59 protein-coding genes (3 of these 59 running past the window's edge) are annotated in these 54,599 nt (G+C 61.5%); 23 read left to right on the top strand and 36 right to left on the bottom strand.

The genetic code is table 11. The features are described 5' to 3' along the window. Nucleotides 1–2, top strand: partial view of a TIGR03364 family FAD-dependent oxidoreductase gene (locus ACGSLL_RS06445; RefSeq protein WP_394504212.1) — a 2-nt sliver only. It extends 1,132 nt beyond the left edge of the window; just 2 of its 1,134 coding nucleotides fall inside the window; the start codon falls outside the window, past its left edge; only part of the stop codon is in view: it crosses the left edge, with 2 bases visible at nt 1–2. Beyond that, nucleotides 1–556 carry the 3' portion of a phosphonate degradation HD-domain oxygenase gene (locus tag ACGSLL_RS06440; protein ID WP_394504210.1) on the top strand. The gene continues 2 nt to the left of window position 1, outside the view, so only the last 556 of its 558 coding nucleotides appear in the window; its start codon straddles the left edge of the window (only 1 of its three bases is visible, at nt 1); its stop codon occupies nt 554–556. The genes ACGSLL_RS06445 and ACGSLL_RS06440 overlap by 4 nt, the downstream gene beginning before the upstream one ends. 174 nt (nt 557–730) lie before the next feature. Here ACGSLL_RS06440 and ACGSLL_RS06435 read toward each other — a convergent pair whose 3' ends face one another. Then, a complete protein-coding gene (locus ACGSLL_RS06435; protein ID WP_394504208.1) occupies nt 731–2,116 on the bottom strand; it encodes a GTPase/DUF3482 domain-containing protein in 1,386 nt (461 codons plus the stop codon). After that, a complete protein-coding gene (locus tag ACGSLL_RS06430) occupies nt 2,109–3,482 on the bottom strand; it encodes a DUF2868 domain-containing protein (RefSeq protein ID WP_394504206.1) in 1,374 nt (457 codons plus the stop codon). The genes ACGSLL_RS06435 and ACGSLL_RS06430 overlap by 8 nt, the downstream gene beginning before the upstream one ends. An 85-nt stretch (nt 3,483–3,567) precedes the next feature. Between ACGSLL_RS06430 and ACGSLL_RS06425 the strand changes: the two genes are divergently transcribed. Further along, nucleotides 3,568–4,080 (top strand): dihydrofolate reductase, encoded by a 513-nt coding sequence (locus tag ACGSLL_RS06425; RefSeq protein ID WP_394504204.1) that lies wholly within the window; start codon nt 3,568–3,570, stop codon nt 4,078–4,080. A gap of 110 nt (nt 4,081–4,190) precedes the next feature. Here ACGSLL_RS06425 and ACGSLL_RS06420 read toward each other — a convergent pair whose 3' ends face one another. Continuing rightward, complete coding sequence (locus tag ACGSLL_RS06420; protein ID WP_394504202.1) at nt 4,191–5,582, bottom strand: L-cystine transporter; 1,392 nt, start codon at nt 5,580–5,582, stop codon at nt 4,191–4,193. 239 nt (nt 5,583–5,821) lie between these two features. On the opposite strand from ACGSLL_RS06420, the gene ACGSLL_RS06415 reads away from it, so the two are divergent. Further along, on the top strand, nt 5,822–6,877 hold the full coding sequence (locus ACGSLL_RS06415; protein WP_394504200.1) for an HAD family hydrolase: 1,056 nt from the start codon (nt 5,822–5,824) through the stop codon (nt 6,875–6,877). A 206-nt stretch (nt 6,878–7,083) separates the two neighbouring features. Here the strand turns inward: ACGSLL_RS06415 and ilvD are convergent, their stop codons facing one another. The 6 genes from ilvD to ACGSLL_RS06385 all read right to left on the bottom strand — a co-directional run bounded on the left by ilvD (nt 7,084) and on the right by ACGSLL_RS06385 (nt 14,808). Beyond that, nucleotides 7,084–8,925, bottom strand: coding sequence for a dihydroxy-acid dehydratase (gene ilvD / locus ACGSLL_RS06410; RefSeq protein WP_394504198.1), 1,842 nt, complete (start codon nt 8,923–8,925; stop codon nt 7,084–7,086). A gap of 266 nt (nt 8,926–9,191) precedes the next feature. Further along, on the bottom strand, nt 9,192–10,424 hold the full coding sequence (locus ACGSLL_RS06405; protein ID WP_394504196.1) for a multidrug effflux MFS transporter: 1,233 nt from the start codon (nt 10,422–10,424) through the stop codon (nt 9,192–9,194). Then, complete coding sequence (locus ACGSLL_RS06400; protein WP_394504194.1) at nt 10,417–11,394, bottom strand: diiron oxygenase; 978 nt, start codon at nt 11,392–11,394, stop codon at nt 10,417–10,419. Before ACGSLL_RS06400 ends, ACGSLL_RS06405 begins: the two co-directional genes overlap by 8 nt. After that, nucleotides 11,391–12,464 (bottom strand): SagB family peptide dehydrogenase, encoded by a 1,074-nt coding sequence (locus ACGSLL_RS06395; protein ID WP_394504192.1) that lies wholly within the window; start codon nt 12,462–12,464, stop codon nt 11,391–11,393. The genes ACGSLL_RS06400 and ACGSLL_RS06395 overlap by 4 nt, the downstream gene beginning before the upstream one ends. 445 nt (nt 12,465–12,909) lie before the next feature. Then, entirely contained in the window at nt 12,910–14,106 is a 1,197-nt protein-coding gene (locus tag ACGSLL_RS06390; protein WP_093429813.1) for a class I SAM-dependent rRNA methyltransferase, read from the bottom strand. Between the two features lie 162 nt (nt 14,107–14,268). Beyond that, entirely contained in the window at nt 14,269–14,808 is a 540-nt protein-coding gene (locus ACGSLL_RS06385; protein ID WP_394504189.1) for a type 1 glutamine amidotransferase domain-containing protein, read from the bottom strand. A gap of 227 nt (nt 14,809–15,035) precedes the next feature. Here ACGSLL_RS06385 and ACGSLL_RS06380 point away from each other — a divergent pair, with 227 nt between their 5' ends. The 3 genes from ACGSLL_RS06380 to ACGSLL_RS06370 are packed head-to-tail and all read left to right on the top strand — an operon-like array spanning nt 15,036 to nt 17,054. Further along, entirely contained in the window at nt 15,036–15,848 is an 813-nt protein-coding gene (locus ACGSLL_RS06380) for an HDOD domain-containing protein (RefSeq protein WP_208941026.1), read from the top strand. A 12-nt stretch (nt 15,849–15,860) separates the two neighbouring features. Further along, the gene (mutM, locus tag ACGSLL_RS06375) at nt 15,861–16,673 is read left to right on the top strand and encodes a bifunctional DNA-formamidopyrimidine glycosylase/DNA-(apurinic or apyrimidinic site) lyase (RefSeq protein WP_394504187.1); all 813 of its coding nucleotides are present in this window, start codon (nt 15,861–15,863) and stop codon (nt 16,671–16,673) included. A gap of 57 nt (nt 16,674–16,730) precedes the next feature. After that, a complete protein-coding gene (locus tag ACGSLL_RS06370; protein ID WP_258451259.1) occupies nt 16,731–17,054 on the top strand; it encodes a multidrug transporter in 324 nt (107 codons plus the stop codon). 119 nt (nt 17,055–17,173) lie between these two features. On the opposite strand, the gene ACGSLL_RS06365 is transcribed toward ACGSLL_RS06370, so the two are convergent. The 5 genes from ACGSLL_RS06365 to ACGSLL_RS06345 all read right to left on the bottom strand — a co-directional run bounded on the left by ACGSLL_RS06365 (nt 17,174) and on the right by ACGSLL_RS06345 (nt 21,855). Beyond that, nucleotides 17,174–17,425 carry a YfhL family 4Fe-4S dicluster ferredoxin gene (locus ACGSLL_RS06365; RefSeq protein WP_394504185.1) on the bottom strand — a complete coding sequence of 84 codons (252 nt, stop codon included), beginning with the start codon at nt 17,423–17,425 and terminating at the stop codon, nt 17,174–17,176. 102 nt (nt 17,426–17,527) lie between these two features. Next, nucleotides 17,528–18,007 carry a pantetheine-phosphate adenylyltransferase gene (gene coaD, locus ACGSLL_RS06360; protein WP_042606545.1) on the bottom strand — a complete coding sequence of 160 codons (480 nt, stop codon included), beginning with the start codon at nt 18,005–18,007 and terminating at the stop codon, nt 17,528–17,530. 115 nt (nt 18,008–18,122) lie between these two features. Next, a complete protein-coding gene (locus ACGSLL_RS06355) occupies nt 18,123–19,718 on the bottom strand; it encodes a GMC family oxidoreductase (protein WP_394504182.1) in 1,596 nt (531 codons plus the stop codon). A 131-nt stretch (nt 19,719–19,849) separates the two neighbouring features. Further along, nucleotides 19,850–20,395 carry a twin-arginine translocation pathway signal protein gene (locus ACGSLL_RS06350; RefSeq protein ID WP_394504180.1) on the bottom strand — a complete coding sequence of 182 codons (546 nt, stop codon included), beginning with the start codon at nt 20,393–20,395 and terminating at the stop codon, nt 19,850–19,852. A gap of 29 nt (nt 20,396–20,424) precedes the next feature. Next, complete coding sequence (locus ACGSLL_RS06345) at nt 20,425–21,855, bottom strand: coniferyl aldehyde dehydrogenase (protein ID WP_394504178.1); 1,431 nt, start codon at nt 21,853–21,855, stop codon at nt 20,425–20,427. A gap of 147 nt (nt 21,856–22,002) precedes the next feature. Here ACGSLL_RS06345 and ACGSLL_RS06340 point away from each other — a divergent pair, with 147 nt between their 5' ends. Both ACGSLL_RS06340 and ACGSLL_RS06335 read left to right on the top strand, forming a co-directional pair. After that, nucleotides 22,003–22,674, top strand: coding sequence for a TetR/AcrR family transcriptional regulator (locus tag ACGSLL_RS06340; RefSeq protein ID WP_122596593.1), 672 nt, complete (start codon nt 22,003–22,005; stop codon nt 22,672–22,674). Between the two features lie 30 nt (nt 22,675–22,704). Further along, nucleotides 22,705–23,559 carry a sulfurtransferase gene (locus ACGSLL_RS06335; protein WP_394504175.1) on the top strand — a complete coding sequence of 285 codons (855 nt, stop codon included), beginning with the start codon at nt 22,705–22,707 and terminating at the stop codon, nt 23,557–23,559. A gap of 107 nt (nt 23,560–23,666) precedes the next feature. On the opposite strand, the gene ACGSLL_RS06330 is transcribed toward ACGSLL_RS06335, so the two are convergent. The 4 genes from ACGSLL_RS06330 to ACGSLL_RS06315 all read right to left on the bottom strand — a co-directional run bounded on the left by ACGSLL_RS06330 (nt 23,667) and on the right by ACGSLL_RS06315 (nt 28,182). Beyond that, nucleotides 23,667–24,662, bottom strand: a complete 996-nt coding sequence (locus ACGSLL_RS06330; protein WP_394504173.1) for a hydrolase — start codon at nt 24,660–24,662, stop codon at nt 23,667–23,669. A gap of 67 nt (nt 24,663–24,729) precedes the next feature. Beyond that, nucleotides 24,730–25,344, bottom strand: coding sequence for a 16S rRNA (guanine(966)-N(2))-methyltransferase RsmD (gene rsmD, locus ACGSLL_RS06325; protein WP_394504170.1), 615 nt, complete (start codon nt 25,342–25,344; stop codon nt 24,730–24,732). Then, entirely contained in the window at nt 25,344–26,834 is a 1,491-nt protein-coding gene (locus tag ACGSLL_RS06320; protein WP_394504168.1) for a M16 family metallopeptidase, read from the bottom strand. Before ACGSLL_RS06320 ends, rsmD begins: the two co-directional genes overlap by 1 nt. Then, nucleotides 26,827–28,182 carry a M16 family metallopeptidase gene (locus ACGSLL_RS06315; protein ID WP_394504166.1) on the bottom strand — a complete coding sequence of 452 codons (1,356 nt, stop codon included), beginning with the start codon at nt 28,180–28,182 and terminating at the stop codon, nt 26,827–26,829. The genes ACGSLL_RS06320 and ACGSLL_RS06315 overlap by 8 nt, the downstream gene beginning before the upstream one ends. 608 nt (nt 28,183–28,790) lie before the next feature. Here ACGSLL_RS06315 and ftsY point away from each other — a divergent pair. The 4 genes from ftsY to rpoH all read left to right on the top strand — a co-directional run bounded on the left by ftsY (nt 28,791) and on the right by rpoH (nt 32,953). Then, nucleotides 28,791–30,293 carry a signal recognition particle-docking protein FtsY gene (ftsY, locus tag ACGSLL_RS06310; protein WP_394504164.1) on the top strand — a complete coding sequence of 501 codons (1,503 nt, stop codon included), beginning with the start codon at nt 28,791–28,793 and terminating at the stop codon, nt 30,291–30,293. After that, nucleotides 30,290–30,961, top strand: coding sequence for a cell division ATP-binding protein FtsE (ftsE, locus tag ACGSLL_RS06305; protein WP_064380087.1), 672 nt, complete (start codon nt 30,290–30,292; stop codon nt 30,959–30,961). Before ftsY ends, ftsE begins: the two co-directional genes overlap by 4 nt. Continuing rightward, entirely contained in the window at nt 30,958–31,983 is a 1,026-nt protein-coding gene (gene ftsX, locus ACGSLL_RS06300; RefSeq protein ID WP_093097439.1) for a permease-like cell division protein FtsX, read from the top strand. Before ftsE ends, ftsX begins: the two co-directional genes overlap by 4 nt. 115 nt (nt 31,984–32,098) lie before the next feature. After that, nucleotides 32,099–32,953, top strand: a complete 855-nt coding sequence (gene rpoH, locus ACGSLL_RS06295; protein ID WP_007913617.1) for an RNA polymerase sigma factor RpoH — start codon at nt 32,099–32,101, stop codon at nt 32,951–32,953. Between the two features lie 279 nt (nt 32,954–33,232). Here the strand turns inward: rpoH and mtgA are convergent, their stop codons facing one another. Next, nucleotides 33,233–33,955 (bottom strand): monofunctional biosynthetic peptidoglycan transglycosylase, encoded by a 723-nt coding sequence (gene mtgA, locus ACGSLL_RS06290; protein WP_394504160.1) that lies wholly within the window; start codon nt 33,953–33,955, stop codon nt 33,233–33,235. Between the two features lie 74 nt (nt 33,956–34,029). On the opposite strand from mtgA, the gene ACGSLL_RS06285 reads away from it, so the two are divergent. The 4 genes from ACGSLL_RS06285 to trmB all read left to right on the top strand — a co-directional run bounded on the left by ACGSLL_RS06285 (nt 34,030) and on the right by trmB (nt 36,401). After that, complete coding sequence (locus tag ACGSLL_RS06285) at nt 34,030–34,410, top strand: DUF423 domain-containing protein (protein WP_394504158.1); 381 nt, start codon at nt 34,030–34,032, stop codon at nt 34,408–34,410. Nucleotides 34,411–34,481: 71 nt separating this feature from the next. Next, on the top strand, nt 34,482–34,682 hold the full coding sequence (gene thiS, locus ACGSLL_RS06280) for a sulfur carrier protein ThiS (protein ID WP_172833235.1): 201 nt from the start codon (nt 34,482–34,484) through the stop codon (nt 34,680–34,682). Between the two features lie 189 nt (nt 34,683–34,871). Further along, nucleotides 34,872–35,666: a thiazole synthase gene (locus ACGSLL_RS06275; RefSeq protein WP_208939401.1), complete on the top strand. Its 795-nt coding sequence runs from the start codon at nt 34,872–34,874 to the stop codon at nt 35,664–35,666. Between the two features lie 9 nt (nt 35,667–35,675). Continuing rightward, a complete protein-coding gene (trmB, locus tag ACGSLL_RS06270; protein ID WP_024014663.1) occupies nt 35,676–36,401 on the top strand; it encodes a tRNA (guanosine(46)-N7)-methyltransferase TrmB in 726 nt (241 codons plus the stop codon). A gap of 132 nt (nt 36,402–36,533) precedes the next feature. On the opposite strand, the gene ACGSLL_RS06265 is transcribed toward trmB, so the two are convergent. The 9 genes from ACGSLL_RS06265 to ACGSLL_RS06225 form a co-directional block, all read right to left on the bottom strand. Beyond that, nucleotides 36,534–36,857: a DUF3392 domain-containing protein gene (locus ACGSLL_RS06265; RefSeq protein ID WP_003229134.1), complete on the bottom strand. Its 324-nt coding sequence runs from the start codon at nt 36,855–36,857 to the stop codon at nt 36,534–36,536. A 27-nt stretch (nt 36,858–36,884) separates the two neighbouring features. Further along, nucleotides 36,885–38,090 carry a radical SAM family heme chaperone HemW gene (hemW, locus tag ACGSLL_RS06260; protein WP_394504154.1) on the bottom strand — a complete coding sequence of 402 codons (1,206 nt, stop codon included), beginning with the start codon at nt 38,088–38,090 and terminating at the stop codon, nt 36,885–36,887. Beyond that, the gene (rdgB, locus tag ACGSLL_RS06255; RefSeq protein ID WP_394504152.1) at nt 38,087–38,683 is read right to left on the bottom strand and encodes an RdgB/HAM1 family non-canonical purine NTP pyrophosphatase; all 597 of its coding nucleotides are present in this window, start codon (nt 38,681–38,683) and stop codon (nt 38,087–38,089) included. The genes hemW and rdgB overlap by 4 nt, the downstream gene beginning before the upstream one ends. Beyond that, nucleotides 38,680–39,114, bottom strand: coding sequence for a DUF4426 domain-containing protein (locus tag ACGSLL_RS06250; RefSeq protein WP_394504150.1), 435 nt, complete (start codon nt 39,112–39,114; stop codon nt 38,680–38,682). Before ACGSLL_RS06250 ends, rdgB begins: the two co-directional genes overlap by 4 nt. Nucleotides 39,115–39,138: 24 nt before the next feature. Next, a complete protein-coding gene (metW, locus tag ACGSLL_RS06245; protein WP_208939406.1) occupies nt 39,139–39,759 on the bottom strand; it encodes a methionine biosynthesis protein MetW in 621 nt (206 codons plus the stop codon). Nucleotides 39,760–39,766: 7 nt separating this feature from the next. After that, nucleotides 39,767–40,906: a homoserine O-succinyltransferase MetX gene (gene metX / locus ACGSLL_RS06240; protein WP_394504148.1), complete on the bottom strand. Its 1,140-nt coding sequence runs from the start codon at nt 40,904–40,906 to the stop codon at nt 39,767–39,769. A gap of 204 nt (nt 40,907–41,110) precedes the next feature. Next, entirely contained in the window at nt 41,111–41,701 is a 591-nt protein-coding gene (locus ACGSLL_RS06235; protein WP_394504146.1) for a YggT family protein, read from the bottom strand. Nucleotides 41,702–41,711: 10 nt separating this feature from the next. Next, entirely contained in the window at nt 41,712–42,530 is an 819-nt protein-coding gene (gene proC, locus ACGSLL_RS06230; protein ID WP_394504144.1) for a pyrroline-5-carboxylate reductase, read from the bottom strand. Nucleotides 42,531–42,553: 23 nt separating this feature from the next. Further along, nucleotides 42,554–43,240, bottom strand: coding sequence for a YggS family pyridoxal phosphate-dependent enzyme (locus ACGSLL_RS06225; protein WP_394504142.1), 687 nt, complete (start codon nt 43,238–43,240; stop codon nt 42,554–42,556). Between the two features lie 56 nt (nt 43,241–43,296). On the opposite strand from ACGSLL_RS06225, the gene ACGSLL_RS06220 reads away from it, so the two are divergent. Continuing rightward, nucleotides 43,297–44,331, top strand: coding sequence for a type IV pilus twitching motility protein PilT (locus tag ACGSLL_RS06220; RefSeq protein WP_394504140.1), 1,035 nt, complete (start codon nt 43,297–43,299; stop codon nt 44,329–44,331). Between the two features lie 140 nt (nt 44,332–44,471). Here ACGSLL_RS06220 and ACGSLL_RS06215 read toward each other — a convergent pair whose 3' ends face one another. Beyond that, nucleotides 44,472–45,089 (bottom strand): C40 family peptidase, encoded by a 618-nt coding sequence (locus ACGSLL_RS06215; protein ID WP_394504138.1) that lies wholly within the window; start codon nt 45,087–45,089, stop codon nt 44,472–44,474. Nucleotides 45,090–45,337: 248 nt separating this feature from the next. Here ACGSLL_RS06215 and ACGSLL_RS06210 point away from each other — a divergent pair, with 248 nt between their 5' ends. After that, complete coding sequence (locus ACGSLL_RS06210; protein ID WP_394504136.1) at nt 45,338–45,772, top strand: NINE protein; 435 nt, start codon at nt 45,338–45,340, stop codon at nt 45,770–45,772. Between the two features lie 93 nt (nt 45,773–45,865). Here ACGSLL_RS06210 and ACGSLL_RS06205 read toward each other — a convergent pair whose 3' ends face one another. From ACGSLL_RS06205 to gshB, 7 genes are all read right to left on the bottom strand, one after another. Then, nucleotides 45,866–47,137 carry a dihydroorotase gene (locus ACGSLL_RS06205; RefSeq protein ID WP_394504134.1) on the bottom strand — a complete coding sequence of 424 codons (1,272 nt, stop codon included), beginning with the start codon at nt 47,135–47,137 and terminating at the stop codon, nt 45,866–45,868. Beyond that, nucleotides 47,134–48,138: an aspartate carbamoyltransferase catalytic subunit gene (locus tag ACGSLL_RS06200; RefSeq protein ID WP_007913665.1), complete on the bottom strand. Its 1,005-nt coding sequence runs from the start codon at nt 48,136–48,138 to the stop codon at nt 47,134–47,136. The genes ACGSLL_RS06205 and ACGSLL_RS06200 overlap by 4 nt, the downstream gene beginning before the upstream one ends. 27 nt (nt 48,139–48,165) lie before the next feature. Then, nucleotides 48,166–48,672 (bottom strand): bifunctional pyr operon transcriptional regulator/uracil phosphoribosyltransferase PyrR, encoded by a 507-nt coding sequence (gene pyrR, locus ACGSLL_RS06195; protein WP_258451278.1) that lies wholly within the window; start codon nt 48,670–48,672, stop codon nt 48,166–48,168. A gap of 80 nt (nt 48,673–48,752) precedes the next feature. Further along, nucleotides 48,753–49,190: a Holliday junction resolvase RuvX gene (gene ruvX, locus ACGSLL_RS06190; RefSeq protein ID WP_041476809.1), complete on the bottom strand. Its 438-nt coding sequence runs from the start codon at nt 49,188–49,190 to the stop codon at nt 48,753–48,755. Beyond that, nucleotides 49,190–49,762 (bottom strand): YqgE/AlgH family protein, encoded by a 573-nt coding sequence (locus ACGSLL_RS06185; protein WP_394504130.1) that lies wholly within the window; start codon nt 49,760–49,762, stop codon nt 49,190–49,192. The genes ruvX and ACGSLL_RS06185 overlap by 1 nt, the downstream gene beginning before the upstream one ends. Nucleotides 49,763–49,930: 168 nt before the next feature. Beyond that, on the bottom strand, nt 49,931–50,830 hold the full coding sequence (locus ACGSLL_RS06180) for an energy transducer TonB (protein ID WP_258451280.1): 900 nt from the start codon (nt 50,828–50,830) through the stop codon (nt 49,931–49,933). Nucleotides 50,831–50,937: 107 nt separating this feature from the next. Further along, on the bottom strand, nt 50,938–51,909 hold the full coding sequence (gshB, locus tag ACGSLL_RS06175; RefSeq protein ID WP_394504127.1) for a glutathione synthase: 972 nt from the start codon (nt 51,907–51,909) through the stop codon (nt 50,938–50,940). Between the two features lie 225 nt (nt 51,910–52,134). On the opposite strand from gshB, the gene pilG reads away from it, so the two are divergent. The 4 genes from pilG to ACGSLL_RS06155 all read left to right on the top strand — a co-directional run. Beyond that, nucleotides 52,135–52,539 carry a twitching motility response regulator PilG gene (gene pilG, locus ACGSLL_RS06170; RefSeq protein WP_090287129.1) on the top strand — a complete coding sequence of 135 codons (405 nt, stop codon included), beginning with the start codon at nt 52,135–52,137 and terminating at the stop codon, nt 52,537–52,539. Between the two features lie 60 nt (nt 52,540–52,599). After that, complete coding sequence (pilH, locus tag ACGSLL_RS06165; protein ID WP_101161212.1) at nt 52,600–52,965, top strand: twitching motility response regulator PilH; 366 nt, start codon at nt 52,600–52,602, stop codon at nt 52,963–52,965. Nucleotides 52,966–52,975: 10 nt separating this feature from the next. Then, complete coding sequence (locus ACGSLL_RS06160; RefSeq protein ID WP_394504124.1) at nt 52,976–53,515, top strand: chemotaxis protein CheW; 540 nt, start codon at nt 52,976–52,978, stop codon at nt 53,513–53,515. A gap of 154 nt (nt 53,516–53,669) precedes the next feature. After that, nucleotides 53,670–54,599, top strand: partial view of a methyl-accepting chemotaxis protein gene (locus ACGSLL_RS06155; protein WP_394504122.1) — the beginning only. It continues 1,119 nt past the right edge of the window; the window shows 930 of its 2,049 coding nt (coding positions 1–930); it begins with the start codon at nt 53,670–53,672; its stop codon lies off the right edge, out of view.

Here is a 54,599-nt window from a genome sequence, read left to right as displayed (position 1 = left end):
GAATCCAGAACGGGTGGTGGCGCGGGTGTTCGGCTTGTATGAGCGCTTCGGCGCCAGCGATTACATCGGCGAACCGGTGTCGCAGCTCGAGCACATGTCGCAAGCGGCCGAACTGGCCATGGCTGATGGCTGCGATGATGAAGTGGTGCTCGCGGCGTTCTTCCACGACATTGGCCATTTGTGCGCCGAGGGCGCGCAAAACATGGAAGGCTATGGCGTAGTCAGCCATGAACGGCTGGGCGCGGATTATCTGCGTGAGGCGGGTTTCAGCGAACGGCTGGCGCGGCTGGTGGAGTATCACGTTCAGGCCAAGCGTTATCTGACGCTTCGCGAACCGGGCTATTACGCGCGGTTGAGTGAGGCGAGTCGCAGGACGCTGGAATATCAGGGCGGGGTGATGAGCGCGGCTGAGGCGGATGCATTCGAGGCTGATCCGTTGTGTGCGCTGAGTTTGCGCATGCGGCGCTGGGATGAGTTGGCGAAGGAGGGGGCGGTGCCGGTGGCGGATCTTGAGTTGTTGAAGCGCAAGGCAGTGAGCTTGCTGTCGTGCTCATGATGGTCACCCTCATCCCAGCCCTCTCCCGGAGGGAGAGGGGGCCGGCCGGGTTGTTCTCGGGTCATACACCGGCCTGAGATATCCAGTCGAACTCAGATTTGTAAAGTACGCAAATCGGCTCCCTTTCCCCCTCGCCCCCTTGGGGGGAGAGGGCTGGGGTGAGGGGGTAGCGATCTAAAGCTCAAGTACCTTCCCGACCAACGCCTCAACCTGCTCCTGCCTTTCCGCCTGATTCAGCTTCGGATGCGGATTGAGCGACGACCACTGCGGATGCGCCCGGGCCTTGTTCAAGGCTTCCGGCAATTTGCCTTCGCGCCAGGTTTTATCCACAGGCGTTGCAACCTGAACCGCGTCCATCGCCGCATGCCCGCGTTGATCGAGGGCTAAGACCAACTGCCGCTGCCGCAACGCCAACAACCGCAACACGCCATCATCCACGGTCAATTCCCGCTGGCCTTTGATCTTGCCGAGCAAACGGCTGCCATAACTGCGCGCAGTCTGTAGTGCGCCGCCGGCGATCGCCCCGGCCAGCGCGGCCGCGCCGAGGGTGATGCCGCCGACCAGCAGATCGACGCCAGCCCCGGCCGCCGCGCCTGCCGCGATCCCGCCGCCGACCCGTACGCCGAGCTGTTTCAAGGTTTCCGGATTGAACAAATCATCGCCCCAACGCCCGTCGAGCAACGGCAAGTCACTGGCCGCCGCGTCCTGTGGGCGAAACGCGTAGAGCTTGAGTAGCGCTTCGACGCACTTCTGCTCACGCTGCCGCACAGCCTTGCGCAATTCGCTGATCGCCTGCTGTTCCTGTTCGGCCTCGCTGACCACGCTGCGTCGGCAGGCGGCGCAGTCGATCAATAAGTCGGCAATCAAGCGCGCAGCACTGTGCTGACGGGCGAGACGCTGGGCCTGTTGATCAGCGATCAGCCGCTCGAGTTGCGGGCGGGCGGTTTCCAGCAGCAGCGCCAGGCTTTCATACAAGCGCCGCTCGCCATCCTCCGGCGGCGCCACGCTGTCGAAACGCACCAGCGCATGCAGGCCCAAGCGTGCCAGCGCTTCGCGCCAATCGGGTTCGCGATGGTTGGCGCTACTGACGAAATTCAGCACCGGCAGCAGCGGTTTGCCGCAACTGGCAAGCACTTCCAGCTCATCGCGGTACTTGGCCAATACCGGTTCGCGGGCATCGATCACGTACAGACCGGCGTCAGAGGCGAGCAGTTGCCGCAGCACCTTGGCTTCCTGCTCGAAGCGCTGGCGCGCCTCGCTGCTATCGAGGAACCGCGCCAGCCGCGCCGGGCCGTCGAGGCGTTCGCCGGGGCGCTCCAGGCGTTCGAGAAAATCCAGCAGGGCGATGGCGTCTTCCAACCCTGGCGTGTCGTAGAGGTCGAGCAACGGCTCACCATCCACCGACAACCGTGCGCCTTCGACATGCCGTGTGGTGCTCGGGCGATGGGAGACTTCGCCGAAGCCGACATCGCGGGTCAGCGTGCGCAGCAGTGAGGTTTTGCCGACGTTGGTGTGGCCGACCACCGCGAGTTTCAGCGGCGCTTTACGCAGATCAATCATGGCCCGTCTCCAGCCAGTTCAGCGGCGCGCAATCGGCGAAGGGCAGCTCCAGCTGTTGCAGGGCGACATGCCAGTCGCCCAAACGGTCGGCATCCAGCGCTTCGCCGGGCGGCGCTTGCAGCAGCCAGACGCGGGTGGCGCCGGCATTGCGTGCCAGTTCGGCGATCAGCGCGAGGCTGCCGCGATCCGGCGAGCGCCGTGGATCACAGGCAATCGCCAGGCGTGCCGGGGGAAAACGGCTGAGTTGTTCGAGGAGCTTGTGCCGCGACTCGCGGCTGTCGAGGATGCCGGCATTGCTGACGCTTTTTGGCAGCGCGGGCGGCCAGGGGCGTTGTTCGTCGAGTTCGATGGCGACCAGCAACGCGCCTTCGCTGGTGAGCTCGCCGACGCTGTTGTCGACGCGGTGCAGTTGCGCCGGCGCAGGGTCGTTGACGCCGAGGCGTTCGCTGGTCGGCATCAGCCGCTCGCGCAGTTGCGCGTAACCAGGCAGATTGAGGTCCAGAGGCAGCGCGGCTTTGCCGCTGTTCCAGCGCCACCAGCACAGCAGCGTCAACAGCAGGCGCGGCAGTACGCCGTAAACCACCAGCACCCCGACCAGCCATGTGGCCCAGGCCTGCCGGGCGCTTTCAATGTCCAGCGCGGCGTCGCCGCTGGCGCGAATCATTTCCACCGTGGGCACATTGAAGCCGAGCAGCGCCGGCAAGCTGCCCAGGGTCCGCGTCATGTGGATAAACGTTTCGGCGCTGAGAATCGTGGTTTCCCAGACGAAGCCGTAGCGTCGGGTCGCCATCAGCATCAGCAGTACGATCAAGGCGCTGAGCATGGCCAGCAACCACAAACCGTTGACCAGCGTGCCGAGTGCCCAGCGATTGAGTTTGCGGCGTTGCAGCAGCAACAGCAGCGCCGGTGCCAGTTGCGCGGCTTTGGCGTCGCGAGCGAGTTTTTCGCTGAGCCACAGCCACACGCGGCCCAGCGTCGCGCCGTGTTCACCGGCAAACACCAGGCCCAGCGCCCAGCTCAGCAGCAGAATCAAGTTCAGCCCGAGCAGGCTGCCGAGGGCCCAGAATACGTTGACCGGGGTTTGCCCCAGCGCGGCGAAGGCCAGCCCGGCGCCGCTCAACACGGCGAACAGGCTCAGCAGCACCAATGCCAGACGGGCGCCGTGCAGCCAGTGCTTGAGTGCTGGCGTCAGCCCGTCGCGGTCGGCCAGCCAGCGCGCCCGGCGCTGAATACGGCTCGGCAGATCGCCGCCGCCGGTGCGTGCCAGACGATTGGCTTCCAGATCATCCAGAGGGCCTGCGTGCTCTTCGCGCAGGCGGATGGTTTCGGTCAGCCAGAGGTTTTGCAGTGGAGTCAGTTCAGTCACGCGGCGTCCCGTCGCTTAAATGAGCGTTGAGCATAACCGCTGTGGCGCTTATCGGGGTAAGCGCGGCTCTGGTATCCTCGCCGGCATGACTAAATCACTGCCCCTCAGCCTGATCGCGGCCCTCGGTGAAAACCGCGTGATCGGCGTCGACAACAGCATGCCCTGGCACCTGCCGGGGGACTTCAAATATTTCAAGGCCATGACCCTCGGCAAGCCGATCATCATGGGCCGCAAGACCTGGGATTCGCTCGGTCGGCCGTTGCCGGGGCGCTTGAACATCGTCGTCAGCCGCCAGACCGACCTGTCGCTCGAAGGCGCCGAAGTGTATCCGTCGTTGGACGCCGCCGTGGCGCGCGCCGAGGAATGGGCGAAAGAGCAAGGCGTCGATGAGCTGATGCTGATTGGCGGCGCGCAGTTGTATGCGCAAGGGCTGGCTCAAGCCGATCGTCTGTACCTGACCCGCGTTGCGCTGAGCCCGGAAGGGGATGCGTGGTTTCCGCAGTTTGATGTGAACCAGTGGACGCTGGTTTCCAAGGTGGAAAACCCGGCGGTTGAAGATAAGCCAGCGTACAGCTTCGAAGTCTGGGAGCGCGCTTAGATCGTTCCCACGCTCTGCGTGGGAATGCCTCAACGGACGCTCTGCGTCCAAGTGACGCGGAGCGTCACAGGCTGCATTCCCACGCGGAGCGTGGGAACGATCATTTTGGCTTAAGCCTGAGCGAGCTCCGCATGCTCATCGGCATCGAGCAATGCCTTGTCGGTCTGCTGCATCACCTGGCTGGTAATCGCACCCGCGGTGATCGAACCGCTCACGTTCAACGCCGTACGGCCCATGTCGATCAGCGGCTCAACCGAAATCAGCAACGCCACCAGCGACACCGGCAAACCCATTGCCGGTAGCACGATCAGTGCAGCAAACGTCGCGCCGCCACCAACACCGGCTACACCCGCCGAACTCAAGGTCACAATCGCTACTAGCGTGGCGATCCACAGCGGGTCGAGCGGGTTGATGCCCACGGTCGGCGCAACCATCACTGCCAGCATGGCTGGATAAAGGCCGGCGCAACCGTTCTGGCCGATGGTCGCACCGAACGATGCGGCAAAACTTGCCACCGACGATGGAATGCCCAGGCGCCGGGTTTGCGCTTCGATGCTCAGCGGGATGGTCGCCGCGCTCGAACGGCTGGTGAAGGCGAACGTCAGCACCGGCCAGATCTTGCGGAAGAACCGCAGCGGGTTGATCCCGGCCGCCGACACCAGCACACCGTGGACCACGAACATCAGGCCCAGACCCAGGTACGACACCACGACAAAACTGCCGAGCTTGATGATGTCCTGCAGGTTGGAGCCGGCGACCACTTTGGTCATCAGCGCCAGCACGCCGTACGGGGTCAGTTTCATCACCAGCCGCACCAGACGCATCACCCAGGCTTGCAGGGTGTCGATGGCGTTGATCACTTTCTGACCTTTCTCGACGTCATCCTTGAGCAGTTGCAGCGCAGCCACGCCAAGGAATGCGGCGAAAATCACCACACTGATGATCGAGGTCGGCTTGGCCCGCGCCAGGTCGGCGAATGGATTCTGCGGTATGAACGACAGCAGCAGTTGCGGCACATTCAGGTCGGCGACCTTGCCGGCGTAGTCGTTCTGAATGGTTTGCAGACGAGCCATTTCCTGTGTACCGGCGACCAGCCCCTCAGCGGTGAGGCCGAACAGGTTGGTCAGGCCGATGCCGATCAGCGCGGCAATCGCCGTGGTGAACAGCAGCGTGCCAATGGTCAGGATGCTGATCTTGCCCAGCGACGAAGCGTTATGCAGACGCGCCACCGCGCTGAGGATCGAGGCGAACACCAGCGGGATGACGATCATCTGCAGCAACTGCACGTAGCCGTTGCCGACCAGATCGAACCAGCCGATCGAGGCTTTCAGTACCGGATTGCTGGCACCGTAAATCGTGTGCAGCGCCACGCCGAACGCCACGCCGAGCACCAGCGCCAGCAGAACTTTTTTCGCCAGGCTCCAGGTGGTGTGGCGGGTTTGCGCCAGACCGACGAGCAGGGCAAGGAACACCAGCAAGTTGAGAATCAACGGTAGATTCATGAGGACTCCAGAAAAGACTGTGCCAACAGCCATCCAGGGCTGCTGCGAACCGGAAAGCCTAACAGCTTGATTTGCAATGATTTAATACCGAAATGGCTGGGTGTCCGTCGTTTTTGGAATAAGCCCGTGTCGTTGTCGGCAAAGTTTCTGGCGCGATACGGACGTGTGCGGTCGCAGACAGGCGAGGGTTGTCACACTTATTTGTTAGCGTCGAACTCTTTCGATCGGGGAGTAGCGCTATGAGAATTGCACGCACGTTGTTGGCGGTGGCACTGGCGGCGGGCCTGGTCGGTCAGGCCATGGCCACGGACCTCAAGCACTGGCCGGCGGATCAGGCCAAGGCGCTGGACGCGATGATCGCGGCCAATGCCAACAAGGGTAACTACGCGGTGTTCGACATGGACAACACCAGTTACCGCTACGACCTCGAAGAGTCCTTGTTGCCGTTCATGGAAAACAAGGGCTTGATCACCCGTGACAAACTCGACCCGTCGCTGAAACTGATGCCGTTCAAGGACACCGCCGAGCATAAGGAGAGTCTGTTCAGTTACTACTATCGCCTCTGCGAAGTCGACGACATGGTCTGCTATCCGTGGGTCGCGCAGGTGTTTTCCGGCTTCACCCTCAAGGAACTCAAGGGCTACGTCGATGAGCTGATGGCCTCGGGCAAACCGGTGCCGGCGACCTATTACGAAGGCGATGTGGTGAAGAAACTCGACGTCAATTCGCCGAAGATCTTCACCGGCCAGCAAGAGCTGTACAACAAGCTGATGGAAAACGGCATCGAGGTCTACGTGATGACCGCCGCTTCCGAGGAGCTGGTGCGCATGGTCGCGGCGGATCCGAAGTACGGCTACAACGTCAAACCGCAGAACGTCATTGGCGTCAGCCTGCTGCTGAAAAACCGCGAGACGCAAGAACTGACCACCGCGCGCAAGCAGATCACCGCGGGCAAGTATGACGAGAAGGCCAACCTCGGCCTGGAGCTGACGCCGTACCTGTGGACCCCGGCGACGTGGATGGCTGGCAAGCACGCGGCGATCCTCACCTACATCGATGAATGGAAAAAACCGGTACTGGTCGGCGGCGACACCCCCACCAGCGACGGCTACATGCTGTTCCACGATGTCGACGTGGCCAAGGGCGGCATCCACTTGTGGATCAACCGCAAGGACAAGTACATGACGCAAATCAACGGCATGATGGCCAAACACGCCGCGGCGCAGGCCAAGGAAGGATTGCCGGTGACGGCGGATAAAAACTGGGTGATCGTCAAGCCAGAGGACATTCAGTAACCCACACCGTATCCCTGTAGGAGCGTGAGCCAGATTTGATCGTTCCCACGCTCCGCGTGGGAATGCAGCCCGTGACGCTCCGCGTCACTGGACGCGGAGCGTCCCTTGAGGCATTCCCACGCAGGAGCGTGGGAACGATCAGTGTCAGACGGATAAAAAAATGCCCCGTAATTTAGCGGGGCATTTTTGTTTCTGCGCCTGGACGCTTACAAGCCGTCGAGCATCGCTTTGTTGCGTACAGCACCCTTGTCGGCGCTGGTCGCCAGCAAGGCGTAGGCCTTGAGCGCGGTGGTCACTTTGCGTGGGCGCTGTTCGACCGGTTTCCAGCCTTTCTTGTCCTGCTCGGCACGGCGTGCCGCCAGTTCCTCGTCGCTGACCAGCAGGTTGATCGAGCGGTTCGGAATGTCGATCAACACTTTGTCGCCATCCTGCACCAGGCCGATCGCGCCGCCAGCGGCAGCTTCTGGCGAAGCGTGACCGATGGACAGGCCCGACGTGCCGCCGGAGAAACGGCCGTCGGTGAGCAATGCACAGGCTTTGCCCAGGCCTTTGGACTTGAGGTACGAAGTCGGGTAGAGCATTTCCTGCATGCCCGGGCCGCCTTTCGGGCCTTCGTAGCGAATGATGACGATGTCGCCTTCCTTCACTTCGTCAGCGAGGATGCCGCGCACGGCGCTGTCCTGGCTTTCGAAGATCTTCGCGTTGCCTTCGAAGACGTGGATCGACTCGTCGACACCCGCGGTTTTCACCACGCAACCATCCTGCGCGATGTTGCCGTACAGCACAGCGAGGCCGCCCTCTTTCGAGTAGGCGTGCTCGAAGCTGCGGATGCAGCCGTTTTCACGGTCGTCGTCCAGGGTTTCCCAACGGGTCGACTGACTGAACGCGGTCTGCGTCGGAATGCCTGCCGGGCCGGCCTTGAAGAAGTGATGCACCGCTTCGTCGCTGGTCTGGGTGATGTCCCACTTGGCGATGGCTTCTTCCATGCTGCGGCTGTGCACGGTTGGCAGATCGGTGTGCAGCAGGCCGCCACGGGCCAGCGAACCGAGGATGCTGAAAATGCCACCGGCGCGGTGCACGTCTTCCATGTGGTATTTCTGAATGTTCGGCGCAACCTTGCACAACTGCGGAACGCTGCGCGAGAGGCGGTCGATGTCGCGCAGGTCGAAATCGATCTCGGCTTCCTGGGCGGCGGCGAGCAAGTGCAGGATGGTGTTGGTCGAACCGCCCATGGCGATGTCGAGCATCATCGCGTTCTCGAACGCCTTGAAGTTGGCGATGTTGCGCGGCAGCACCGAGTCGTCGTTCTCGCCGTAGTAACGCTTGCACAGCTCGACGATGGTGCGGCCAGCCTGCAGGAACAATTGCTCGCGGTCGCTGTGGGTGGCGAGGGTCGAACCGTTGCCGGGCAAGGCCAGGCCCAGTGCTTCGGTCAGGCAGTTCATCGAGTTGGCGGTGAACATGCCTGAGCACGAACCGCACGTCGGGCAGGCGCTGCGCTCGTACTCGGCGACTTTCTCGTCAGAGGCGCTGGAGTCGGCGGCGATCACCATGGCGTCGACCAGATCGAGGCCGTGGGAAGCGAGTTTGGTCTTGCCGGCTTCCATCGGGCCGCCGGAAACGAAGATCACCGGAATGTTCAGGCGCAACGCTGCCATCAACATGCCCGGGGTGATCTTGTCGCAGTTGGAGATGCAGACGATGGCGTCGGCGCAGTGGGCGTTGACCATGTACTCGACGGAGTCGGCGATGATCTCGCGGCTCGGCAGCGAATAGAGCATGCCGTCGTGGCCCATGGCGATGCCGTCATCCACGGCAATGGTGTTGAATTCTTTTGCCACACCGCCGGCACGTTCGATTTCGCGGGCGACCAGTTGGCCCAGATCCTTCAGGTGTACATGGCCCGGTACGAACTGGGTGAACGAGTTGGCAATGGCGATGATCGGCTTTTTGAAGTCGTCATCCTTCATCCCCGTGGCGCGCCACAGTGCGCGGGCACCGGCCATGTTGCGGCCGTGGGTGGATGTTTTGGAACGATAATCTGGCATGGAACACTCCGGGCGGCTAATCAGGTGCTAATCAGGTGCTAAAGGGGAGTGAGCTTCTATGGACCTCTGCAACCCACGGAAATAGCCGTGTGTTACGCAGGTTGCCGATGACGTTGCGGGATCGCCGCTGGTCTCAGCCTGAGCTCATAAACCCGCCGGGGATGAATGGCGATGAATGAGGCGATTCTACACCGCTGGCGTCTGGAGGGAATGGCGCAACGTGCTGCGCCGTGCAGACGGTCGGTATGGAATGACGACTGGCAGCTTCAATCGCCGCCGGGCTGCGCCACGGCACTGGTAGCAAGATTACTGGAGCGTCGGTTAAGCCTGTGGTTGAGCAGCAGCGCTACTGCGCTCAGCAGCACGAAGCAGTAACCCAGCGTCGCTTGCAGATTGCTCGGGCTGAGGCTGATCAACGCGCTGATAAGCCCGCCGCAAATGAAAATGATCGTGCTGCCCGCCGAAGCCGAGGTACCGGCGTTTTCAGGAAACAGGCTCATGGCCCGGGACGTCGCGGCAGGGCGGGCAATGGTGGTGCCGGCGGTGCAGATCAGCATCGGGATCAGCACCGTGACCGGGGCCAGCGCATGCTCGGCGGCCAGATACAGCATTGCCAGCCCCGCCAGCAATATCAGGCTGAGCCCGGTGAATATCTGCTGCACCGGGGTGATGCGCCGGTTCAACACGGCGGCAAGAATGCCGCCGACGACATAGGCGGCACCGTACACCAGCAGAATCAACGAAAAGTCATAGGGCGCGAGTTGCAGTTGATCCATGAAGATCAGCGGTGAAATCACGATGAAGGAAAAATGGCAGGCGAAGGCAAACGCCGATATCAGCCAGTAACCGACAAACTCAAAATCTCCCAATACGCGGCGATAGGAGCGGACGAAGCCGACCCGCGCACTGCTGTCGGCCGGCCGGCTGTTTTGCAAAAACACCCAGGCCTTGGCCAGCACCACGGCGGACAGCGCCGTGAACACCCAGAAGCTGCCGCGCCAGCCGAGCGTGGCCTGCAGGAAAGTCCCGGCCAGCGGCGACACCGAGATGAAAATCCCGGTGGCCGTGACCATCAGGATGCGCAGCCGGTCGCGCTCAGCCCCTTCGAACAGATCCTGCACCAGCGCCTGGGACAGCACGAAGCATCCGCACCCCACTGCTTGCATGACCCGGAAGACCAGGAACAGGGTGTAATCGCTCGTCATCACGCAACCGACTGCGCCGAGCATCGACACGCTCATGCCCGCCAGCAGCAAGCCCTTGCGCCCAATAACGTCTGACAGCGGACCGATCAACAACTGGGCAAACGCAATGCCCACCGCAAACAGACTGATCGACAGCGCGATGTCTGCCGGTGAACGGGCAAAGTGCGCCGCCAATGCTGGAAATGAGGGCAGCAATACATCCAGCGGGAACACGCCAAGCAGCACCATCGCCAGTAACAGGCTCACCGCTGCGCGGCGCTGCCCGGCGGTTACCACGGCTGTTACGTTATGCATCGATCAGTCCTGCCCTGGCAAAAAGTGTCCGGTTATGGGCCAGCGCAAAAAAACCGGCCTTGTTCAGTGCATCCAGCGTGGCGACGGCACCTGATCGCGCCCGTGCGCGATTGGCCTGCACCGTGGCCATGCCACGGACGATTTCCATCACGTCCGCCTCGGCAATGCCTGCACCACGCAGGCTCTGTTGCAGCCAGCGTTCGTCGGCCTCGAAAAAGATGCCGATGATTTCCAGCAGGGTTCTGCTCACGAAGGTGCGCTGGCGGCTGAGCATCGACAGCCAGAGGTAGTGGAACACTTCGGCGAAATAACGACTGTGGCGGGCCTCGTCGGTCAGATGATCGCGCAGCATGTCACTGACGCTGGACACCAGGCTGTCGCGGCACACGTCCAGCAGCTCGCGAGCAATGATGGTTTCGGAAACGAAACCGAGCAGAAACCATGCCAGTGGTCGATGCTTTTCCGGGGTGCGGGCGATCAAGGCGTTAAGGCGTGCGATGCGCTTCGGCAGGGCTGGGCGCCCGGTGATGCCATAGAACCCGGCGATCTGCTCAGCCAGCCGATTGGAGAACAACGCGTGGTAGCCCTCGTCGGTGTAGAGCTGCAACGCTGCGTGTTTCATCGCCAGCGGCACGAAAACCGGCAGCTCGCGGTGCACGATCACTTCCACGGCGCGATTGACGATGCGGTGTTCGAGCAGGGTGGTGTAATCGAGAAAGTGCACCAGGTGGTTGGCGGACAATCGCTGCTGCACGTCGCGCCCTGCTGCCTGAACGGCCGGATGCGCCAGATAGGCAATGAAGGCCGGAGGAAACCAGTAACGGGTTTGCAGTTGCAGGGCCACGTCGTCCGGTAACAGGTAGTCGTGGGTGCTGCTGCGCACCGAGGCGCGGCTTTCCCAATCCTTGAGGGTGAACTTGAGCGCCCATGACACCGGCGCCTCATCCGGCTCGGCAGTCGTCAGGCTCATGCGCGGCCCTCGCTTAACAGCTCGTGCATCTCGTCGCACATCGCCTGGCCGTCGCTTTGCCCGCAGCCGACGAAGAACAGCGGTTGTTCGGCGCTGCCCTCAAGAGAGAGCAGGGCTTCGACCTGCTGGTCGGCAAACGCACCGGTCAACCAGGTATTGAGGCCGAGCGCCGTGGCAACCAACTGGAAAGTCTGCGACAGATGGCCGGCTTCGACGAAGGCCATGCGGTAGGCCCTTGAGTGTTCGTATTTCCACCAGAGCCGGTCAAAACGAGCGGTGATGAAAACACCCAATGGCAGGTCATTGATGAAATGCTGGCCAGCGAGCAATTGGCCCAGCGCGGGTTCTGGCAAAGGATTGACCGGGCTCAGCGAATGCTCGGCTGGATGGTAGCTGTAGACGCCCGGATCCAGACTATCGACATTCTGTACCAGCAGAAAGGCTTCACAGGCGTTCAGCCCACCGGCGGAAGGGCTGCTTCGGCGAGCACCGAGGCCGTGGGCGACTCTGTCATCGCGGTCATGCTCGCGTTCTTCGAGATAACCGAAAGAAAGATAAAGCAGCGTACCGAGGTCATGCAGCGTGACCGCTGCACCTGTGTAGGTACGGCAGGTTTTTCGCTGCAGCAGGGCGCGCGTCAGACTCTCGTCCTTCAATGCGCGGGGCCGGGGCAAGGCAATGCGTTGCTCTGCCTTGCGTCCTGGACGATCTGTCGCCGGTGGCGGTGCGGCGAGCACTTCATTGCAGTGCGCCAGATAGTGCCTGGACCACTCCTGGATATTTTGGGGTGTATGTTCACACGGAATATTTTGTGTGCCGATATGATAAATCTTCGATAATTCATCCCAGCCCCAGGATGAGTTGTCGAGTTTTGAAGTAGTTAGAATGCCTGCATTCAATAGTTCTATGTCTATGATGTTTTGCTTGTCGAATAGTTTCGGGTTGTCGATCAGGTGCGCCAGGCGAATTGTATAGTCGAGATCAAGTTCATATTGAGTATGGTCTTTATAGTTCCATATGACTTGTCCGGAAGGGCGCGGCAATATGAAGAGAAAGGGATTGATGTGCATGAGGGCGATCACTCTGGGTAAAGTGGAAAGGACGCCGGTTTGCCGGCACTCCCCGGCGTCCTGCCTTACTTAACGGGCTTTAGCGGAAACCAGAAAAGCCAGGTTTGCGAGTTTTTTACTTTCCAGAGAGATGCTTTTCATGATGTGAACTCCATGTTCATTGATAGTTGAAGTCACCTCGTGGTGACAACTTCATAATAGTTTGTAATGGATTATTGGCAAGCGGATATTCGGTAGGAAAATTCCAGTAATTTTGTCGGAGCTGTCTTTGTGATTAGTTAAGATTGTAGGCAAAGTTTCATTAATTAACAGGTGCAGAGAAACGTCCTGCATGACGGGCGGAAAGTAGTTGTAGGAAGTTTGAAGAGCAGGTCGAAAAATCACACCGGGACGGGGTGCAAAAACAAACAGAGGAGCCTGCTGGCTCCCCCGTAATCCGCATGAATCAGCTGTTAGGCAGCAGGCGGCAGGTGATGCTCTTGATGTAGCGTGTTTCGGCGATGGCAGGGTGCACCGGGTGGTCCGGACCCTGACCGCCACGCTCCAGCAACTGAATATTGCGATCCAGGTGACGGGCGCTGGTCAGCAGGATGTTCTGCAGGTCGTCTTCGGGCAGGTGCATCGAGCACGACGCGCTGACCAGGATGCCGTCCTTGTTGAGCAGGCGCATGGCTTGCTCGTTCAGGCGGCGGTAGGCGCCTTCACCGTTTTTCATGTCTTTCTTGCGCTTGATGAAGGCGGGCGGGTCGGCCACGATCACGTCGAAGCGCTCTTCGCTGGCCTTCAATTCTTTCAGGGCTTCGAAAACGTCGCCTTCGATGCAGGTCATCTTGTCAGCGAAACCGTTCAGCGCCGCGTTACGCTCTACACCGTCGAGGGCGAACGCCGAAGCGTCGACGCAGAACACTTCGCTGGCGCCGAACGCGGCCGCTTGCACACCCCAGCCACCGATGTAGCTGTAGAGGTCGAGGACGCGTTTGCCTTTGGCGTAAGGAGCGAGGCGGGCGCGGTTCATGCGGTGGTCGTAGAACCAGCCGGTTTTCTGCCCCTGAATCACCGGCGCTTCGAATTTAACGCCGTTCTCTTCCAGCGCAACCCATTCCGGAACCAGACCGAACACCGTCTCGACGTAGCGGTTGAGGCCTTCGGCATCACGGGCCGCGGAGTCGTTCTTGAACAGAATGCCGCTTGGCTTGAGCACTTGGGTCAGCGCGGCGATCACATCGTCCTTGTGCGCTTCCATGGTCGCCGAAGCGATCTGCACCACCAGAATGTCGCCAAAACGGTCGACGACCAGGCCCGGCAGCAGGTCGGAATCGCCGTAGACCAGGCGATAGAACGGCTTGTCGAACAGACGCTCGCGCAGCGACAGCGCCACGTTCAAACGGTGCACCAGCAAGGACTTGTCCAGCGCTACCTTAATGTCGCGCGACAGCAGACGGGCACAGATCAGGTTGTTCGGGCTCATTGCGACGATGCCCAACGGCTTGCCGCCCGCGGCTTCGAGGATGGCCTGATCGCCGGCGTTGAAGCCGTGCAGCGGGGTGGCGGCTACATCGATTTCGTTGCTGTAGACCCACAGGTGACCGGCGCGCAGGCGACGGTCGGCGTTGGCTTTGAGGCGCAAGCTAGGCAGGGACATGACGTCGCTCCGGAAAAAAGAGCGGGAGTATAGCGTGTTGACACGTGCTCCGGTCTGGCGTGCGATGAAAAGCGGATGGCCCCTTCGCGAGCAGGCTCGCTCCCACATTTGGAATGCGTTCCAAGGTGGGAGCGAGCCTGCTCGCGAAAGGGGTGCCGAAGATTACGCAGCCAGTGCGTCAATCAGGGCCTGACTGAACGCCGGCACGTCGTCCGGCTGGCGGCTGCTGATCAGTTTGCCGTCCTTGACCACTTCCTGATCGACCCAGTTGCCACCGGCGTTGACCAGATCGTCCTTGAGGGTTTTGTAACTGGTCATGGTTTTGCCATCGACCAGCCCCGCCGAAATCAGCAGCCAGCCGCCATGACAGATCACCGCGATCGGCTTGCCGGCCGAGGCGGCAGACTTGACCAGTTGCTGGGCATTTTCATCGATGCGGATGGTGTCCGAGTTCTGCACACCGCCGGGCAGGACCACGGCGTCGTACTGATCGATGTCCACGGCCTGGAAGGTGTTGGCGACGGGGAAGTCGTCCGCCGGTTTGTCATGGTTCCAGCCTTTGACCGTGCCGGCCTTCGCCGAGAGAATTTCGGTCTGAGCGCCGGCCTGGTCAAGGGCTTCCTTGGGACCTGTCAGTTCCACCTGTTCGAAACCATCGGTTACCAAAAAAGCGACGCGTTTGCCGTTCAGGGAATTAGCCATCGATAAGCTCCTGAGTCTGTGGGATTTTTTCACCGCGCCGGACGTGAAAAGTGCAGCGGGCCTCACAGATTCCGAAGCCTGGGCTTGAATGAAAGTTCCGACGATGTGCCCGTCGGTGTGTCGCCGTGCGTTTGCAGCGGTTAGAATCGCCGCCTGTCCCAGAGTGTGTACTTATGTCCCAAGAGCTGACCACCGAACAGATTCAACAATCGCTGCAAGGCATCAGTGTGCCGGCGCAACCGCAGATCATGGTGGATCTGCAAATGGAGCAGTACATGCCCGACCCGGATCTGGAGGTGATCGCCAAGCTGATCTCCCAGGACCCTGGCCTGTCCGGCGCACTGTTGAAGATCGTCAACTCTCCGTATTACGGCCTGAGCAACAAGATCACCTCGATCCAGCGCGCGGTGAACCTGCTGGGCAGCCGTTCGATCATCAACCTGATCAACGCGCAGTCGATCAAGGGCGAAATGAACGACGACACCATCGTCACCCTCAACCGTTTCTGGGACACCGCCCAGGACGTGGCGATGACCTGCCTGACCCTGGCCAAGCGCATCGGCACCCAGGCTGGCGATGAAGCCTATGCGTTGGGCCTGTTTCACGATTGCGGTGTGCCGTTGATGCTGCAGCGTTTCCCCGATTACATGACCGTGCTGGAAGAGGCCTACGCCAGTGCCAGCCCGGAATGCCGTGTGGTCGACACGGAAAACCGTGTGTTCAACACCAACCACGCGGTGGTCGGTTATTACACCGCGAAATCCTGGCGGTTGCCGGAGCATGTCAGCGCGGCCATCGCCAATCACCACAACGCCCTGGCGATTTTCAGCGATGAGTCGTCGAAAAACAGCCAGCTGAAAAACCTCCTGGCGATTCTGAAAATGGCCGAGCACATCTGCGCGTCGTACCGGGTGCTGGGCAACCAGACTGAAGACTTCGAGTGGAACGCCGTCGGCCCGCTGGTGCTCGACTACGTCGGTCTGTCGGACTACGACTTCGAAACCCTCAAGCAAACGATCCGCGACCTCGGCGCGCATTGATTCGAGGACAGCATGCCTGAATTGCCGGAAGTCGAAACCACCCGCCGCGGCATTGCTCCGCATCTGGAAGGCCAGCGCGTCAGCAGGGTCATCGTGCGCGACCGACGTCTGCGCTGGCCGATCCCCGAAGACCTCGATGTACGCCTGTCGGGGCAGCGCATCGTGCTGGTCGAGCGCCGCGCCAAGTACCTGCTAATCAATGCCGAGGTCGGCACGCTGATCAGCCATCTGGGCATGTCGGGCAATCTGCGCCTGGTCGAAGCCGGGTTGCCGGCGCTCAAGCACGAGCACGTCGACATCGAGCTGGAGTCGGGGCTGGCGCTGCGCTACACCGATCCACGGCGTTTCGGTGCGATGTTGTGGAGCCGCGATCCGCTCAATCATGAATTGCTGATTCGCCTCGGCCCCGAGCCGTTGACCGACCTGTTCGATGGTGAGCGGCTGTTTCAGCTGTCGCGCGGGCGGGCGATGGCGGTCAAGCCGTTCATCATGGACAACGCGGTGGTGGTCGGGGTCGGCAATATCTATGCGACCGAAGCGCTGTTTGCCGCCGGAATCGACCCGCGTCGGGCGGCCGGCGGGATTTCGCGGGGGCGCTATCTGAAGCTGGCGATCGAGATCAAACGCATTCTCGCCGCAGCGATCGAGCGCGGCGGCACCACGTTGCGTGATTTCATCGGCGGCGACGGGCAGCCGGGGTATTTCCAGCAGGAGCTGTTTGTCTACGGCCGCGGCGGTGAACACTGCAAGGTCTGCGGCACCGGCCTGCGCGAAGTGAAGCTCGGGCAGCGCGCCAGCGTGTTCTGCCCGCGCTGCCAGACCTGAAAAAAATCCTGGGGTCTATAGTGAGAAGTCTCACTGCTCAGCCCGAAGGATCGCGCCATGAAATGCCTGCAAGTCCTCTTCGTCACGCTGCTGTTGTGTTCCAGCCTGGTTGCCCGGGCCTCGGAAAACGGCAGCGGTGATCCGCGCTACACCATCCAGAACCCACCGGCTTACGCCATGCTCGGCGATCTGCTGATCGCTCGGCCGTTATTGGTCGTGGCGACGGTGATCGGGGCCGGGGCATTTGTCGTGTCGTTACCGTTCACCGCCCTGGGCGGCGGGGTCGGCGATGCGGGGCAGGCGCTGGTGGTCGACCCGGCTAAGGCGGCGTTCGTGCGGTGTCTGGGGTGTACGGGGGAGGGGTTTGAGCAGCGCGAGTGAGCCGGGTTTTGTGGTGTTGCTGATGGCCCTTTCGCGAGCAGGCTCGCTCCCACATGGGAATGCATTTCAAATGTGGGAGCGAGCCTGCTCGCGAAGAGAACCTGACAGGCGCTGAAAAATCAGGCCTTGCCGGTAAGCTTGCGGTACTTGTCCATCAACTGTTCTTCAGTCTCCGGATGCGCTTCGTCCAGTGGAATGCAATCCACCGGGCAGACCTGCTGGCACTGCGGTTCGTCGTAGTGGCCGACGCATTGGGTGCACAGGTTGGGGTCGATCACGTAGATCTCTTCGCCTTGGGAGATGGCGGCGTTCGGGCACTCGGGTTCGCAGACGTCGCAGTTGATGCAATCGTCGGTGATGATCAGGGACATGCTAACTCCAGCCGGGGCGGCAGGCCCGGGCGCTATAAATCAATGCGCGCAATTGTGCCGCATTGGCGCCCGCAGTGCACGCGGGCGCCGTTTGAACGGTCGTTACTTTTTAAAGCGCAGGGTCAGCGCGTCGGCCACGGCCGGGTGGACGAACTTGCTGATATCGCCGCCCAGCGCGGCAATTTCCCGCACCAGCGTCGAGGAAATGAACGAATAACGCTCCGACGGCGTGAGGAACAGGCTCTCCACATCCGGCGCCAGCTGACGGTTCATGTTGGCCAGCTGAAATTCGTATTCGAAGTCCGACACCGCGCGCAAACCACGCAGGAACACATTGGCGTTCTGCTCTTTGGCGAAATGCGCCAGCAGCGTCGAGAAGCCGACCACTTCCACATTCGGCAAGTGCCGGGTGACTTCGCGCGCCAGTTCCACGCGTTGTTCCAGCGGGAACAGCGGGTTCTTTTTCGGGCTGGCGGCGACGGCAATGATCACATGATCGAACAGGCGCGAGGCGCGTTCGACCAGATCGCCATGGCCCTTGGTAATAGGGTCGAAGGTACCTGGGTACAACACTCGGTTCATCGCGTCGTCCTGGCGGGAGTCCGTTGGGGAGTCGGATGGTATCGCAGCCTAACCGGTCGGCCAAGTCGCCTGTGCGGTAAGAAAGCACTATAGACGCCGGCAATCATCGGTTTTTTCATGGAATTCTCAGCCGATCGGCGAGGGACGTCGCCAATTGCGCGGTCAGGCCATACACCGACAATTGCGGGTTGGCGCCAATGCTGGTGGGGAACAGCGAGCCGTCGTGGATCGACAGATTAGCCAATTGATGATGGCGCCCGAGACTGTCGGTCACCGCGCTTTTGACATCCTCACCCATGGCGCAGCCGCCCATCACGTGGGCGCTGCCCAGGCGCGTGCGATACAGCTCAAGGCTCAAACCGTCGATCAGGCTGCGCGCTTCAGCCAGGGTTTTCACGTAGCGCGCATCAGCGTGCATCGGCATCACCGATTTTGCGCCACCGGCGAACTGGATTTCCGCCATGACGTGAAAGGCCCGGCGTAAACCGTCCCAGGCGTAGGGCGAAACCTGATAGTCGAGCACCGGCGAACCGTCGCCGCGCAGCTCGACCGCGCCACCAACGCTGTCCGGATGAAAACCGTCACGCAGCAAGGCGAGCATGGCGTGGGTGTGCGGCAAGTCCGCCATGTGCTGCGCATTTTCTGCGCCGAAGCCGCCGAGCAACGTCGCCGCGAGCGCCGGATGCAGTGGCGGCACTTCGAGTTTGAAGGCCATCGGTCCGGTGGTGCCATCCTTCCACTGGAAATGGTCGGAGTAGATCGACTGTGGCGCGCCGTAGAACGGGTTGATGACTTCGTCGAAGCGCGCGGCGGACATGTTTACCGGGTGCAGAAAGGTGCGTTTGCCGAGGTTTTCATGCGGGTCCGGCGCGTCCGAACGCAGCAGCAGCGCCGGGCTGTTGATGCCGCCGCCGGCCAGCACGTAATGCCGCGCCTGCACGGTGATGCGCCGACCGGTCGGCTCGACGCAGCGCTCGTCCATGGCCACGCACTGCAAACCGGTGACCTTGTCGCCGCTGATCAGCAGTTTCTCGGCGCGCGCCAGGTACAGCAGCTCGCCACCCTTTTCCAGCGTCGCCGGAATGGTCGTGACCAGCATCGATTGCTTGGCATTGGCCGGGCAGCCCATGCCGCAATAACCGAGATTCCAGCAGCCGCGCACGTTGCGCGGGATCACATGCCAGCTGTAGCCGAGCTGTTCGCAGCCTTTGCGGATCACGTCGTTATTGGCGTTCGGCGGCACCAACCATGGTGCGACGCCAAGGCGCTGCTCCATTTTTTCGAACCACGGCGCCATTTCCGCCGGGCTGTGGCCTTTGACGTTGTGTTCGCGAGCCCAGTGTTCGAGGGTCGGATCGGGGGTGCGGAAGCTCGAGGTCCAGTTGATCAGCGTCGTGCCGCCGACCGCGCGGCCTTGCAGGATGGTGATCGCACCGTCCTTGCTCATGCGCCCGATGCCTTCCTGATAAAGACTGCTGTAGGCCTGTGCTTCAAGCATCTTGAAGTCGGAGCTGGTTTTCAGCGGGCCTTCTTCGATCAGCAGGACTTTGTAGCCGGCCGCGCTGAGGATTTCCGCAGTGGTACCGCCGCCAGCGCCGCTGCCGATGATCGCTACGTCGGCTTCAAGGGTCAGGTCGTCGGTCAGTTGCGAACCGTTGTAGGTTTTCCAGCCGCGGGCAAGGCCTTCGCGGAAAGGATCGGGTACGGGCATCGGTCGGGCTCTCTTTTATTATTTTGGATGCAAGGTGTGGCGACTGGCCCCTTCGCGAGCAGGCTCGCTCCCACATTGGAATGCGATCCCCTGTGGGAGCGAGCCTGCTCGCGAAGGGAGCGGCACGATTCTCAAACCGTGGGCGGCCCGGGATATCCGCAGTGCGCCCAGGATTCCGGGCGCGTGTACCACGCCATCATCACCATCTGCTGCAACGAGCTATGGCCCATGCGCAAAAGACTCAGCGAGCTGTTTTCCCAGCGCTCGAGAAAATGCCGCATGGCTTCGGGGCTGGCGTTTTCCCAACTGCCCCAGATGCCGGTGAGCGGCCCGCGGGTGACGGCCATGCCCAGCACATCGAACAGTTGCCGAGTGAGCTTGAGCATTTCCGGCGACAGGTGATCGAGGCTGTAGTCCAGCGACTTGAGCGTGCCATCGACCGCAGTCGGCAGCTTTTCGGCCGCGACGGCGCCGTCGAGCATCACCGGAATCAGCGCGCGCAGAAACAGCAGATCGCCGTCGCGCAGTGAGACAAAACCGTTGGCCGCGATGCTCGACGAGCAGCCACTGAGGCTGGCACCGAGGCCAGCGGTGGCGAGGAACGCCGTGGCGCCGAGGCTGAATTTCAGCAGGCCACGGCGCGACAGCGCGGGTGTATCAGTCCGGCTTGGGTGCATTGTTTTTATTACTCGGCGGTGACCAGCGTTTAGCGAATGAACAGTTTCTGAATAAGTTTCTGCACGGTTTTGCCGTAGGGCGGGTAGATCAGCCTGGCGGCGTTGAAACGCTGTTTGATCAGCACGCCTTTGGCTTTGCTGAACGTCAGGAAACCTTCGTGACCGTGGTAATGACCCATGCCGGACGCACCGATGCCGCCGAATGGCATGTCGTCCTGCGCGACATGCAGCAGCGTGTCGTTGAGGCACACGCCGCCGGAGTGGGTTTCATGCAGCACGCGCTGCTGTTCGCGTTTGTCGTAGCCAAAGTAGTAAAGAGCCAGAGGACGTGGGCGCTGATTGATGTAAGCAAATGCCTGCTGCAGATCGCGGTAAGGCACGATCGGTAGCAGCGGGCCAAAGATTTCGTCCTGCATCACCGTCATTTCATCGCTGACATTCAGCAGCACGCTGTGCGGCATGCGCCGGCCCTGGCCCTGTTCGAACAGCGGAATCAACAGCGCGCCCTTGCTGGTGGCATCGCTGACGTAGCCGTTGAGGCGGGCCAGCTGACGGTCGTTGATGATCGCCGTGTAGTCCGGATTGTCGGCGAGCGTCGGGTAAAAACCCTGTACGGCCTGACGATAGGCTTCGACGAACGCGCCGACGCGATCTTCTGGCACCAGCACGTAATCGGGGGCAACGCAGGTCTGTCCGGCGTTCAGGGTCTTGCCGAAGGCTATGCGCTCGGCGGCGTCCTTGAGCGGCACGTCGTGCGAGACGATGGCCGGGGATTTGCCGCCCAGTTCGAGGGTCACCGGGGTGAGGTTTTCCGCCGCAGCGCGCATCACATGTTTGCCGATGCTGGTGGCGCCGGTGAACAGCAAGTGATCGAAGCGCAGGCGGGAAAATGCCACGCCGATATCGGCCTCGCCGAGCACCACGCAGACCAGATCTTCGGGGAAGATGCGCGCCAGCAGTTCCTTGAGCAATAGGCCGGTGGCCGGGGTCGACTCGCTGAGTTTGAGCATCACCCGATTGCCCGCCGCCAGCGCGCCGACCAACGGGCCGACGGCCAGATACAACGGGTAATTCCACGGCACGATCACGCCAACCACGCCCAGCGGCTGATAGATCACTTTTGCCGACGCCGGCTGAAACGCCACGCCGACCTTGCGCCGCGAGGCCTTCATCCAGCCTTTGAGATGACGGCTGGCGTAATGAATGCCGTGCAGGCTCGGCATCAGTTCGGCGAGCAGGGTTTCATCGGCGCTGCGATGGCTGAAATCGGCGCTGATGGCGGCGATCAAGGCCTGCCGTTCGCTGCTGAGCAGATCCGCCAGTGCCTTGAGCCATTGCTGGCGCTGGGCGGCGGGCGGCATCGGATTGGCGGCGTAGGCAGAACGTTGCGCCTCGAACAACCGATCCAGCTCGGCCAGCGCGGGCTGCAGCGTTTGTAGATAGGCAATATCGGCAGTCATGATCTGCTCCGGATTTTATTGTAGTGACGAGCTTTTTAGAGTCTATGCTCTAGAAAGTCAAATGACTTCCCTGCACCGCAGTGTTTTATCCATTTCCGGTTAGGTCGTAAGATGCCCCCACACGCACTCTGAATTAAAGCTCAAGCCATGGCCCCACGAATAAAAACCAGCGAGCGTATCGTGCTCAACAGCCTCGAACTGTTCAATCAGCAGGGCGAGCGCAGTATCAGCACCAATCACATTGCCGCCCACATGGAGATTTCTCCGGGCAACCTGTACTACCACTTCCCCAACAAGCAGGCGATCATCGCCGTGCTGTTCAGTGAATACGAAAGCCTGGTCGACAGCTTTCTGCGCCCGCCGCAGGGCCGCGCAGCGACGGTCGAGGACAAGCGTTTCTATCTCAAGGAACTGCTCTCGGCGATGTGGCGCTACCGCTTTCTGCACCGTGACCTCGAACATCTGCTCGACAGCGATCCGGAGCTGGCCGCGCGTTACCGGCGTTTTTCCCAGCGCTGCGTGATTCAGGGCGCGGCGATCTACGAAGGGTTTGTCGCCGCCGGGATTCTCGACATGGACCGCGTGCAGATCGAATCCCTGACCCTCAACGCGTGGATCATCCTGACTTCGTGGGTGCGGTTTCTGTGCACCACTCGGGAAAACTCCAATCACCTCAGTGAACAAGCCATCAAGCGTGGCGTGTATCAGGTGCTGGTGCTGGAGGCGGGGTTTGTCACCGCGCAGGCGCGCGACGAGGTCAATGCGCTGTTCGAAGAATTCTACGTGCCGCTGGCCCAGGCCCTCGAAGACGTCAAATAAGCCTTTTGTGTTGATACCCAGGAGCCCGTTATGCCGATTGCGCAACTGATCAGCCCCGTCGCACTGGACGCCCGCAAGGCGCAGCCGGGGTTGGTGATTCTCGATTGTCGCTTCGCCCTCGAAGACCCGGACTACGGTCAGCGCAGCTACGCCGAAGGGCATATCGCCGGGGCGAGCTTCGCCGATCTCGAACGGGACCTGAGCGGCAAAGTCATCAAGGGCGTGAGCGGTCGTCATCCGCTGCCCGAGCCGGCGGCGCTGATCGAGCGCCTGCAAGGGTGGGGCATCAGCAATGACAGCGATGTGGTTCTCTACGACGACGGCCCGGGTGCCTACGCGGCACGGGCGTGGTGGTTGCTGGCGTGGCTGGGCAAGCGCGACGGGGTGTTCATTCTCGATGGCGGGCTCAAGGCCTGGCATGCGGCGGGGCTGCCGCTGAGTCTGGATCCGCCGACCGTTACCCGCGGCAATTTCAGCGGCCAGCCAGACATGAGCCTGCTGCTCAGCGCGGAGCAGTTGCAGCAGCGTCTGGGTCAGCCGTCATTGACCTTGATCGATGCCCGCGCACTGCCGCGCTTCAAGGGCGAAGTGGAACCGATTGATCCGGTGGCCGGGCATATTCCGGGTGCGCAGTGCGTGGCGTTCACCGACAACCTCGGCAGCGACGGGCGCTTTCTGCCGGCCGATCAGCTCAAGCAGCGTTTTGCGGCGAAACTGGGCGATCGCTCGCCATCGGAGTTAGTCGCCTACTGTGGCTCGGGGGTGACGGCGTGTCATAACCTGTTCGCGCTGTGCCTGGCCGGTTATCCGCTGGGCTCGCTGTATGCCGGGTCGTGGAGCGAGTGGATCAACGAGCCTTCGCGAGGCATCGCCACGGGCGAATAACGCCGCAGTACCCTTGTGGGTGCGAGCCTGCTCGCGAAGGCGTCCCGTCAGTCATAAGTTTTTGACTGACACACCGCTTTCGCGAGCAGGCTCGCTCCCACAATGAGTCAACGGTTCATATCGCAAAGCCACTGCGGAATCCGTCGCTCCAGGTAATAACCGGGCTTGCGAACCGAGCCATCGACAAACCCGACATGCCCGCCGCGCGGCTGCAGCTCGAATCGCGTGCAGGCCGACAGCTCATCCGCCTGCGGCAGGCTGTGCGGGAATACGAACGGATCGTCCGCCGCCTGAATGATCAGGGTCGGCGTGCGAATCTCACCGAGGAAATAGCGACTCGAGGCGCGCCGGTAGTAATCCTCGGCGTCGTTGAACCCATGCAATGGCGCGGTCACCCGGCCATCGAAATCCCAGAACGTGCGCATGTTTTCCAGCGAACCGAGCGCCGCCAGTTTCGCCAGGCCGTCCTCGCGACCGTCGTGCTGAAACTGCCGCTGTTTGTTCTTGATGTAAGCGACCATCTCGCGCATGAAGTGCGCCTGATAAATTTTGGAGAAACCCTGGCCGATGCGGTCGGCGCACTGATCGAGGCGGAACGGCACCGACACCGCCACCGCACCCTGCAGGCCACTGGCGCTGCCGGTCTCGCCCAGATGCTTGAGCAGAACGTTGCCACCGAGTGAATAGCCGACCGCAAACAGCGGCGCCAGCGGGCGTTTCGCATGCAAGTGTTTGATGGTCTCGGCCAGATCTTCGCTGGCGCCGGAGTGATAGCTGCGCGGCAGCAGGTTCGGTTCGCCCGAACAGCCACGCCAGTTCAGCGCAACGCTGGCCCAGCCCTGATCAGCCAAGGCCTTTTGAATGCCCGCCACGTAAGGCGAGTTGGAAGAACCGGTCAGCCCATGCAACACCAGTACCAATGGCGCTTCGGCGCTGTGCGGGCCATGCCAGTCGAGGTCGAGAAAATCGCCGTCTTCCAGCCACAAGCGCTCACGCTCGCGTTCGATGTGTACGGTTCTGCGCCATAGCGGCCCCCACAAGGTTTGCAGATGCGGGTTGCGCAGGCCGAAGGCGGGGACGAAGCGTTCAGACGAAGGGGGCACGATGGTTCTCGATGTGCGTAGGGCAAGGCAGCAGGCTCCCTTGCCGCAGGTTGTCGCTCGCTACGGGTCAGGCGTCGATTGGTGTCGAACGCTGCCACAGCGCGTAGTAGACGCGACCGGATTTCTGTTCGCGGTGCAGGCGCCAGTTGCCCGGCAGGCCGAGGGTCGACGGCGCGGTTTCGCTTTCAGTGTAGATCCACGAATCAGCCGCCAGCCACTGCCGCTCTTCCAGCAGCGTGCACACCGCCGGTAGCAGGTTCTGGTTGAACGGCGGATCGAGGAATACCAGATCGAACGGCGTTGCAGTTTGGGTTTCCAGATAGCGCAAGGCGTCGGCAGTTTGCACCTGGCCGTTGGTGCAGCGCAGGGTGCCGAGGTGTTCTTTCAGGCTGGACACGGCGATGTTGCTCGCGTCCAGTGCATGGCCCATCGCCGCGCCACGGGACAGCGCTTCGAGAAACAGCGCGCCGCTGCCGGCGAACGGGTCGAGTACCTTGGCGCCTTCAACGTACGGAGCCAGCCAGTTGAACAGGGTTTCACGCACACGGTCCGGCGTCGGGCGCAGGCCCGGCGCGTCGGGGAAGCTCAGCTTGCGGCTGCGCCATTGACCGCCAATGATGCGCAGCTGGTTCACACCGTTGTGGACGTTGTGCGCAGGTTTTTTGGGGGAACGAGTCGCCATTAATGCTCCGGAACCCCGAGCGGTTGCTCGGCAGGTTTATCAGATGGGGCCGGTAACGGCTTTTGCGGCACGGTCGGGCCAGCGGTGACGATGACCATTTTGTCCGTGCTCAGGTGTTTGTTCAGCGCGTCGCGCACTTGCTCGACAGTCAGGCTCTGCGACTGACGCATGAAATCGTCGAGATAACTCAGCGGCAGATTATAGAAACCCATCGCCCCGAGCTGGCCGACAATATCGGCATTGCTCGCAGTGGACAGCGGGAAGCTGCCGGCCAGTTCGCGTTTGGCGTCGTCGAGCTCTTTTTGCGTTGGCCCGGTTTTCAGGTAATCGGCAAGTACATCCTGCACCAGCTTCAGGGTGCCTTCGCTCATTTCCGCGCGGGTCTGCAGGTTGATCATGAACGGGCCGCGGGCCTGCATCGGGCTGAATGCCGAGTACACGCCGTAGGTCAGGCCACGTTTCTCGCGCACTTCACTCATCAGGCGTGTGCCGAAACCGCCGCCACCGAGGATCTGGTTGCCCATCGACAGCGCTGCGTAGTCCGGGTCGTCGCGGTCGATGCCCAGTTGCGCGAGCATCAGGTTGGTCTGCTTGGACGGGAACTCGATGTGATTGACGCTGGCTTTCGGCTCTTGCGGTGCGGCGATTTTCGCCAGCGCCGGGCCTTTTGGCAGTGCAGCGGAAACCTGATTGGCAATCGCCTCGGCTTCGGCGCGCGACAAGTCACCGACCAGCGCAATCACCGCGTTGCCGCCGGCGTAAGCCCTGGCGTGGAAATCACGCAGCTGCGCGAGGGTGATCTTCGGCACGCTTTGCGGATTGCCGTCGCTTGAATGCGCGTACGGGTGATCGCCGTACAGGCGTTTCATCAGCTCGAGGCTGGCGAGTTTGCCGGGGTTCTGTTTCTGGTATTCGAAACCAGCCAGCATCTGGTTCTTGATGCGTGCGAACGAGTCGGCGGGGAAGGTCGGTTTACCGACCACTTCGGCAAACAGCTTCAGCGCCGGCTCACGTTTGTCGGCCGCGCTCAGGCTGCGCAACGAGGCCAGCGCCATGTCCTTGAACGCGCCGTTGCCGAAGTCCGCGCCGAGGCCTTCAAAGCCCTGCGCGATGGCGCCGACGTCTTTGCCGGCGACGCCTTCGTTGAGCATCGCGTTGGTCAGCACCGCCAGCCCCGGCGCGTTGCCGTCCTGACTGCTGCCGGCGGCGAAGATCAGGCGCATGTCGAACATCGGCAGCTCATGGGCTTCGACGAACAGCACCTTGGCGCCTTCGGCGGTGCTCCAGGTCTGCACGTCGAGCGTGCGGCTGGCCGGCGCCTTGCCGTCGAGTTCGGCCAGCGATTGCAGTTTCTGCGTGGACTTGGCGTTATCCAGTGCTTCGCTGGCATGGCTGTCAGCGCTTGGCGACAGATAAACCGCCGCCGAGCCGATCACCGCGACAGCGATCAGGCCAAGCAGCATCAGGCGTGGGGCTTTGCGCTCACTCATGAGTCGTCTCCAAAGGCAGGACGTGGGCGACGCTGAGACGTTCGCGGGTGAAATACTTTTTCGCGGCGTTCTGGATATCTTGCGGGGTCACGCTTTCCAGGTCGGCCAGCTCGGTGTCCATCAGCTTCCACGACAGACCGACTGTTTCCAGTTGGCCGATGGCGGTGGCCTGGCTGGTGATCGAATCACGTTCGAAGACCAGACCGGCGATCACCTGCGCACGCACGCGTTCCAGCTCTTCGGCCGACGGCGCGGTGGTCTTCAGCTGCTCTAGGAGTTTCCACAACCCGGCTTCAGCCTGAGCGATGGTCTTTTTCTTCTGTGTGTTCGGGGTGGCCGAGAGGGTGAACAGGCTGTCGCCACGGGTATAGGCGTCATAGTCCGACGAGCCGCCGGACACCAGTTCTTCGCCGCGCTCCAGCTGCGTCGGGATGCGACCGCTGTAGCCGCCATCGAGCAGCGCCGAGATCAGGCGCAAGGCGTTGACCGAGCGCTTGTCTTCAGCGGTGGCGATGCTGGGCACGTTGAAGCCGAGCATCAGGCTCGGCAGTTGTGTCTGCACGCGTAGGGTGATCTGGCGCTCGCCGGGTTCAGCCAGTTCCAGCGGTTTTTTCGCCGGTGGCACGTCGCGCTTGGCGATCGGGCCGAAATAACGCTGGGCGAGGGTTTTCACTTCGTCCGGGGTGACGTCGCCGACCACCACCAGCGTGGCATTGTTCGGCACGTACCAGGATTGATACCAGTGGCGCAGCTCCTCGACCTTCATCCGGTCGAGGTCAGCCATCCAGCCGATGGTCGGCGTGTGATAGCCGCTCGCCGGGTAGGCCATCGCCTTGTAGCGCTCGTAAGCCTTGGACATCGGCTTGTCATCGGTGCGCAGGCGGCGCTCTTCCTTGATGACTTCGATTTCCTTGGCGAACTCGTCGGCCGGCAGGCGCAGGTTGGCCATGCGATCAGCTTCCAGTTCGAAGGCCACGCCCAGACGATCGCGGGCCAGCACCTGGTAGTACGCGGTGAAGTCGTCACTGGTGAAGGCATTCTCTTCGGCGCCCAGATCCCGGAGGATCAGCGAGGCTTCGCCGGGGCCGACTTTCTCGCTGCCCTTGAACATCATGTGCTCAAGGGCGTGAGACAGACCGGTCTGGCCCGGGGTTTCGTAGCTGGAGCCGACCTTGTACCAGACCTGCGAGACCACCACCGGCGCGCGATGGTCTTCGCGCACGACCACCTTGAGGCCGTTGTCGAGGGTGAATTCGTGAGTCGGTTGCGGGTCGGCCGCCAGGGCCGAAAGGGGCAGGCAGACTGTGCAAAGCAGCAGGCCTGCAGCGCGGCGGGCTAGAGCATTCATTCGTTTTTTAACCTGTTGGGCTGCCTGCTTCGTCTTAGCGTCAGCGGGCGAGAGGTAGGGCGTGTCATTGATCATTACCAGTACCGCGCCGGCGCCTGATAGTGTGCAGGGCAAGGCGCGAGGAGTGTGGTTTGGTTGTTCCAAATAAACTCCGAGCAACGCAGCCCTGCACACTATCAGGCCCGGCCCTCCGGGTGGCGCCTGAAAACGGGCCATACTGCGTTGCAGTCCTTGGCAAGGAAAGCACATTCCCTGCGGCCTGCGCCTTGTCTGGCCCGTTCTCAGGCGGCCACGCGGTACTGGTAATGATCAATGACACGCCCTAGGATACTGATCCGTTTTACCGGCGACCACGCCTATCAGACTTCGAACGCTGATTGGGCTGTATGGGTTCATGGCAGAAGGCGGCGGTTTATCGACTAGACTGCGCTTTTTCGCCGATTTTTACCGGTTTAACTCTTCGTTAAAACGATCCTTGAGGTGCCTTTGGCGCCTCGACAAAATGTTGCGCGTGAACAAGCTGGGTGAAACACAGTCTGTTCTGCATCGAATATTTATTTGCCGGGGCGCCCTTATGGCGCGTCGCTACCGTGAGATAGCCGTCCTCCATGTTTGGTTCCAACGACGACAAGAAGAGCCCAGCTGCGGCTGGCGAGAAGAAAAGCCTGTTCGGATGGCTGCGGAAGAAACCGCAGGAACCCGTCGTCGAACAGCCGCCCGCGATTGCTGAGCCAGCTCCAGCGCCAGTTATAGAAGAAGAGCCGGCGCCGATTGTGCTGCCGATCGCTGAACCTGTGCTGCAACCGGAGGCTGAAGCCGAACCTGAAGCGCCGGCCGCTGCCGAACTGCCGCTGACCCCGGCCGCCGAGCCGTGGCTGACCTTGCCGGTGGCAGAAGAACCGGTGGCGTTCGTTGAAGAGGCAGCGCCGCATGTGACGCCGGCGATTCCGGAAATGGTTGTGGCACCTGCTGTCGAGCCCGAGCCTGTGGTGGAAACGGCCATCGAGCCGGCGCCGGTTGTTCCTGCTCCAGTGGCACCGATCATTCAAGCGCCCGAGCCTGCACCTGCACCTGCACCTGCACCTGCTCCAGTGCCTGCGCCGGTTGTCGCTGCGCCAGTCGTGCCGGATGAAGCGCCTGCCGAGCCTCCTGTAGAAGCCCCGCGCACCGAAGAAACCAAAGCCGGTTTCTTCGCCCGCCTCAAGCAAGGCCTGTCGAAGACCAGCGCGAGCATCGGCGAAGGCATGGCCAGCCTGTTCCTCGGGCGTAAAACCATCGATGACGATTTGCTCGATGACCTCGAAACCCGTCTGCTCACCGCCGACGTCGGCGTCGAAGCCACCACGCAGATCATCCAGCGCCTGACCCAGAAGGTCGCGCGCAAGGAACTGGCCGACGCCGATGCGCTGTACAAGTCGCTGCAGGCTGAACTGGCAGCCATGCTCAAGCCGGTCGAACAACCGCTGAAGATCGCCTCGCAGAACAAGCCATTCGTGATTCTGGTGGTCGGCGTCAACGGCGCCGGAAAAACCACCACCATCGGCAAACTGGCGAAGAAGCTGCAACTGGAAGGCAAGAAAGTCATGCTCGCCGCCGGTGACACCTTCCGTGCCGCGGCAGTCGAGCAGTTGCAGGTCTGGGGCGAGCGCAACAAGATTCCGGTGATTGCCCAGCACACCGGCGCCGATTCGGCTTCGGTGATCTTCGACGCCGTACAGGCCGCCAAGGCCCGTGGCATCGATGTGTTGATCGCTGACACCGCCGGGCGTCTGCACACCAAAGACAACCTGATGGAAGAGCTGAAAAAGGTTCGCCGGGTGATCGGCAAACTCGACGCCGACGCGCCGCACGAAGTGCTGCTGGTGCTCGACGCCGGCACCGGGCAGAACGCGATCAACCAGGCCAAGCAATTCAACCAGACCGTCGAACTGACTGGCCTGGCGCTGACCAAGCTTGATGGCACCGCCAAGGGCGGGGTGATCTTCGCCCTGGCCAAGCAGTTCGGTTTGCCGATCCGCTACATCGGCGTCGGTGAAGGCATCGATGACTTGCGTACTTTTGAAGCAGAACCCTTTGTCCAGGCACTGTTTGCCGAGCGGGAGCGTTCATGATTCGTTTCGAACAGGTCGGTAAACGCTACCCGAACGGTCACGTCGGCTTGCATGAGCTGAGCTTTCGAGTGCGTCGTGGCGAGTTCTTGTTTGTCACCGGCCACTCTGGCGCCGGTAAATCCACGCTGTTGCGCCTGTTGCTGGCGATGGAGCGCCCGACCAGCGGCAAACTGCTGCTCGCCGGGCAGGACCTGAGCACTATCAGCAATGCGCAGATTCCGTTTCTGCGCCGACAGATCGGCGTGGTGTTCCAGAATCATCAATTGCTGTTTGATCGCACGGTGTTCAACAACGTCGCCTTGCCGTTGCAGATCCTTGGCCTGTCCAAGGTTGAAATCGCCAAGCGCGTCGATTCGGCGCTGGAGCGCGTGGCACTGTCGGATAAAGCCGATCTGTATCCCGGCGACCTGTCGACCGGTCAGCAGCAGCGCGTCGGCATCGCCCGCGCCATCGTCCATCGCCCGGCCTTGCTGCTGGCGGACGAACCGACCGGTAACCTCGACCCGCGTCTGGCGGCGGAAATCATGGGCGTGTTCGAAGACATCAACCGTTTGGGCACCAGCGTGCTGATTGCCAGTCACGACCTGGCGCTGATCGCGCGCATGCGTCACCGCATGCTCACGTTGCAACGCGGCCGCTTGATTGGCGACGGGGAGGCCGGAGTATGAGTGCGACACGCAGCCCGAAGGTTTCCGAACGCGTGGCGCCGAAAGCCGCCGATCCGCAGCCGCCAAAAAAGAAAAAGCACGACGATGACGATGGCCCGGACTTCGCCACGCTGTTCCGCGCGTGGATTGAAAGTCATCGTGCCAGCCTGCTTGACAGCCTGCGCCGCCTTGGCAAACAGCCGATCGGCAGCTTCTTCACCTGCATGGTCATGGCCGTGGCGTTGAGCTTGCCAATGGGCCTGTCGCTGCTGCTGAACAATGTCGAACGTCTCGGCGGTTCCTGGCAGCGCGCGGCGCAGATCTCCTTGTACCTGCAACTCGACGCGACGCCGGAGCAGGGCGAGTCGTTGCGCGAGCAGATCAAAGGCATGCCCGGCGTCGCTGATGCTGAATATGTCGGCCGCGATCAGGCGCTTGAGGAATTCCAGCAGCAGTCCGGTCTGGGCGAAGCCCTGCGTGAGCTGCCGGAGAACCCGTTGCCCGGTGTGGTGCTGGTGACACCGAACGAAGTCGACAAGCCGACACTCGAAGCATTAAGACAAAAACTTTCCGAGCTGCCCAAGGTACAACAGGCGCAACTTGATCTAGTCTGGGTCGAGCGTCTGGCTGCCATCCTCAAGCTTGGCGACCGCTTTGTCTTCGGTCTGACGGTGCTTTTGGTGTCTGCATTACTTTTGGTGATAGGCAATACCATTCGTCTTCATATTGAAAACCGCCGCACCGAGATAGAAGTGATTAAACTCGTCGGCGGCACTGACAGTTATGTGCGTCGCCCTTTCCTTTATATGGGCGCGTTGTATGGCTTCGGTGCAGGGCTGTTGTCCTGGGGTGTATTGGCGTTCGGCCTGAACTGGCTGAACGATGCGGTGGTTGGACTGGCCGGCTTGTACGGCAGTGATTTCGCCCTGGCCGGTGTGCCAGTGGCCGACGGTCTGTCGCTCTTGCTTGGCGCGGTGCTGTTGGGTTATATCGGTGCATGGATTGCAGTCGCACGTCATCTCAGGGAGCTGGCGCCGAAGTAGAATCTTTTTTGCGCGTGATTGACCTTGCGGTTTTTATGGGAACTTGTACCTGAGTTCCCGGTCAATTTTTCGCAGTGCCGAGAGGCACGAGTATGTAAGTGGGAGGTTTTTTCGCATGACCAATTCTTTGCAACCTGCGTACGCGTTGGTTCCGGGTGCGAACCTGGAAGCCTATGTGCACACCGTGAACAGCATTCCATTGCTGACGCCGGAGCAGGAGCGTGAACTGGCCGAGAGTCTCTACTATGAGCAGGATCTGGGGGCGGCTCGGCAGATGGTGCTCGCCCACCTGCGATTTGTCGTACACATTGCCCGTAGCTATTCCGGCTACGGTCTGGCTCAGGCTGACCTGATCCAGGAAGGTAACGTCGGCCTGATGAAGGCCGTGAAGCGCTTCAACCCGGAAATGGGTGTGCGTCTGGTGTCGTTCGCCGTGCACTGGATCAAGGCGGAAATTCACGAATTCATCCTGCGCAACTGGCGCATTGTGAAAGTCGCGACCACCAAGGCCCAGCGCAAGCTGTTCTTCAACCTGCGCAGCCAGAAGAAGCGTCTGGCGTGGCTGAACAACGAGGAAGTCCACCGTGTGGCGGAAAGCCTCGGCGTCGAGCCGCGAGAAGTACGCGAGATGGAAAGCCGTCTGACTGGCCATGACATGGCCTTCGACCCGGCCGCGGAAGCGGACGACGACAGCGCTTTCCAGTCGCCGGCCAACTACCTGGAAGACCACCGGTACGACCCGGCGCGTCAGCTGGAAGATGCCGACTGGAGCGACAACTCCAACAGCAACCTGCACGAAGCACTGGAAGTGCTGGACGAACGCAGCCGCGACATCCTCTACCAGCGCTGGCTGGCCGAGGAAAAAGCCACGCTGCACGACCTCGCGCAGAAGTACAACGTGTCGGCCGAGCGGATTCGTCAGCTTGAGAAAAGCGCGATGAACAAGCTCAAATTGTCGATCGCCGCGTAACCGGCGCCCGGCAAACAAAAACGCCCCGATCAGTGATGATCGGGGCGTTTTTGTTTCTACTCTGCCAGGGTGCCCCTGTGGGAGCGAGCCTGCTCGCGAAGGCGGTGTACCAGACGCATTGATACAAGCTGACACGACGCCTTCGCGAGCAGGCTCGGGGGGGCGCGCGCCGGCCCGGGCCGGGGGGGTCCCCCCCCCCCCCCCCCCCCCCCCCCCCCCCCCCGCCCCCGCCGCCGCGCTCCCACAGGGATTTTCAATGTCTGGAGCGTAGGAGGGCGATCAGTCAGCCCACGGCGCCCGCCGCGAATCATTGAGGCCCAACAGATAACTATCGCCACCCAACTGACTCATCTGCTGCCGTATCCATCCGGCCCGGCGCGACACATAACCGGTCGGCCGGCTCGCGCTCCACACCCGCGGATTAGGCAGCACCGCCGCCAGATAACTCGCCTGCTGGCGTGACAGCGCCTTTGCACTTACGCCAAAGTGATGGCGGGCTGCCGCTTCTGCACCAAACACGCCCTCATCCCACTCGACGCTGTTCAGATACACCTCAAGAATCCGCTGTTTGGGCCAGAACACCTCGATCAGCGCGGTAAACCAGGCTTCCAGCCCTTTGCGCAGATAACTGCGTCCGGCCCAGAGAAACAGGTTTTTCGACACTTGCTGGCTCAGGGTGCTGGCACCGCGAATCGAACCGCCCAGTTCGTTGTGGGCGAGGGCGGCCTGGATCGCGCGCAGATCAAAGCCCCAATGCTCGGGGAATTTCTGGTCTTCGCCGGCAATGACCGCCACCTTCAGGTCGTCGGAGATCTCGTCCCACGGCTTCCAGGTGCGCTGCAGGTCGATCGGCTCGCCGTCGATCCACGATTCGACCTTGCGCTCGACCATCAGCGCGGTGCCCGGTGGCGGCACGAAGCGAAACAGCAGCACCAGCAGGATGCTCCCCCCGGCGAACCAGAGCAGGGCCTTCACAAGACGACGGAATATTGAACGCAGCATAGAGATGGCTTGGCCGAACCGGTGGAGCGGGCCATTATACAGACCCTGCCGATTGCGTCTGACTGGAGTTCCCAATGCTGCGTGGCTTTTTGATGCTGGCCGCTTTTTTCGGTTTCACCGGGGTCGCGTTGGGCGCGTTTGCCGCCCACGGCCTGAAAAACCGCCTGACTCCGGAATACTTGGCGATTTTCCACACTGGCGTCACCTATCAACTGGTGCACACCCTCGCGCTGTTCGGCGTCGCGCTTCTGGCCACGCAGATTCCGGGGCGCCTGATCACCTGGGCCGGCGTGTCCTTTGCTGTCGGCATTCTGTTGTTCTCCGGCAGCTTGTACCTGCTGACCATGACGGGCATCAGCAAGCTCGGCATCATCACCCCATTCGGCGGCCTCGCGTTTCTGATCGGTTGGGTTTGCCTCGGCCTCGCCGCCTGGCGCTTGCAGCTAACCGCTTGACGCTTGGTACTGACCTTTAGGTCATGATCGGGCTAGAATGCCAGCCCCTAAAAATGATGGCGGCGTTGTGCATGCGCATTCAATTGAACGGCGAACCCCTTGAACTGCCCGACGGCGAGACCGTTGCGGCGCTGATTACCCGCCTGGAACTGACCGGACGCCGGGTAGCAGTCGAACTCAATCTGGATATCGTCCCGCGCAGCCAGCACGCCGACACCACGCTGAACGACGGCGATAACGTCGAAGTAGTCCACGCCATCGGCGGCGGCTGATCCAAACACTGTGAAAACTGCTGCGCTCGTAAATACTGCGTTAAAAACAGGCTCGGAATGCTCATTTACAACCAGTAGACTCCGCTTCCTCGCCTGTTTTTGCCTTGTCTTTACTTCGCTCGCGACGTTTTCACAGCGTTTGGTTATTGAAGAATTCTGCAAGACCCTCACTCCTAAAGAGGATTCCTTATGAGCATCGTTCGTAGCGACAAGCCTTTTGTGCTGGCCGGTCGTACTTACCAGTCGCGTTTGCTGGTCGGTACCGGCAAGTACCGTGACATGCAAGAAACCCGTCAGGCCATCGAAGCCTCGGGTGCCGAGATCGTCACCTTCGCCGTGCGCCGTACCAACCTCGGTCAGATCGAAGGCGAGCCGAACCTGCTCGACGTGCTGTCGCCGGATCGCTACACCTTCCTGCCGAATACTGCCGGTTGCTACGACGCCATCGAAGCCGTGCGCACCTGCCGCCTGGCCCGTGAGCTGCTCGACGGCCACAATCTGGTGAAGCTGGAAGTGCTGGCCGACCAGAAAACCCTGTTCCCCAACGTGATCGAAACCCTCAAGGCGGCGGAAACGCTGGTCAAGGAAGGTTTCGACGTGATGGTCTACACCAGCGATGACCCGATCATCGCCCGGCAACTGGCGGAAATCGGCTGCATAGCGGTGATGCCGCTGGCCGGCCTGATCGGTTCCGGTCTGGGCATCTGCAATCCGTACAACCTGCAGATCATCCTCGAAGAAGCGAAAATCCCTGTGCTGGTCGATGCCGGTGTCGGCACCGCGTCCGACGCAACCATCGCCATGGAGCTGGGTTGCGATGCGGTGCTGATGAACTCGGCCATCGCCCACGCCCAGCAGCCAGTGATGATGGCGCAAGCCATGCAACACGCCATCGTCGCGGGTCGTCTGGCCTACCTCGCTGGCCGTATGCCGAAAAAACTTTATGCCAGCGCCTCTTCGCCGCTGGATGGTCTGATCAAGTAAGAGCCATTGATGACTGAATCGAACGACACGCCTGTCCAGCCGGACGAAGGCGACGAGCGCCAACACCGCCGCATCAAGAGTTTCGTGATGCGCGCCGGGCGCATGACCGAAGGCCAGCAACGCGGCCTGGACCAGGGCGCGCCGCTGTACGTGCTGCCGTTGGCCGATGCGCCGGTGGATTACGACCAGGTCTTCGGCCGCTCGGCACCGCGCTCGCTGGAAATCGGTTTCGGCATGGGCCACTCGCTGCTGGAAATGGCGGCGGCTGCACCGGAGCAGGATTTCATCGGCGTCGAAGTGCACCGTCCGGGTGTCGGCGCGCTGCTCAACGGCGTACTGACGCAGGGCCTGACCAACCTGCGGGTCTACGACTGCGACGCGATCGAAGTACTCAACCGTTGCATCGCCGACAACAGCCTTGATCGCCTGATGCTGTTCTTCCCCGATCCGTGGCACAAGAGTCGTCACCACAAGCGCCGTATCGTGCAGGCCTCGTTCGCTGAACTGGTGCGCAGCAAGTTGAAGGTCGGCGGCATTCTGCACATGGCCACCGACTGGGAGCCGTACGCCGAATACATGCTGGAAGTGATGAACGTCGCCCCGGGCTACCGCAACCTCGCCGAAGACGGCAAATGCGTACCGCGCCCGGCCGAACGTCCGATCACCAAGTTCGAACGCCGCGGCGAACGACTTGGCCATGGCGTTTGGGACCTGAAGTTCGAAAAGATCGCTTAAGCCTCACGCAATAAAAACTGTGGGAGCGAGCCTGCTCGCGAAAGCGGTCTGGCAATCAACGATGATGTTGACTGTCAAGACGCCTTCGCGAGCAGGCTCGCTCCCACATTTCGTTTCGGGGTGTTTGTGAGGTTAGCGGCGGTCAGCGACTACGCCGATCAGGACGAGTACCACCAACAACACCGGCGCGAGGCTGTAGTTGTTGAACTGGCTCAAGCCCTTCACTACCCACGGCGTGGCGTAAATCAGTGCGGCGCCGCTGCCGATCACGCACAGCAGGGCCATCAGCGGTACGCGCAGGGCGCCGGCGATGCTGCCCAGGCGTTGCTCGACCCAGCCTTTGAAATCCGCACCGAACAGCACCAGCAGACAACCGACCAGTGCCAAGGCGATTTCCGAGAGGTTGCTGCGGCTCCAGCGGGAGACGGTGGCGAGCAGGTCGAGTATCAAATCCATGGGTTTATCCTTAGGCCGCCGTTGGGCTCAGCTCAGAAATTGTTGCAGCAAGTCGTTGAGGAACAATTGTCCGCGCTCGGTGGCCGCCAGACGTGACGGTTCGACCTGCATCAGGCCGCTTTGTTCGGCCTCGCGCCGGCCTTCGGCAAGCGTGTCCAGCGACAGGCCGGTGCGCTCCGGGTAGAGGCGTGATTCGACGCCCGCGGTCAGGCGCAGCGCATTCATCAGGAAGTCGAACGGCAGCTCGTCATTGCTCAGGATTTTTTCGCCGGCCTGGAAGTTTTTCGCCGGGTTGAGATAGTCCTTGGGCAGTCGCGTTTTCCAGGTGCGCACGATGCGCCCGTCCGGGTGGCTGAGTTTGCCGTGTGCACCGGCACCGATGCCGATGAAGTCGCCGAAGCTCCAGTAATTGAGGTTATGCCGCGCCGGTTTGCCGGGCTGGGCATAGGCCGACACTTCGTACTGCGCGTAACCGTGCTCGGCCAGCAGCGCTTGCCCGGCTTCTTGAATGTCCCACAGTGTGTCGTCTTCCGGCAGCACTGGCGGCTGGTTCCAGAACACGGTGTTCGGCTCCAGCGTCAGTTGATACCAGGAAATGTGTGTCGGCTGCAGTTCGATGGCCTGGCGCAGATCGGCCAAGGCATCGTCCAGCGATTGATCCGGCAGGCCATGCATCAGGTCGAGGTTGAAGTTGTCGAACCCGGCCTGGCGCGCCATACCGGCGGCGCGCACCGCTTCGTCGCCGTTGTGGATGCGCCCGAGCGCCTTGAGTTTTTCCTGCTGGAAGCTCTGGATGCCAATCGACAACCGGTTGATGCCGAGCTTGCGGTAGGCGACGAACTTCTCTTGCTCGAAGGTACCCGGATTTGCCTCAAGGGTGATTTCGATGTCGTCGGCAAACGGAATGCGCTGCTCGACGCCCTTCAACAAACGCCCAAGCGCTTGGGCACTGAACAGGCTTGGCGTGCCCCCGCCAAAGAAAATCGAGGTCAGCTCACGGCCATACACCGCATGCAGATCCTGATCGAGATCGGCCAGCAGCGCGTCGACGTATTCCTGCTCCGGCAGCACCGGGCTGGCGGTGTGGGAATTGAAGTCGCAATACGGGCATTTGCGCACGCACCACGGGATATGGATGTACAGCGACAAGGGCGGCAGCGTTGGCAGCGGCGCCCGAGGCGAGGAGGCGGCGCCGCCGACAATCAGCGACGACGCAGAAGCGTCACCGGTCATTGCAAACCCAGACGCTGGCGCAGCAGCACCATGGCACGGGCGCGGTGGCTGATCTGGTTCTTGTCGGCCGGGCTCAGTTCGGCGCTGGACACGTCACGTTCCGGCACCCAGAACAGCGGGTCATAACCAAAGCCGTGTTCGCCGCTGGCCGCAGTCAGAATCCGCCCGTGCCACAGGCCTTCGCAGAGAATCGGCAACGGATCGTCAGCGTGACGCACCAGGGCGAGCACGCAGACGAACTGCGCGCCGCGCTCGGCTTCCGGCACGTCTTTCAAAGCCTCGAGCAATTTCGCGTTATTCGCCGCATCGCCCTTGCCATCGGCGTAGCGCGCCGAATAGATGCCCGGTGCGCCACCGAGAAAATCCACCGCCAGACCGGAATCGTCGGCCAGCGCCGGAAGCCCCGAAATGCGCGCAGCGTTGCGTGCCTTGAGAATCGCGTTCTCGACGAACGACAGGCCGGTCTCTTCCGGCTCAACCTTGCTCCATTCGCCGATCGAGCGCAGTTGCACCGAGTCGCCGAGCATCGCTTGAAGTTCTTTGAGTTTGCCGGCGTTATGGCTGGCCAGTACGAGCTGCTTGATGTTCATCATTCGCCGGGAAAGAGTTCTTGGTTGAAATTGAGGGTGTTGATCTTGTCGCCGTTTTGCACCTTGATTTCAAAGGTGCGGGTTTCCTGCTGCGGCACCGGATACTGGGCGATGTAGTAGATCGCGCCCTGTTCGGTGACCTGGCGGAAGTTCAGCGGCACGCTGTTGCTGGTCAGGTCCTTGACCGTGCCGGTGACACTGGCGATCACCGGCTTACCGTCCTTGATTACCGAGACGTTGATCACGCCCTGATTCTTGCTGCGAATCAGTTCGGCGGCTTTGGCAATGTCCGGTTGCAGGAAGGTCGAGTTGAAGGTGTTGTAATGCACCGTGACGTCGCCGAAGGTTTCCTTGCGCTCGCCCTTGATAACGTCGGCCGCCAGGGCGCCGACGCTCAGGCAGGCAGTCAATAACAACAACGCTAGACGAATCATGTTCGTGCTCCTCGAATAACCGGTTCAGACCGCGACCTTGTGGTCGGCCAGCAGCGGGCTGCTGACCCGGTAGATACCGATTTCACCTAACAGATTAGGCCATAGCTTACTGGCCCACCCGTGGCGGTGCTGTTGATCCACGGCAAGCCGATCAATGACCTTGGCGTCACGTTCGCGACACAGTTCTTCAAAGTCTTCAAACGTGCAGAAGTGGATGTTTGGCGTGTTGTACCAGGTATACGGCAGAAACTCCGACACTGGCATGCGGCCCTTGCTCGCCAGGTACCAGCGGCAGCGCCAGTGACCGAAGTTGGGGAAAGTGATGATGCATTGACGGCCGACCCGCAGCATTTCGTCGAGGATCTTGTCCGGGTAGTGCACCGCTTGCAGGGCCTGGGTCATGACGACGATGTCGAAACTGTTGCTGGCGAAATTGCCCAGCCCCTTGTCCAGATCCTGCTCGATGACATTGATGCCTTTGGCTACGCACTCGGCGATGTTCTCGGCGTCGTTTTCCAGGCCATAACCGGTGACGTTCTTGTTGTCGCGCAGCCAGCTCAGCAGCTCGCCGTTACCGCAGCCCAGGTCGAGGACGCGGCTGCCGGCGGGGATCCATTCCTGAATGATTTCCAGATCAGCTCTCATGGCTTTCTCACAGCGTGATGCGGTTCATGTAATTGCCGAACGCCTGCAAATAACGCGGGATCGGAATCAGAAAGGCGTCGTGGCCCTGCGGCGCGTCGATTTCCAGATAACTGACGTCCTTGCGCGCCGCCATGAGCGCGTCGACCAGCTCGCGCGAGCGGGCCGGGGAGAAGCGCCAGTCGGTGGTGAACGACATCACGCAGAATTTCGCGGTGGCGTTTTCGAAGGTTTTCGCCAGATCATCATTGAAGTTCGCCGCCGGATCGAAGTAATCCAGCGCCTTGGTCATCAACAGATAGGTGTTGGCGTCGAAGCGTCCGGAGAACTCTTCGCCCTGATAGCGCAGGTAGCTTTCGACCTGGAACTCGACACTGTGGAAGTCGTAGTTGAGCTTTTCGCTCTTCAGACCACGGCCGAATTTTTCGCCCATCGAGTCGTCGGACAGGTAGGTGATGTGCCCGACCATCCGCGCCAGCATCAGCCCGCGCTTGGGGATCACGCCTTGTTCCTGGAACGAGCCACCGTGGAATTCCGGGTCGGTGAGAATTGCCTGCCGCGCCACTTCGTTGAACGCAATGTTCTGCGCCGACAGCTTCGGCGCCGAGGCGATAGCCAGGCAGTGGCGCACGCGATCCGGGTAAGTGATGGTCCACTGCAACGCTTGCATGCCGCCGAGGCTGCCGCCGATCACAGCGGCCCACTGGCCGATGCCGAGCAGGTCGGCCAGGCGCGCCTGGCTGTGCACCCAATCTTCCACGGTGAGCACCGGGAAGTCAGCGCCGAATGGCTTGCCGGTTTCCGGGTTGACGCTGCTCGGGCCGGTGGAGCCGTTGCAGCCGCCGAGGTTGTTCAGGCTGACCACGAAGAACTTGTTGGTGTCGATCGGCTTGCCCGGACCGATGCAGCTGTCCCACCAACCGGGTTTGCGGTCGTCGACGCTGTGATAACCGGCCGCATGATGATGGCCGGACAGCGCGTGGCAGATCAGCACGGCGTTGCTCGCCTGCGCGTTCAGCGTGCCGTAGGTTTCGTAGATCAGGTCATAGGCGGCCAGCGAACGACCGCAGGCCAGCGCCAGCGGTTCGCTGAAGTGCGCGGTTTGCGGCGTGACCAGACCAACAGAATCGGGGGGAAAGGCAGTTGGCATCGACCCTGCTCTCGTTGAAATGAGGCGTAAGTCTAAAGACCGGTGGGGTTAGCGGCAAGCAACGATCAGGCCCGGTGTGTTCACTCTTGAACGTGGTGCGGCCATTCGCGAGCAGGCTCGCTCCCACAGAGAAATGCAATCCCCTGTGGGAGCGAGCCTGCTCGCGAAAAAGGCGACTCGGTCAGTCAGACCGAACGCACTGGCTTACATCAGCAAACGCAGAATCTCCGGCATCATCGTCATCGCCGCCAGATTGTTGATCACCAGCATGTCGATCAATTTCAGCGCGAGGAAGGCGAAGATGGGCGACAGGTCCAGACCACCCAGGTTCGGCAGAAAACGACGGAACGGTGCCAGTGCCGGCTCGCAGATCTGGTTGACCAGTTCAGCGCCCGGATTGTGGCTGCCCGGTGCGACCCACGAAAGGATCACGCTGATGATCAGGGCGAAGAAGAAGATCTTCAGGAACAGCGCGGTCACGCCGATCAGCGACCAGGTCAACAGTTGCAGCGGATTGCCGGTGGTGCCGTAGGTCAACAGCAGGGTCAGGGCCATCAGCAGCAACTGCACCAGAATCGCCAGCACCAGCGAAGACATGTCGAGGCCGAACAGGCTCGGGATGATTCGGCGCAATGGCTTGAGCAGCGGTTGGGTGGCCTTCACCACGAACTGGCACAGCGGGTTGTAGAAGTTCGCCCGCACCAATTGCAGGACGAAGCGCAGCAGCACGATCAGCAGGTACAGGCTGCCGAGGGTTTGCAGCACGTAAACCGCTGCGGTGTTCAATCCGATCATGAAAGGCTCCTTATTTGCCCAGTTGTTCGGCCATTTCGGCCGAGCGGTGCGCGGCGGCGCCGAGTGCGGTTTCGACCAGGGCCTCGAAGCCATTGGCCTGGAATGATTTGATCGCCGCTTCCGTGGTGCCATTCGGCGAGGTCACGCGGCGGCGCAGTTCGGCTGCATCGACATCGCTGGACACCGCCATGTGCGCGGCGCCCAAGGCGGTCTGCACGGTCAGCTGCTCAGCGATTTCCTTCGGCAGGCCGAGTTTGACGCCGGCGGCGGTCATGGCTTCGATCAGCAGGAAGAAGTACGCCGGGCCGGAACCGGACACCGCAGTCACCGCATCCAGTTGCTGTTCTTGTTCCAGCCACAAGGCAATGCCGACAGCGGACAACAGCTCTTCGGCTTGCTGACGCTGCTCGGCGGTCACTTCGCTGGTCGCGTACAAACCGCTGACGCCCTGACGCAGCAGCGCCGGGGTGTTGGGCATGCAGCGCACGATCGGCTGCTCGCCCAGCCACGCCGTCATGCTTGCGCAGGTGATGCCGGCGGCGATGGACACCACCAGTTGATTGGATTTGAGGCTCGGGCGGATCGCCTCACAGACGGCTTTCATCGCCTGTGGCTTGACCGCCAGCACGATCACATCGACGCCGTCGATCGCCTGAGCGTTGTCGGCAAAGGTTTCGATGCCGTGTTCGGCGCTGACTTTGGCGCGGGTGTCTTCGCCCGGATCGCTGGCGCGGATCTGCGCCGCTTCCAGACCTTTGGCGCGCAGGCCGCCGATCAAGCTGGCCGCCATGTTGCCCGCACCGATAAACGCAATACGTGTGTTGCTCATGTGTGGTCCTTGTCTGGAAACGTTCAAGACTGGGAATAATCTCGGGCGCCGAACAGCGCGGTTCCGATCCGCACCCAGGTGGCGCCTTGGGCAATCGCCGACTCAAGGTCGTGGCTCATGCCCATCGAAAGTGTGTCGAGCGGCAGGTCGAGGCTCGCCTGCAACTTCTGAACGCTGGCGAATGCAGCATCCTGCTCGGCGCGATCATCGGTCGGCTCGGGAATCGCCATCAGCCCACGCAGTTTCAGCCGCGGCAGTGCGCTGATGGCTGCGGCCAGCGCTGGCAGGTCGGCCGGGGTGCAGCCCGATTTGCTTGCTTCGCCGCTGACATTGACCTGAATGCAGATATTCAGCGGCGGCAACTCGGCCGGACGTTGTTCAGACAAGCGTTGAGCAATTTTCAGGCGATCCACGGAGTGCACCCAGTCGAAATGCTCGGCGATGGCGCGAGTCTTGTTCGATTGAATGGGGCCGATGAAGTGCCAGATCAAGTGCAGGTCGGCCAGTTCCAGCTGTTTGCCGAGGGCTTCCTGCAGGTAGTTCTCGCCAAAGTCGCGCAGGCCGGCGGCATACGCTTCGCGCAGGGCCTCGGCGGGTTTGGTCTTGCTCACGGCCAATAGCTGGACGCTGTTTTCGGCACGCCCGGCAGCAGCCGTCGCGGCCTGAATGCGTGAACTAACGAGGGCGATGTTGTCTGCTATCGTGGACATCAAGAGGCGCCGGCGGTCTGTAGGTTCGCGGCATTCTACTGGAATTGAGGGACGCTATGGATATCACTGAACTGCTGGCCTTCAGCGCCAAACAGGGCGCTTCCGACCTGCACCTGTCGGCCGGGCTGCCGCCGATGATCCGCGTTGACGGCGATGTGCGGCGGATCAATCTGCCGGCGCTGGATCACAAGCAGGTGCACGAACTGATCTACGACATCATGAACGACACCCAGCGGGTCGACTTCGAGAAACATCTGGAAACCGACTTTTCCTTCGAAGTCCCCGGTGTGGCGCGGTTTCGGGTCAATGCGTTTAACCAGAACCGTGGCGCCGGCGCGGTGTTTCGCACCATCCCGTCGAAAGTGTTGAGCATGGATGATCTGGCCATGGGCGACGTCTTCCGCAAGATCACCGACGCACCGCGCGGGCTGGTGCTGGTCACCGGGCCGACCGGGTCCGGCAAGTCGACCACGCTGGCAGCGATGATCGATTACCTCAATACCCACCGTCACCATCACATTCTGACTATCGAAGACCCGATCGAATTCGTTCACGAATCGCGCAAATGCCTGATCAATCAGCGTGAAGTGCATCGCGATACCCGCAGTTTTGCCACCGCGTTGCGTTCAGCGCTGCGTGAAGACCCGGACGTGATTCTGGTTGGCGAGATGCGCGATCTGGAAACCATTCGCCTGGCGCTGACCGCTGCCGAAACCGGGCATCTGGTATTCGGCACGCTGCACACCACCTCCGCGGCGAAGACCATCGACCGGGTGGTTGATGTGTTTCCCGGCGACGAGAAGTCGATGGTCCGCTCGATGTTGTCGGAGTCACTGTTGGCGGTGGTCTCGCAGACGCTGATCAAGAAGATCGGCGGCGGGCGGGTGGCGGCGCACGAGATCATGCTAGGCACTGCGGCGATTCGTAACCTGATCCGCGAAGACAAAGTCGCGCAGATGTATTCAGCGATTCAGACCGGCGGGTCGTTGGGCATGCAGACACTCGACATGTGCCTGAAGGATCTGGTGACCAAGGGTTTGATCAGCCGCGAGAGTGCGCGGGAGAAGGCGCGTACCCCGGATAATTTCTGAGGGTAAGCGAGGGGGTCGTGATCGTTCCCACGCTCCGCGTGGGAATGCCTCAATGGACGCTCCGCGTCCGCTTCGGCAGGGACGCAGAGCGTCCCGGGGTGCATTCCCACGCAGAGCGTGGGAACGATCAGCCTGCGCTGTCAGCGCTGAACAACGCGCAACTGGCCTGGTTCCTTCGGCAACACGCGCTTGGCCACGACGTAGTGCTTCTGCCAATACGGCTTGTTCAGTGTGTCGATGCTCACCGCTTTGCCACGGCGCGGGGCGTGGATGAAGCGGTCGTTGCCCAGGTAGATGGCAACGTGGTTGACCCGACGGCTCTTGATGTTGAAGAAAATCAGATCGCCCGGTTTCAGATCCTTGCGCTCGACTTTCTCGCCGTGACCGCTGGCCATGGCGTTGGAGGTGCGGGGCAGGTCGAAAGTGGCGTCGTTGAACGCGTATTTCACCAGGCCGCTGCAATCGAAACCTTTACTTGGGCTGCTGCCGCCCCAACGATAAGGTGTACCGAGGACGTTTACCGCACGGCTGAGCACATTGCTGCTTTCCTTGCTCGCCATCGGTGGCACCAGCTTGCTGTGGCTCTTGCTGCTCAGCGTGGTGGTTTTGCTCTTGCTGCTTTTGCTCGAAGGAGCCGAAGCATGGGATTTAGGGGTGAAGCCGTTGACGTTGGGAAGACGTTGCTCACGATTGGTGGCGTGGGCGGCCAGTGGCATTAACAGGCAGATGGTTAGCCATGTCTTGAAAAATGGTCGCATTAGGCGTGGCTCTTGAGTGATAGCGCGCAACTTTATAACAGCTTTTTTTGCCGCTCCGAGGCCGTTCATCGATTCATTCGCCTGGCTACGGAACCAAAAACGCTCAAAAAGTACGCAATTGTCCGACAGAAGTCAGGTTCTACAAGGGGTTCGCGCTAGCAACGGTAACATTTGCCATACGTCGGCTACCTGTAAAAAAGTCACAAAGAAATGAAGAATATTTATCTATCGAGTGCAATGAGGTCTTAATGAACAGCTATCAGCTACCCCGCGTGAAGGAAAAAGACACTCACAGCAAAGTCATCGGCTACCTGTTGTGGATCTTCGGTTTCACCGGCGCCCACCGCTTTTATTACGGCAAGCCGGTCACCGGGACGATCTGGTTTTTCACCTTCGGTTTGCTGGGGATTGGCTGGCTGATCGACGTATTTCTGATCCCGGCGATGGACCGCGAGGCCGACCTGCGTTTTGCGGCCGGGCCGATCGAGTACAACGTGGCGTGGATTCTGCTGACCTTCCTCGGTGCGCTCGGCGTGCACCGGATGTATCAGGGCAAGTGGATCAGCGGCCTGGTGTACCTGCTGACCGGCGGGTTGTTCTTTCTGGGTGTGCTGTATGACTTCTGGACCCTGAACGATCAGGTGTCGGTGCGCAACGCTGAAGGCAGAGGCGCCTTCCAGTAAGTCTTCGCGAGCAGGCTCGCTCCCACAGGGGATTTGTGTCGTTAACAGATCCAATGTGGGAGCGAGCCTGCTCGCGAATGGGGCGACGCGGTATCAAGCCTGGTGACTGATCCGCCCGTCCACCAGCGTATAGCGAACGACACCCGGCAGACTGTGCCCAATGAACGGGCAGTTCTCGCCCTTCGACAGCCAGCTTTCACCGGCCACCGTCGACGCCTGTGAATCGAACAGGACGATGTCCGCCGCACCGCCCACCGCCAGTTTGCCCGCCGGCAAACGCAGCGCTTCGGCCGGACCTGCGCTCAGACGAGCCAGCAGCGTCGGCAGGTCGAGCAAGCCATCCGCAACCAGAGTCATCGCCAGTGGCAGCAGCAGTTCAACGCTGCTGATGCCCGGCTCGGTCGCGCCGAACGGCGCCAGTTTGGCATCGCGTTCGTGGGGCTGGTGATGGCTGGAAATCGCCGAGACCACGCCGGATTTCACCGCCTCACGCAAACCATCGCGGTCAGCGCGGGTGCGCAGCGGCGGCTGTACGTGATAGAGGCTGCTGAAGTCGATCAGCGCTTCGTCGGTCAGGATCAACTGATACAGCGCGACATCCGCCGTCACCTTCAAACCGCGGGCCTGGGCCTGGGCGATCAGGCCGACGCCGCGGGCGCTGGTCAGTTGGCTGAAGTGCGCACGCACGCCGGTCTGCTCGACCAGCAGCAGGTCGCGGGCGAGGGCCACGGTTTCTGCGGTTTCCGGAATCCCCGGCAGGCCGAGGAAGCTCGCCACTGCGCCTTCATGAGCCAGGCCGCCGTCAGCGAGATCGTGATCCTGCGAGTTGAAAATCACCGTCAGGTCGAAGGTCGCCGCATATTCCAGCGCCCGGCACAGGGTGCGGGTGTTGCGAAAGCTCTCCAGACCGTTGCCGAATGCCACGCAACCGGCGTCGCGCAGGGCCACCAGTTCGGCCAGTTGCTCACCGTCCAGACCTTTGCTCAGCGCGCCGATCGGGAACACCTTGGTGTTGCCGGCCTCGCGGGCGCGGTCGAGGATCAGCTCGGCCACTGCCGAGGTGTCGAGCACCGGTTTGGTCTGCGGCGGGCAGCACAGGCTGGTCACGCCACCGGCCGCGGCGGCGCGGGTTTCGCTGACGATCGAGCCCTTGCGGCTGTAGCCCGGCTCACGCAGGGCGACGTTCAGGTCCACCAGCCCAGGTGCGGCAACCAGACCGCTGGCATCGATGGTTTCAACGGCTGTGAAACCGGCGGGCGCCGCGCCGAGGGCGACGATCTTGCAGGCTTCAACGTGAATGTCGGTGACTTGATCCAGGCCGCTGGCAGGATCGATGACGCGTGCGCCGAGGATGCTGAGCTTCACTGGGCGTTCTCCTGCTCGAATTGACGTTGCGCGGTCTGCCCGCTCATGGCCATGGACAACACGGCCATGCGAATGGCGATGCCGTAGGTGACCTGATTGAGGATCACCGAGTGCGGGCCGTCGGCCACTGCAGACTCGATTTCCACGCCGCGGTTGATCGGCCCCGGGTGCATGACGATGCAATCGGGTTTGGCCCCGGCCAGACGCGCGGTGGTCAGGCCAAACAGGCGGTAGAACTCGCCCTCGCTCGGCAGCAGGCCGCCGGTCATGCGCTCACGCTGCAGGCGCAGCATGATCACCACGTCGACGTCTTTCAGGCCTTCGGTCATGTCGGTGTAGACCTTGACGCCGTACTGCTCGATGCCGATCGGCAGCAGGGTTTTCGGCGCGATCACGCGAATGTCCGGGCAACCGAGGGTTTTCAGCGCGAGCATGTTCGAGCGCGCCACCCGCGAATGGAGGATATCGCCGACGATCGCCACCGAGAGGTTTTCAAAACCGCCCTTGTGCCGACGGATGGTGAGCATGTCGAGCATGCCTTGGGTCGGGTGGGCGTGGCGGCCGTCGCCGCCGTTGATGATCGCCACCTGCGGGCAGACATGTTCGGCGATGAAGTGCGCCGCGCCGGAATCACCATGGCGCACGACGAACATGTCGGCGGCCATCGCTTCGAGATTGCGCAGGGTGTCGAGCAAGGTTTCACCTTTACTGGCCGACGAGGTCGACACGTTCAGGGTGATCACGTCCGCCGACAGCCGCTGGGCCGCCAGTTCGAAGGTGGTGCGGGTGCGCGTGGAGTTTTCGAAGAACACGTTGCACACGGTCTTGCCGCGCAGCAACGGGACTTTCTTCACCGCCCGGGCGCCGACTTCGAGGAACGAGTCGGCGGTGTCGAGGATTTCCGTCAGCAACTCGCGGCGCAGGCCGTCGAGCGAGAGGAAGTGGCGCAGCTGGCCCTGATCATTGAGCTGCAGCGGGCGCTTGGTATCTAGAGGCGTCATCGCGAAGGGGACTCTCAATAGGGCGGATTAAAGGGACAAGTCTTGCAGTTCGAGGGCCAGCGGCTCGGGGCCGGAGAGCTTTACGCGCTGGTGGGCGGCCAACGTCAAGGTCGCGCCGACCACGTTCGGGCGGATCGGCAGCTCGCCGGCGTCCAGATCCAGCAGGCAGACCAGCGTGACGCTGGCCGGGCGGCCGTAATCGAACAGTTCGTTCATTGCGGCGCGGATCGTGCGGCCGCTCATCAATACGTCGTCGATCAGCACCAGGTGCTGGCCTTCGATCTCGAAGGGCAGGGCGGACGGGCGTACTTGTGGGTGCAGGCCGTTCTGGCTGAAGTCGTCGCGGTAAAAGGAAACGTCCAGCGTGCCCAGTGGCGCATCGCTGCGCAGCTCCTTGAGCAGCGCCTGCGCGACCCAGATGCCGCCGGTGCGGATGCCGATGTAACGCGGTTCGCTGATGTCACGCTGGGCAAGGTGCGCCTTGAGGCGGGTCGCCATCTGGCTGATCAGATCGGCGGGATTGGGCAGGCTCATGGTTGCTCCTTCGTGAATCCGGGCCGCGTCCTGCCGGACAGGCCCGGTTTATAACCAAAAGAAAAGCGCCGAAGCGCTTGTCAGGATTCAAACAATGCAGTGTTTTCATCGAGCCAGCCCTGCAGCAGCAGGGCGGCGGCGATGGCGTCCACCGGGTTGTCGCGGTAACTGCCCTTCTGGCCGCCACGCACCAGGCGCTCGCCTTTGGCTTCGAACGTGGTCAGACGCTCGTCGTGGGTATAGAAGGGCAGGTTGTAGCGGCCATTCAGGCGCCGGGCGAACTTCTCCGCGCGCACGCACATGTCGCTGGGCGTGCCGTCCATGTTCAACGGCAGGCCGACTACCACGGCGTCAGGTTTCCACTCCTTGATCAGCGCTTCGACCTGATCCCAGTTCGGCACGCCATTTTGCGCTTTCAACGTGCACAGCTCGCGAGCCTGGCCGGTAATCACCTGGCCGACCGCGACGCCGATCTGTTTGGTGCCGTAGTCGAAGCCGAGAATCAGGCGCAGGGCCATTAGGCGTGACCCGCCTGGCTGGTGAGCAGGTTCAGATCGATGCCCAGATGCCGCGCCGCTGCTTCAAGGCGCAATTCGCTGCTGGTGTTGAACAGAATGTCGGCGTTGAACGGGCAGGTCAGCCAGGCGTTGTCGGCCAGTTCGGCTTCCAGTTGCCCGGCTTCCCAGCCGGCGTAACCGAGGGTGATCAGGCTTTTCGCCGGACCGACGCCGTCGGCGATGGCGAACAGCACATCCTGCGAAGTCGACAGGGCCAGATCGCCGTCCAGTTGCGCGGTGGCCTGGAAGGTCTGGCCGGCGGGATGCAGGACGAAACCGCGATCGGTCTGCACCGGGCCGCCGATGAAGATCGGTACGTGCTGGCACAGTGCTGGCGGCTCGATGTCCGGGCGCAATTGCTCGAGGATGTCGGCCAGATTCAATTCTTGCGGTCGGTTGACCACCAGCCCCATCGCGCCATTGGCCGTGTGCTCGACGATGTAGGTCAAGGTGTGGGCAAAGTTCGGGTCGGCCATGTGCGGCATGGCGATCAGGAAGTGATGCTTGAGGTAGCTGGGGCTGAGGTTTTTCATGTGCGCTAGTGTGGCGTTCGAGGGGCGAACTGACAAGGTGGAGATGCTGACAACACAATTCCAATGTGGGAGCGAGCCTGCTCGCGAATGCGGTGGGTCAGTCACATTAATGTTGAATGACCCACCGCATTCGCGAGCAGGCTCGCTCCCACAGGGTTTGCAGGGTCTTTAGTTGCTTGAGAGTTTGTCGCCGCGAGCAAATTTCCAGGTGCGGATGATTTCCAGACGATCGACATCCGACAGATCGCCGGTAAACGGCGCAAACGGTGCCGCCAGCCTGACGATTCGCTGTGCGGCCTGATCCAGCAGTGGCTGGCCGGAGGATTCCAGCACCAGCACTTCATACAGCGAGCCGTCGCGGTTGATCGAGACCATCAGGCGCAGGTTGCCGTAGATCTGCTTGCGCCGGGCTTCTTCGGGGTAGTTGAGGTTGCCGATGCGCTCGACCTTCTTGCGCCAGTCGTCCTTGTACCAGGCGCCCTTGTCGCGCATGGTCGAGGCGGCGCTCAAGCGGTGGATGCGCGGGCGTTTGGCGTACAGCTGTTGCTCCTTGGCCAATTCGGCTTCAAGGCTGGCGATGTCGCTGGACAGCTGCGAACTGTCGAATTCCGGCGCGTCGACGGTCGGTTTGACCTCGGTCTTGCGCTCTTCCTTCTTGGTCGGGGCCTTTTTCGGCTGCGGAGCGACGGTGGTCACCGCAGCCTTGGGCGCGGCCTCCCGCACTTCGGCCTTGGCAGCCGGTGGCGGGGTGACCTTCTTGACCTGATTGTCCTGGAACGGCGCCACTTCGGTGGTCTTGGGCAGCGCCTTCTTGTCCAGCGTGCCGCTGCCCTCCTGGTTTTCCTGAGCGAGAAAGTCAGCCTTCTGCGGCTTTTTTTCGCTCTTGAACGTGGCGAGGGTGATTTCCAGGGTTTTGCTGATCTGTTTCGGCTCGACCATGCTGAAGCCGACACCGAGCAACAGTGCCAAATGAATCAGCGCCGCCAGAAACAGGGTAAAGCCGAGGCGATCGGCCGGGCGCACGCCACGATGGGCGAGTTCAGCGGGCAGATCGGACGGAAGGGTCATGACAAAAAAACCAACATCGCGTTTTTCAGAGGCTGCGCATGATAACGCAATGTTGGTTTCGCGCCTTGGGCTTCACGCTTCAAGCGACAGACTGCATGTGACGTGCATCAAGCTTGTGGCTTTTTTCCGGCCGCTTGCAGCTTCTTATCAATCGCATTCATCAACATGCCGCCAATGTCGGTGCCAAACGCATTGTCGATTTCGCGGATGCAGGTCGGGCTGGTGACGTTGATTTCGGTCAGGTGCTCGCCAATCACGTCCAGACCAACGAACAGCAGGCCTTTCTCGCGCAGGGTCGGGCCGACCTGAGCGGCGATCCAGCGGTCCTTGTCGGTCAGCGGACGCGCTTCGCCACGACCACCAGCGGCGAGGTTGCCGCGGGTTTCACCGAGGGCAGGAATCCGCGCCAGGCAATAATCCACCGGCTCGCCGTCGATCATCAGGATGCGCTTGTCGCCATCGACGATGGCCGGCAGGTAGCCTTGAATCATGATCTGCTGCTTGCCGTGCAGGGTCAGGGTTTCGAGGATTACCGAGAGGTTCGGGTGGCCAGCAGTGTGACGGAAGATCGAAGAACCGCCCATGCCGTCCAGCGGCTTGAGGATCACGTCGCCGTGATGATCGGCAAACTGGCGCAATACATCCGGGCGACGGCTGACGATGGTCGGCGGTGTGCATTGCGGGAACAGCGTGGCGAACAGCTTTTCATTGCAGTCGCGCAGGCTCTGCGGCTTGTTGACCACCAGCACGCCGGCGGCTTCGGCCTGTTCCAGCAGGTAGGTGGAATAGACGAATTCCATGTCGAACGGCGGATCCTTGCGCATCAGGATCACGTCCAGGTCGCTCAGCAGCTTGTCCTGCTCGGCGTCCAGTTCAAACCATTTTTCCGGGTTGGCGAAGACTTTCAGCGGCGCCATGCGCGCGCGCGCCTGACCTTCGGCCTGATACAAATCCTTCTGTTCCATATAGAACAGTTCCCAGCCACGCTTCTGCGCGGCCAGCAGCATGGCCAGCGAGCTATCCTTTTTATAGGAGATGCTGGCGATAGGGTCCATGACAATCCCGACGCGAACGCTCATTGGGTTTTCCTCGAAAATTGGCTACCGGATCGGTATTGAAAAAGTGCCGCCAGAGTGGCGCCGGGCGGGTTTTCGGTCAAGGAAAAACCCGTCGATAGATTGCATCTGGAGACTGTGCTAAAAAGGCTGGCAGAGCGCGCCGACCCTTGGGTATCAAGGGTTTGAGGCCATTATTGAGTGCAAAACGGACAAATTGATTCGCAAAGGCGACGGTAGAGCCCTCTTATGGAACAGCAGTCCAGCGCCTTGAAGGTCATGGTGATCGACGACTCGAAAACGATTCGCCGCACCGCCGAAACATTGCTGAAGAATGTCGGGTGCGAAGTGATTACCGCCATCGATGGTTTCGACGCCCTGGCGAAGATCGCCGACCACCATCCCGGAATCATTTTCGTCGACATCATGATGCCGCGTCTGGATGGCTATCAGACCTGCGCCTTGATCAAGAACAACAGCGCCTTCAAGGCCACGCCGGTGATCATGCTGTCCTCCAGGGACGGGTTGTTCGACAAGGCCAAGGGGCGGATTGTCGGCTCCGATCAGTTTTTGACCAAACCGTTCAGCAAGGAAGAACTGCTCAGCGCGATCCAGGCCCATGTTCCGGGCTTCGCCGCCGTTGTGTCGCAATAACAAAGGTTCAGAGACACGCGGCCAGCGGGCCGGGCGTCGACAAGAAAAATGGGGAAAACCATGGCACGTATCCTGATCGTCGATGATTCGCCGACCGAAATGTACAAACTGACCGGCATGCTCGAAAAGCACGGCCACGAAGTGTTGAAGGCCGAGAATGGCGCCGACGGCGTGGCCCTGGCCCGTCAGGAAAAACCCGACGCGGTACTGATGGACATCGTCATGCCCGGCCTCAACGGTTTTCAGGCGACCCGGCAGTTGACCAAGGACGCTGACACGGCGCACATCCCGGTGATCATCATCACCACCAAGGATCAGGAAACCGACAAGGTCTGGGGCACACGCCAGGGCGCCAGGGACTACCTGACCAAACCGGTCGACGAAGACACCCTGATCAAGACCCTGAACAACGTACTCAAAGGCTGATCGCGCGATCATGAGCGAATCGCTGACGGCGTTCGAATTGCTCTGGCAGATCGACCAGCGCTGCCGTTTGCTGGCGGCCGACCTGCCGTCGCAAGCGGCACGCGAAGAGCGCTGGAGCGGCATCGGCTTCCGTCTCGGCGAGCACTGGTATGTGGCGCCGATGGGCGAGGTCAGCGAAGTGCTGCATGAGCCGCGCTTCACCCAATTGCCCGGGGTCAAACCGTGGGTAAAGGGCGTGGCGAATTTGCGCGGCCGGCTATTGCCGATCATGGATCTGTGCGGGTTCTTCGGCCATGAGCTGTCGCCACTGCGCAAACAGCGGCGGGTGCTGGTAGTGGAGCATGAAGACGTATTTGCCGGGGTGATGGTCGACGAGGTCATCGGTCTGCAGCATTTTGATCAACACAGCTTCGAACCGCTGTCGATCAGCAAGCGCCAGGGCTCGAAGGCCGAGTTCGTCAAAGGCTATTTCCGCCGCGAGCAGAACTGGCGGGTGTTCAGCCTGTTTGCCCTGGCGAAGTCGCCGGTGTTCATGAGCATCGCAATATAGCCTGTACACACTGAACCCTTGTGGGAGCGAGCCTGCTCGCGAAGGGGGGATATCAGGCGAGATCAATATTGACTGACCCACCGCTTTCGCGAGCAGGCTCGCTCCCACAGGGGATCGCAGCAGGCCTGATAGATCTGGGTTAAGGCGAGGACCGATGACAACAGCAAAAACAGGCAAGTCGGCAGAAGCGTCGCGCAGCCGTGCGCAGATCATCGTGCTGTTCATCGCACTGATCGTATTCATCATGCTGCTGTTCGCCAACTTCGCTTACCTCAACACCCAGGCGAACTACGACAAACAGTACATCGGCCACGCCGGTGAGCTGCGCGTGCTGTCGCAACGCATCGCCAAGAACGCCACCGAAGCCGCCGCCGGCAAGGCCGCAGCATTCAAGTTGCTCAGTGACGCGCGCAACGATTTCGCCCAACGCTGGGGTTACCTGAAAAAAGGCGACCCAAACACCGGCCTGCCGCCGGCACCGGCCACCGTGCGCCCGGAAATGCGCGCGGTGCAGCTGGACTGGGAACGCCTGCTGAAAAACACCGACGCGATTCTTTCCAGCGAACAGACCGTGCTGTCGCTGCATCAGGTCGCCGCAACCCTGGCCGAAACCGTGCCGCAGTTGCAGATCGAGTACGAAAAAGTCGTCGAAATCCTTTTGCAACGCGGTGCGCCGGCGGCGCAAGTGGCGATGGCCCAGCGGCAGTCGCTGCTGGCCGAACGCATCCTCGGCGCGGTCAACACCGTGCTGGCCGGTGACGAAAATTCGCAGCAGGCCGCTGACGCTTTTGGTCGTGATGCGACCCGTTTCGGTCAGGTGCTGAACGGCATGCTGCAGGGCAATCAGGCGCTGAAGATCACTCAGGTCGAAGACCGCGATGCGCGCGCGCGGCTGAGTGAAATCTCCGAGCTGTTCCAGTTCGTCTCAGGCTCGGTGGATGAAATCCTCGAAACCTCACCCGAGCTGTTCAAGGTGCGCGAGTCGGCGACCAATATCTTCTCGCTGTCGCAAACCCTGCTCGACGAAGCCTCGCACCTGGCCACCCGGTTCGAAAACCTCGCTGGCGGGCGTAACACCGACACC

The organism is Pseudomonas retamae, from assembly GCF_043496865.1.
GTDB lineage: Bacteria > Pseudomonadota > Gammaproteobacteria > Pseudomonadales > Pseudomonadaceae > Aquipseudomonas > Aquipseudomonas retamae.
This window is presented reverse-complemented; position numbering and strand designations above follow the sequence as displayed.

Bases quoted from the DNA above. Each gene is read 5' to 3' on its own strand.
- ftsE (WP_064380087.1), top strand. From the start codon at position 30,290: ATGATTCGTTTCGAACAGGTCGGTAAACGCTACCCGAACGGTCACGTC.
- ACGSLL_RS06435 (WP_394504208.1), bottom strand. From the start codon at position 2,116: ATGATTGATCTGCGTAAAGCGCCGCTGAAACTCGCGGTGGTCGGCCAC.
- ACGSLL_RS06340 (WP_122596593.1), top strand. From the start codon at position 22,003: ATGGCCCCACGAATAAAAACCAGCGAGCGTATCGTGCTCAACAGCCTC.
- ACGSLL_RS06385 (WP_394504189.1), bottom strand. From the start codon at position 14,808: ATGGCTAATTCCCTGAACGGCAAACGCGTCGCTTTTTTGGTAACCGAT.
- rsmD (WP_394504170.1), bottom strand. From the start codon at position 25,344: ATGGCGACTCGTTCCCCCAAAAAACCTGCGCACAACGTCCACAACGGT.
- mutM (WP_394504187.1), top strand. From the start codon at position 15,861: ATGCCTGAATTGCCGGAAGTCGAAACCACCCGCCGCGGCATTGCTCCG.
- metW (WP_208939406.1), bottom strand. From the start codon at position 39,759: ATGAGAGCTGATCTGGAAATCATTCAGGAATGGATCCCCGCCGGCAGC.
- ACGSLL_RS06400 (WP_394504194.1), bottom strand. From the start codon at position 11,394: ATGAGCCTGACGACTGCCGAGCCGGATGAGGCGCCGGTGTCATGGGCG.
- ftsX (WP_093097439.1), top strand. From the start codon at position 30,958: ATGAGTGCGACACGCAGCCCGAAGGTTTCCGAACGCGTGGCGCCGAAA.
- ACGSLL_RS06160 (WP_394504124.1), top strand. From the start codon at position 52,976: ATGAGCGAATCGCTGACGGCGTTCGAATTGCTCTGGCAGATCGACCAG.
- ACGSLL_RS06235 (WP_394504146.1), bottom strand. From the start codon at position 41,701: ATGATCGGATTGAACACCGCAGCGGTTTACGTGCTGCAAACCCTCGGC.
- ACGSLL_RS06420 (WP_394504202.1), bottom strand. From the start codon at position 5,582: ATGAATCTACCGTTGATTCTCAACTTGCTGGTGTTCCTTGCCCTGCTC.
- pilH (WP_101161212.1), top strand. From the start codon at position 52,600: ATGGCACGTATCCTGATCGTCGATGATTCGCCGACCGAAATGTACAAA.
- ruvX (WP_041476809.1), bottom strand. From the start codon at position 49,190: ATGGCCCTGCGCCTGATTCTCGGCTTCGACTACGGCACCAAACAGATC.
- rdgB (WP_394504152.1), bottom strand. From the start codon at position 38,683: ATGATGAACATCAAGCAGCTCGTACTGGCCAGCCATAACGCCGGCAAA.
- ACGSLL_RS06315 (WP_394504166.1), bottom strand. From the start codon at position 28,182: ATGAATGCTCTAGCCCGCCGCGCTGCAGGCCTGCTGCTTTGCACAGTC.
- thiS (WP_172833235.1), top strand. From the start codon at position 34,482: ATGCGCATTCAATTGAACGGCGAACCCCTTGAACTGCCCGACGGCGAG.
- ilvD (WP_394504198.1), bottom strand. From the start codon at position 8,925: ATGCCAGATTATCGTTCCAAAACATCCACCCACGGCCGCAACATGGCC.
- metX (WP_394504148.1), bottom strand. From the start codon at position 40,906: ATGCCAACTGCCTTTCCCCCCGATTCTGTTGGTCTGGTCACGCCGCAA.
- ACGSLL_RS06210 (WP_394504136.1), top strand. From the start codon at position 45,338: ATGAACAGCTATCAGCTACCCCGCGTGAAGGAAAAAGACACTCACAGC.
- ACGSLL_RS06345 (WP_394504178.1), bottom strand. From the start codon at position 21,855: ATGACTGCCGATATTGCCTATCTACAAACGCTGCAGCCCGCGCTGGCC.
- ACGSLL_RS06350 (WP_394504180.1), bottom strand. From the start codon at position 20,395: ATGCACCCAAGCCGGACTGATACACCCGCGCTGTCGCGCCGTGGCCTG.
- ACGSLL_RS06370 (WP_258451259.1), top strand. From the start codon at position 16,731: ATGAAATGCCTGCAAGTCCTCTTCGTCACGCTGCTGTTGTGTTCCAGC.
- ACGSLL_RS06250 (WP_394504150.1), bottom strand. From the start codon at position 39,114: ATGATTCGTCTAGCGTTGTTGTTATTGACTGCCTGCCTGAGCGTCGGC.
- ACGSLL_RS06200 (WP_007913665.1), bottom strand. From the start codon at position 48,138: ATGACGCCTCTAGATACCAAGCGCCCGCTGCAGCTCAATGATCAGGGC.
- ACGSLL_RS06180 (WP_258451280.1), bottom strand. From the start codon at position 50,830: ATGACCCTTCCGTCCGATCTGCCCGCTGAACTCGCCCATCGTGGCGTG.
- ACGSLL_RS06365 (WP_394504185.1), bottom strand. From the start codon at position 17,425: ATGTCCCTGATCATCACCGACGATTGCATCAACTGCGACGTCTGCGAA.
- ACGSLL_RS06215 (WP_394504138.1), bottom strand. From the start codon at position 45,089: ATGCGACCATTTTTCAAGACATGGCTAACCATCTGCCTGTTAATGCCA.
- gshB (WP_394504127.1), bottom strand. From the start codon at position 51,909: ATGAGCGTTCGCGTCGGGATTGTCATGGACCCTATCGCCAGCATCTCC.
- ACGSLL_RS06405 (WP_394504196.1), bottom strand. From the start codon at position 10,424: ATGCATAACGTAACAGCCGTGGTAACCGCCGGGCAGCGCCGCGCAGCG.
- ACGSLL_RS06320 (WP_394504168.1), bottom strand. From the start codon at position 26,834: ATGAGTGAGCGCAAAGCCCCACGCCTGATGCTGCTTGGCCTGATCGCT.
- ACGSLL_RS06185 (WP_394504130.1), bottom strand. From the start codon at position 49,762: ATGAAAAACCTCAGCCCCAGCTACCTCAAGCATCACTTCCTGATCGCC.
- trmB (WP_024014663.1), top strand. From the start codon at position 35,676: ATGACTGAATCGAACGACACGCCTGTCCAGCCGGACGAAGGCGACGAG.
- rpoH (WP_007913617.1), top strand. From the start codon at position 32,099: ATGACCAATTCTTTGCAACCTGCGTACGCGTTGGTTCCGGGTGCGAAC.
- hemW (WP_394504154.1), bottom strand. From the start codon at position 38,090: ATGACCGGTGACGCTTCTGCGTCGTCGCTGATTGTCGGCGGCGCCGCC.
- ACGSLL_RS06225 (WP_394504142.1), bottom strand. From the start codon at position 43,240: ATGTCCACGATAGCAGACAACATCGCCCTCGTTAGTTCACGCATTCAG.
- ACGSLL_RS06285 (WP_394504158.1), top strand. From the start codon at position 34,030: ATGCTGCGTGGCTTTTTGATGCTGGCCGCTTTTTTCGGTTTCACCGGG.
- ACGSLL_RS06220 (WP_394504140.1), top strand. From the start codon at position 43,297: ATGGATATCACTGAACTGCTGGCCTTCAGCGCCAAACAGGGCGCTTCC.
- proC (WP_394504144.1), bottom strand. From the start codon at position 42,530: ATGAGCAACACACGTATTGCGTTTATCGGTGCGGGCAACATGGCGGCC.
- pilG (WP_090287129.1), top strand. From the start codon at position 52,135: ATGGAACAGCAGTCCAGCGCCTTGAAGGTCATGGTGATCGACGACTCG.
- ACGSLL_RS06335 (WP_394504175.1), top strand. From the start codon at position 22,705: ATGCCGATTGCGCAACTGATCAGCCCCGTCGCACTGGACGCCCGCAAG.
- coaD (WP_042606545.1), bottom strand. From the start codon at position 18,007: ATGAACCGAGTGTTGTACCCAGGTACCTTCGACCCTATTACCAAGGGC.
- pyrR (WP_258451278.1), bottom strand. From the start codon at position 48,672: ATGAGCCTGCCCAATCCCGCCGATCTGATCAGCCAGATGGCGACCCGC.
- mtgA (WP_394504160.1), bottom strand. From the start codon at position 33,955: ATGCTGCGTTCAATATTCCGTCGTCTTGTGAAGGCCCTGCTCTGGTTC.
- ACGSLL_RS06355 (WP_394504182.1), bottom strand. From the start codon at position 19,718: ATGCCCGTACCCGATCCTTTCCGCGAAGGCCTTGCCCGCGGCTGGAAA.
- ACGSLL_RS06415 (WP_394504200.1), top strand. From the start codon at position 5,822: ATGAGAATTGCACGCACGTTGTTGGCGGTGGCACTGGCGGCGGGCCTG.
- ACGSLL_RS06265 (WP_003229134.1), bottom strand. From the start codon at position 36,857: ATGGATTTGATACTCGACCTGCTCGCCACCGTCTCCCGCTGGAGCCGC.
- ftsY (WP_394504164.1), top strand. From the start codon at position 28,791: ATGTTTGGTTCCAACGACGACAAGAAGAGCCCAGCTGCGGCTGGCGAG.
- ACGSLL_RS06425 (WP_394504204.1), top strand. From the start codon at position 3,568: ATGACTAAATCACTGCCCCTCAGCCTGATCGCGGCCCTCGGTGAAAAC.
- ACGSLL_RS06390 (WP_093429813.1), bottom strand. From the start codon at position 14,106: ATGTCCCTGCCTAGCTTGCGCCTCAAAGCCAACGCCGACCGTCGCCTG.
- ACGSLL_RS06395 (WP_394504192.1), bottom strand. From the start codon at position 12,464: ATGCACATCAATCCCTTTCTCTTCATATTGCCGCGCCCTTCCGGACAA.
- ACGSLL_RS06275 (WP_208939401.1), top strand. From the start codon at position 34,872: ATGAGCATCGTTCGTAGCGACAAGCCTTTTGTGCTGGCCGGTCGTACT.